Consider the following 56788-nt stretch of genomic DNA (forward strand, 5'->3'; position numbering starts at 1 on the left):
AGCCAGATCGTCTACACGGCCAAGGCACCCCTGGACCCGCATTTGCGAGACTCGCTGGTCCTGTCCGTGAAGCTGCCCGACACCGCTGGCAAGACCCTTTACTTCCCCACGCTCCAGAACTGCGAGCAAGGGCAGACAAACTGGGCTGAAATCCCGAAGGACGGCCAGGACCCGCACTCGCTGAAGGCTCCGGCTCCGTCGGTGGCCGTCACGGCTGCGGACGCCGCGGCGGGTAATGCTCACATGGCTGCTTCAATCTCCACAGAGCAAGCAGCTTCCGTGACCGACGACGGCTCGCAAGCGCGCAGTTGGGGCGGCCTGATCGCCGGGTTGGCAGGGCTGGGGCTGGGTGGCGCGGCCTTCTTCCGCCGCCGTTCCGCCACGGCTTCAGTGTCCAAGTAACGAGTCCGCTGGGACGGCGCCCGGAACATTACGATCCGGGCGCCAATCCGGCGCCGCTGCCGCGCCGTAGTTGACTCCTGCAAATGACGACGAAATGCTGTGCGCATGACGAATATGCGAGTCAAGAACGGTCTCCTGCTCACGGTGGCAGCAGCCTCGGTATTCCTGCTCTCCGGCTGTTTCCAAAGCCAAGCCCAGCCCTCGGGCTCAGCCACGCCCAGCGACACGGCTTCGGCCTCGTCGTCAACCTCGGCATCGGCCTCGGGTACTCCGACCTCAAGCGGTAGCGCCACGCCATCGAGCACCGGGACGACAGCATCCGGCGTCGCTCTCTGCAAAGCGGGCTCGCTGACGGCTTCTGTCGATTCCACGGGCGGCGGCGCGGCAGGCAGCGTCTACATGAAACTCATCCTGACCAACTCCGGCACGGAACCCTGCGTCCTCAATGGCTTCCCGGGCGTCTCACTCACGTCCTCACCTACCGGCGATCCGATCGGCGCGGCCGCCGCGCGCGACGACACCAAGCCAGTGACAGAAGTGCTCCTCGCTCCGGGGAAGGCCGGTTTCGCCCAACTCCGCTACACCCAGGCCGGCAACTACCCCGAATGCACCCAGGCTCCTGCCGCAGGCTTCCGGGTCTACCCACCCGAGGACACAGCCTCGCTGTTCATCACGCAACAACGCACGGCCTGCAGCAATACCAATATCAACCTGCTGAGCGTCCAGGCGTTCCAGGCGGGGTAGGCGGTCTAGCGCTGTTCCTTGTCTTGCCCGGCACCTTATCTTGTCGGTGCCGTGAGGCATGATGGAGGAATGCAGGAGCAGGAGCTACCGGGCGGTTCTGGCAACACAGCCATGGACCGCTTCAGCCGTGCCACGCGCGAGTGGTTCCTCGGTGCTTTCTCCGCGCCCACACCTGCCCAGGACGGTGCGTGGAAAGCCATTTCTTCCGGATCGCACGCCCTCGTGGTGGCGCCCACCGGTTCCGGCAAGACGCTCGCAGCATTCCTGTGGGCGCTGGACCGGCTCTTCTCGGTGTCCCCGGATACGTCGGCTGACGCCCTTCCGGGGCTTGAGGACACACCCACCCGTGCCCGGGCCAAAGCCCCCAAGCGCAAGACCCGCGTCCTGTACATCTCACCGCTCAAGGCTCTCGGCGTCGACGTCGAACGCAACCTCCGCTCGCCACTGATCGGCATCACGCAAACCGCAAAAAGGCTCGGGCTGCCGGCCCCGCTGGTCAGCGTCGGCGTCCGCTCCGGGGATACGACGACGGCGGACCGCCGCGCGTTGCTTAGCCATCCGCCGGACATCCTCATCACCACGCCCGAGTCGTTGTTCCTCATGCTGACATCGAAGGCCCGGGAGACGCTCAGCGAGGTGGACACCGTGATCGTCGACGAGGTCCACGCGGTTGCAGGTACCAAACGTGGCGCGCACCTCGCGGTGTCATTGGAACGGCTTGATGCGTTGCTGCCGAAACCCGCCCAACGGATCGGGCTCTCGGCCACCGTGGAGCCGCGAGAGCTCGTCGCACAGTTCCTCGCCGGTTCGGCTCCCGTGGAAATCGTCGCACCGCCGTCGCGCAAAAACTGGAACCTCAGCGTCAGCGTACCTGTGGAAGACATGTCGGACCTGGCAGGAGCCGCGGGTGCCTTCGACTCCGGGCCAGCCTCCGGACTCCAACCGCAAGCGTCCATTTGGCCGCATGTTGAGGAGAAGATCGTTGATCTTGTCCTGTCCAAGCAGTCCACCATCGTTTTTGCCAACTCCCGGCGTCTCGCGGAGCGACTCACAGCCCGGCTGAACGAGATCTACGCGGAGCGCCAACTCATGGCGGTGGATGTGTTTTCTGCCGCGGCGGATTCGGTGCTGGACTCGGGGCGGCGCTCAGGGCTGCCGTCCTCGACGGCGACACCCGCCCACATGATGGCCCAGGCCGGAAGCACGAGCGGCGCCGATCCGGTCCTGGCCCGCGCGCACCACGGTTCCGTGTCCAAGGACCAGCGCGCACTCATCGAGGACGACCTCAAATCCGGCCGGCTACGTTGTGTCGTAGCAACGTCATCCCTGGAACTCGGCATCGACATGGGTGCCGTGGACCTGGTGGTCCAGGTCGAGTCGCCGCCGTCCGTGGCCAGCGGGCTGCAACGGGTTGGCCGCGCCGGCCACCAGGTGGGTGAGATTTCCGAAGGCGTACTCTTCCCCAAACATCGGGCAGACCTCGTCCACACCGCCATCACCGTGGAGCGCATGCTGAGCGGAAAGATCGAACGCCTTCATGTTCCCGCCAACCCCTTGGACATCCTGGCCCAACAAACGGTCGCCGCCACCGCGCTGGGAAGCATCGATGTCGAGGAATGGTTCGCCACCGTACGCCGCTCCGCTCCGTTCGCCACCCTGCCCCGCTCAGCTTTCGAAGCCACCCTGGACCTCCTGGCTGGACGGTATCCCTCGGACGAATTCGCCGAACTCCGGCCGCGCATCGTGTGGGACCGGAACGCCGGCACCATCGAGGGCCGACCAGGAGCACAGCGCCTTGCCGTGACCTCGGGCGGAACCATCCCGGACCGCGGACTCTTCGGCGTGTACATCATCGGCACCGAAACCGAGGGCTCTGATTCTGGCTCCGGCCGGACCGGTGGGGCGTCCACACAGGAGCCCAGCCCGGCGTCGCGCGCTGCCAAAGGTGGCCGACGCGTCGGTGAGCTCGACGAAGAAATGGTCTACGAATCACGCGTCGGAGACGTCTTCGCCCTGGGTGCCACCAGCTGGAAAATCGAAGACATCACGCACGACCGTGTCCTCGTCTCGCCGGCCTTCGGCCAGCCCGGAAAACTTCCCTTCTGGAAGGGCGATTCCTTGGGCCGGCCAGTGGACCTCGGCCGCGCGCTCGGAGCGTTCGTGCGTGAGCTTTCCGCTTCGGACCAAGGTCCAGCGCTGGAACGCTGCAAGGCCAGCGGGCTGGACGACTACGCCGCCGGCAACCTGATCCAGTATCTGGGCGAACAGAAGCAGGCTACGGAAGTCGTCCCCAATGACCGGACGCTCGTGGTCGAACGGTTCCATGACGAACTCGGCGACTGGCGCGTGGTGCTGCACAGCCCCTTCGGCATGCCGGTCCACGCACCGTGGGCACTCGCCGTCGGGCAGCGACTCCAGCAGCGCTACGGGCTGGACGGCTCGGCGATGGCCGCCGACGACGGCATCGTGCTGCGGGTGCCGATGATGGAGGACGAACCTCCCGGGGCTGAGCTGTTCCTCTTTGACCCCGACGAGCTAGAGCAGATCGTGACGGCGGAGGTTGGCGGCAGTGCCTTGTTCGCTTCCCGCTTCCGTGAGTGCGCTGCGCGTGCGCTGTTGTTGCCGCGGCAGAATCCCGCGAAAAGGCAGCCGCTCTGGCAGCAACGGCAACGCTCAGCGCAATTGCTGGATGTCGCCAAGAAATACCCTGCCTTCCCCATCGTCCTCGAAACCGTGCGCGAATGCCTGCAGGATGTCTACGACCTCCCCGCTTTAAAAGACATTGCCGCTTCGATCGAGCGCCGGGAACTGCGCTTGGTACAGACCACCACGCAGCAGCCTTCCCCTTTCGCCAAGTCGCTGCTCTTCGGGTACGTGGCCCAGTACTTGTACGAGGGCGATTCCCCGCTGGCCGAACGCAGGGCCGCTGCTTTGGCCCTGGACTCCACGCTCCTGAACGAGCTCCTGGGCAGGGTGGAACTGCGCGAACTCCTGGACGCCAAGGTCATTGAGGCCACCGAGCTCGAGCTCCAGCGGCTGGCCCCAGACCGGCAGGTCCGTGGCATGGAAGGCGTCGCGGACCTGCTGCGCTTGCTTGGCCCCCTGAGCGTCGAAGAGGTGGCTGCCCGCTTGCAGCCCGAAGGGGTGGAAGCCTCCCCGGAAGCTTCCCCGGATCTGCCCGCGTTGCATCTGGCGGCCGGATCGCATCTGGCTGCGTTGCGTAAGGCCAATCGGGCACTTACCGTGACCCTCAGCGGCGTGGAACGATTCGCGGCCATCGAGGACGCAGCCCGGCTCCGGGACGCTATCGGCGTTCCGCTGCCTATGGGAGTCCCGCTCGCCTTCATCGAACCCGTCCACGATCCACTCGGGGATCTCGTCTCCCGTTACGCACGAACCCACGGACCGTTCACGGCCGAGGAAGCTGCTGCGAGGCTGGGACTCGGTGTCGCCGTCGTGAGCACCGCGCTGAAACGCCTGGCGGCGGACGGCCGTGTGGTGGAGGGCGAGTTCCGTCCGCACCCGAGTTTGCCGGACGCCGTTCCCGATGAGGCTACAGAGTTGTCGGAGGCGCCGGTACTCCCGGCTGTCCCGCTCCGCGGAGTCCCTTTTAGTAGCGAGTGGTGCGATTCCGAAGTGCTGCGCAAGCTCCGGCGTCGTTCGCTGGCCGCGCTGCGCGCCGAAGTGGAGCCGGTGGACGCCGCTGCTTACGGCCGGTTCCTCCCCGCTTGGCAAAACGTGGCCGTGCCCTCTGCCGGCCGCCCTGGTTCTTCTGGAGGCAGGGGCGCCCCGGCATTGCGCGGGCTCGACGGCATCATGACGGCCATCGATCAGCTCTCCGGCGTGCCTGTTCCGGCGTCGGCCTGGGAGCCTTTGGTGCTGGCCAGCCGGATCTCCGACTATCAACCGGCCATGTTGGACGAGCTCATGGCCGCAGGCGAAGTCTTGTGGTCCGGAGCCGGCTCGTTGCCCGGGAACGACGGCTGGATCAGCCTCCATGTGGCCGAAGCCGCGGAACTGACCCTCAACCCGGATCCCGATTTCGAGCCCGGCGATGCCCAACTCCGCCTCCTGGAATACCTGCAGACCGGTGGGGGCGCCTATTTCTTCCGGCAACTCACCGAGGTCGCGGGCGGCATGGACGCGGTCCTCAGCGACGACGCCGTGGTGGCCGCCTTGTGGGATCTCGTCTGGGCCGGCCGCATCACGGGCGACACCTTCGCCCCCGTCCGCGCCATGATTGCGGGTGGCCGCACGGCGCACAAACAACCCGCCCGGCCGCCGCGGGCCAGGTCCCTGCGCATGAGCAGGCTCGGCCGCTCGCACGGCACGGGCCTGATGGGGTCGCCCGGACTCACGGGCGGACGCTACGGCTCGGTCACCGGAACGGCCCCCACTCCCCCGCTCGCCGTTGGCCGCTGGTCGGCATTGCCCGATCCTGAGCTCGACCCCACGATCCACGCGCGCGGGACCGCCGAGCTCCTCCTCGATAGGTACGGCGTCGTGACCCGCGGCTCCGTCATGGTGGAGAACATCGTGGGCGGATTCGGCCTGATGTACAAGGTCCTCGCGCGCCTCGAAGAAGCAGGGCGGTGCCGCCGCGGCTACTTCATCGAACACCTCGGAGCAGCCCAGTTTGCTGTGCCGGCGACAGTGGACCGATTGCGTTCCTTCACGGAGGATGCCCAACTTGCCAAGGCCGAGCCAGTCGCCTTGGCCCTGGCCGCAACGGATCCCGCCAACCCTTACGGTGCGGCCCTCCCGTGGCCCGCGCTAGCCGTCGACGCCGGATCGGGTCACCGTCCGGGGCGGAAGGCAGGGGCCTTGGTAGTGATAGTCGACGGTGCTTTGGCCTTGTACGTCGAACGCGGAGGGAAGACCCTGCTCACTTTCAGCCATGACGACGCCGTGCTGGCGGCTGCCGCCGCCGCACTCGTAGGCGTAGTGCGGCGGGGAGCCGTGGACAAATTGATCATGGAGAAGGTCAACGGCCACGACCTCCTGGACACTCCCGTGGCTTTTGCCCTCGCGGCCGCCGGAGCGTACTCCACGCCGAAGGGTTTGAGGATCCGTGCCTGAAATGGGGATCCATGCCTGAGGGCGACTCGATCTGGCGTGCTGCCGCGGAGTTACACAAGGCCCTCGCTGGGCAGGCGCTGGTCTCCTCGGACTTCCGGGTGCCCAGGTTTGCCACGCTGAACCTTGCCGGATGGACCGTTTCCGAGGTGGTGCCACGGGGAAAGCACTTACTCATGCGCTTGCTGGAGCCGGCGGAAGCCGGGAGCGCGGAGGCTTCGCCGGACGCGCCTGGACCGGCGGAGGCCGGACCACCCCGCCGCGCCCTGACCATCCACTCGCACTTGAAAATGGAGGGAAGCTGGCAGGTCTATGCCCCCGGCGGACGCTGGAGGAAACCGGGCCACACGGCCAGGTGCATCCTCCGCACGGCGACGGCCGACGTCGTCGGCTTCTCTCTGGGAATTCTGGAAGTAATCCCGACCCCGGACGAAAACCGCGCAGTGGGGCACCTTGGCCCGGATCTGCTCGGGCCGGATTGGGACACGGAAGAGGCTGTTCGTCGCCTGCGGGCCGCACCGGACACACCGATCGGCATCGCGCTGTTGGACCAGCGGAACCTCGCCGGCATCGGCAATATCTACCGCTGCGAGGCGTGTTTCCTGACTGGGGTGCATCCGGCCGCGCCGGTGTCGGCTGTGAAGGATCCGGCGGGGATACTCGAGGAAGCCAAGGTCCTGCTCGAGGCCAATCTGGGCCCAGGGCCAAGGATCACGCGAGGGACCGCTTATCCCGGCGTCCGGGGAATGCCGCGGTCTGGATACTGGGTGTACGGCCGCGAGCACCAGCCGTGCATTCGCTGCGGTACGCCCATTCGCCGCGGGGTGCTGGGACCGGCGTCGGGGTTGGAAGACCGGACCATCTACTTCTGCCCGGAGTGCCAGCCCAGTCCTTGACGCTGCCCAAATCGCCTGGCTGACGCTGCGGAAATTCCCTGACGCCCCCGGAGTTCCGGAGGCGTCACGAAATCGGTGCGTCGCCAGGAAGAATCCGCGTCACGGCGCGGCCGGCACGGCTTCCACGGGACTCTGGGGAGCCTTCACAGGAACCATGAACAGCGGCAGCAACAACTGAACCAACGGCCCAATCGCAAGCGCATAGACAACGGTTCCGACGCCGACGGATCCACCCAATAGCCAGCCCACACCGAGAACGACAACCTCGATCAAGGTCCGGGACAAGCGCACGGACCAGCCCGTGCGCCGGGCAAGTCCCGTCATGAGTCCGTCGCGGGCACCCGGGCCAAGGCGTGCGCCGATGTAGCAAGCGGAGGCGATGCCGTTGAGGACCACGGCACCGGCGAGCATGGCGATCTGGCCACCCAAGTGCGAGAACGCGGGGATCAGGGCCAGGCCGATGTCCGCGAAAACACCCACCAGAACTGCGTTGGCGAGGGTTCCGAAGCCGGGCATCTGCCGCAGCGGTATCCAGAGGAGCAGCACGAGGAAGCTGACAACCACCACCACGGTGCCGATGCTCCATCCAATTTTCCCCGCGACGCCCTGGTGGAACACATCCCAGGGATCCAGGCCAAGGCCGGCCCGGATGAACATGGCCAGGGAGATCCCGTACATTGCGAGGCCGATCAGGAGCTGGGTGATTCTGCGGGTCATCATGAAACCATACTCCCGGAAAACTGGCATTGCTTTCCATAGCCAGTTTGCAATACTGGTCTTATGCCCGGATCCCTGAACCCCACAGCCATGGTGCGTCTCCTCGGCCCGTGGAACACCGGCGCCGCTCCCGCCTATCGCGAGCTTGCCGACGTCGTACGCCTTTTGGTGATGGACGGGCGCATCCCGCTCGATGTCGCGCTGCCCAGTGAGCGCGCGCTCGCGGTCACCCTGGGCGTCAGCCGGACCACCGTCACCGCCGCCTATGCCAGCCTGCGCGAGCAAGGGTTTCTCAGCGGCGGCCAGGGCAGCCGGGGCCGGACGGGAATTCCGCACCGGACGGTTCCCGTCAGCGGGCCGGGGCTGGCCGTTCCGGACGGGATCCTTGACCTCGCCTACGCTTCACTGCCGGCCACGGGCGAGGTGGTGCATCGGGCCTTCGCTGATGCGTTGATTGACCTCCCGGCGCTGTTGCCCGGTTTTGGCTACGACGCGGTCGGCCTCCCGCCCCTCCGGGAAGCCATCGCGGACCGCTACACGGCAGCCGGTATCCCCACCACGGCCGCACAGATACTGGTGACTTCAGGGGCCCAGCACGCGCTGAACATTATCTTGAAGACCCTCGCCGGGCGGCAGCAGAAGGTACTCGTCGAGCATCCCAGCTACCCCAACGCGCTCGACGCAATCCGCGCTTCCGGCTCTCGCACGGTACCGGTGCCGATGCCGCCTGCCGCCGAGCCGACGCCGGGCGGCTGGGATATCGACGGCATGGTGGCCGCAATGCGCCACCAACGCCCGGCCATGGCCTACCTCGTGCCGGACTTCCACAACCCCACAGGGCGGATCATGTCCAACCTCCAGCGCCGCCGCCTGGTCCGCGAGGCGGCAGGGACGGGCACTGTCCTGGTGGTTGACGAAACGCTGCGGGAGCTAAACCTCGACGCCGTCAGTACCTCGCCGCTCGCGGCATTCAGTCCGGCGGTGGTGACCATCGGTTCGCTCAGCAAATCGCATTGGGCCGGACTCCGGACCGGATGGATCCGTGCTGAAGAGGACTTGATCAGCCGCTTCGTGCAGACCCGGACAACGATGGATTTGGGAGGGCCCGTCGTCGAGCAATTGGCCGCGACTCGGCTGCTTCGAGCATTCGCAGAACCGCTGGATGCCAGGCTTGAGGAGCTGCGGCGGAACCGGGAATCGCTCCTCGGACTACTGGCAGAGCACCTGCCCGATTGGCACGTGGAACGTCCGCGCGGCGGGCTGACAGCATGGTGCAGGCTGCCCACGCCGTCGAGTACTGCGCTCACCGTCGTCGCCCCGGATTTCGGCGTGCGGCTGGCGGCCGGGCCGCGCTTCGGCGTCGGCGGGGCTTTCGAGCACTTCATGCGTGTCCCTTACACCCTCGCGCCGGCGCAGCTTGAGACGGCGGTGCTGGCACTGCGCGATGCCCAAGCCCGGATCGACGCGTCGCCGCAACTCCGGAGGACCTTGAAGGCACCCAAGGAAGCCGCCGCCGTCGCGTAGCCCGCCCAAACCCGCCCCTACTCCACCCAATTCCCCCCACCCAACTGGCTCGCAGTTGTTGTCGTTTAGAGGGCTCAGAACGACATTAACTGCGAGTCAGTTGGGTCGCTCGGAGCCCATGCGCTGCTTGGCGGTGTTGCTGCCCGGGCCGACCGGGACATGCGAGGTGGCTTTGGCAAGGCCAAACTGCGGCATGCCGTTGTACACGACCTCAATTCCCGACGCCGGCACCTGATAGGTTTCGTGCCACACGCCAATGTCACCGCTTCCCGCGACTTCCTTCATGAAACGTCGCCAGGGCCCCAAGTGCGGCGAATCCCTGTCCGCCGCGAAGCGCCTTAGATGTTCGGGGCTCTCCCAATAGCTGAGCAGCATGGTGGTGCGTCCGAACCATTGTTCACAGCCGAGCAATCCGGACTCGGGATGTGCCGCAAGATGGCGGAGCATGGTGGGCATTGCCGATGCCACGCGCACCACTTTGCCGATCTTCCACCAACGGTTGGCCCGCATTCCGATAAGGAATACGGTCACCGACTCACGCCCGGTGTCCGCCGTGAAACGTCCCGGGAAGATTTCCTGTGCCATGTGAATCCTTCGGTCTGGGAACGGTAGCTCAAGTTCCGATGGTCGAGTTTCATAACGTCGTTATGAAACAATGTTATGAAACACTTGGAGGCATGGCAAGACCCATCGTTCATGACCAGATCGTCCGGCTGCGGCTTCTTCAGATAACGGCCGAACTCGTGGACCGGGACGGCCCCGCGCGAGTCACGCTCCGGGACGTTGCCGCGGCCGCGGAGACCTCAACGACGGCGATCTACTCCCTTTTCGGCGGCAAGGCCCAGTTGCTGACGGCCGCCGTCGACGACGGTTTCCGCTCGTTCGGTGACTCGCAACGGATCGCCGAAAGCGGTGGGCTCCGAGGCCTTGGCCTCGCCTATCGCTCCTGGGCACTGGAACATCCGGCCTTGTACCGTCTCATGTTTGGCGGCGCACTTGCCACATACGTGGACTGCAGCCCGACGCCGGCAGTCGCCTCGGAAGCCATGCTTCCCCTGATGGAAGCCGTGACCGCCGCGCAGACAGCGGGGGCTGTTCGCGACGCCGAGGCCGCGACGATCGCCATGTCCATCTGGGGGCAGGTCCACGGACTGGTGAGCCTGGAGTTGGCGAACATGGAGGACTCCGGAACCGATTGGGAAGGGATCTACGCCGCGGCGTTGGATGCCGTGGCACGCGGCTGGCAATGACGCTGATGTGCCTGCGACGCGCAATTGGTCTGGCGACACCGGAATTCCGTAGTCGCCAGACCATTTGCGTGTCGGCCAGCGTCTTCCGCGTCGATGCCTTTACGCGTACACCTTCTCCAGGAACCCACCCCAGGCCTTGGCAGTCAGTTCGGAATCTCCGTTGCCGCTGAAATCGTGCACCGTCATGCCCACGGGAGCTCCGAAGGAATTGCGGCCGAAGAACCGGTAGAGCGTGTCGGCCGTCCGCAGGCCCAGGAAGTGCTGATTGGAGAAGTCAAGCTCTCCGCTCAGCCGGCCCACGCCGTCGACGTCCACCTCAACCGTTGAACCCTGCGCAACGCCGTCCACGCCGAACGCCTTCTTCAGTTGCACAAAACCGTCGGGCGTCTGCGAGGCCGCCGGGCCCTGGATGTCCGCGAAGACTACGGGTTTGCCGTCGAAGTACTGAAGGTACTGGCCCAGGGTGTGCAGGTAGAACTCGGTGTGCTTGCTGGCGCCGTCGTACTGTTCTTCCCAGTTGTCCGCGAAGATGCCGCTGTGGACATAGTGCAGCTTGGCACGGCCGCCGTCGAGCGGTTCGAGGACGTGCTCCAGCTGGTTGAACCAGCCGTCCGGTCCGTCCATCCGCGTCACAAGATGGCTGGGGTATTCGTCCACGGTTTTCACGGCCGGCCACTGATCGGTGGGAAACATCCAGGCCGAGGTGTCCTGGGTGACAGCCTGCCAGACCCGTTCAGGAGTGCCGGGCAGTTCGGTGTCGGCCACGATTTCGAATTCACGGTTGTCAGTCATTGTCCTGTTCCTTTTCTGGAGAGTGCTGCGTATTTGTCTTGAGTGCGGGATGAAGTACGACGACGAGTCGGTGCTTGCGTGCGCCGCTCGCCGCTGCGGAAGCTCCGCCGTCGTGGTACTTGTCCACGAGGCGGGTCACCGCGACGCCGAGCTCCTCGGCGAAAGCGGCGCGTTCCGACGCCGAGCGGAAGGTGATTTCGCCGTCGATCGCGAAGCTCGCAAGCTTCTTCTTGGCCGCGGCAGCGCCCGCTATCAGCTTGCCCATCTCCTGGACCGTCCGGGCCGCGAGGGCCAGGAGCCAGAAAGCGGAGAAGCGATCCGAGTAGCGTCGGGGATCCGGCGCCACGGATGCAAGTGCCACTGGCGAGATCAGGTACGACGCCGCCGTCGCGCGCAAAACGCGTTCGGTGACGTTGCCCTTCTTCCGTTCCTCCACAAGCTCGACGAGCCCATGCCGCTCAAGGGCCTTGAGATGGTAGTTGACCTTCTGCCGAGGCAGGCCCACCTTGACCGCCAGCTGCGTGGCGGAACCGGGCTCGGCCAGCTCCTGCAGAATGCGGGTGCGGATCGGGTCCAGCGACGCTTCCGCCGCGGCGGGGTCCTCGATCACTTCGATGTCCAACATGCTTCCATTGTGCCTACCGACAACTTTTTTTGTCAAGAACTTTTTTCTCGTCGGAGGGTCGCGGACACCGTCGGAGAGAGGCCTGCCGGCCTGTACCACTGCGGTCAGCGAAGGAGTACCCTGCGGGTATCACTGTCCGTGAGGTGCAAGATGAGGTTCAATAGTCCGCCCGCTGAGTCCGGAGCCGATCGGCCACTCAGGCGTCGCAGGGGGCGGATGCGGGCCTGGGCGTCACGGCGCCCGGCCCTCGCTGCCTTGTCCATCGTCGCGGTCATCGCGCTTGTTGGCGCTGCCGTATTTTTCGGCGCCTTCTGGTCCCGGTCATTGGTGGCGGCCGGCGCCTCGGCAGCCGGCGCTGCAGCCGGCGCCTCGTCAGGGGCCGGCGGCGCTGGGGCCGGCGCTGGGGCCTCCGCCCCTGCAGTGGACACGGGGATTTCGAAGATTCAACATGTCATCGTCATCATGCAGGAGAACCGCTCGTTCGACAGCTACTTCGGCACCTTCCCCGGAGCGGACGGGATACCGATGCAGAACAGTTCGCCCGCGGTCTGCGTTCCCGATCCGGCCAGCAGCTCGTGCGTGAAACCGTACTATGACCCCTCTGACCGAAACTCGGGTGGCCCGCACAGCCAGGGCAATGCCACGGCGGACATCAATGGCGGGAAAATGGACGGCTTCATTGCCCAGGCCGAGAAAGCCTCGACCAACTGCGCACCGAACGCGCCAGCCTGCGCGGGCGGTAACCAAAGCGACGTGATGGGCTACCACGACGCGCGGGACCTACCCAACTACTGGGCCTATGCCAAAGACTTCACGCTGCAGGACCACATGTTCGAACCCAACGCCTCCTGGAGTCTGCCCGAGCACCTATACATGGTCTCGGAATGGTCGGCCAAATGCAGCCGGGCGGGCGACCCGCAATCCTGCGTGAACGCCCTCCAGAATCCGGGCAGTCCGCCGGACTTTACCTCCTCGATCCAGTCCACCATCATCGGCAAATGCCGGGCCGGCCTGCAGAACAAGGCCTGCAAGGACGCGCTCGCTGCAGCCGGGATCACCCCGGACATTGCCGCGCAACTCCACACCCTCATCACGCAAAACTGCTCCGGCTCGGATTCCTATACGAGTTGCCAGGCCGCGATCGACAAAGCAGCCCTCCCGGAAGCGCTCAAGCAAAAGCTGCTGGCCGCCGCCAAACTGCTTGCTCCCCCTGACTACGCCTGGACCGATCTGACCTATCTGCTGCACAAGCAGAACGTGCCCTGGGCCTACTACGTCTTCAACGGCACAGAGCCCGACTGCCAAGACGACGCCGCCATGTCCTGCGCTCCCGTAGCCCAGAACGCGAAAACACCGGGCATCTGGAATCCGCTACCTTACTTCGACACCGTGAAGCAGGATGGCCAACTAGGCAACATCCAGTCCCTCACCAACTTCTACACCGCGGCCAAAAAAGGCACATTGCCTGCCGTGAGCTGGATCGACCCCACCGGAGCCGTCAGCGAACACCCCCCGGCGCTGATCAGCACCGGGCAGGCCTACGTCACCGGCCTGATCAATGCCGTCATGTCGGGCCCGGACTGGAACAGCACCGCCATTTTCCTCTCGTGGGATGACTGGGGCGGCTTTTACGACCACGTCACTCCGCCCACCGTCGACCAAAACGGCTACGGCCTCCGGGTCCCCGGCATCGTCATCAGCGCCTACGCCAAACAGGGCAACATCGACCACCAAACCCTCAGCCACGACGCCTACGCCAAGTTCATCGAAGACGACTTCCTCCACGGCCAACGCCTTGACCCGGCCACGGACGGACGGCCCGATCCCCGGCCCGATGTCCGTGAGAACAACCCCCAGCTCGGCAACTTGGTGAACGACTTCAACTTCAACCAGCAGCCCATCAAACCCGTCATCTTGCCGGGCGGCACAACGTACTGAGCCTGTTAGGTGCCGCGTACCGGGCTGCCATCTACAGGCGCGGCGCCGCATACCGGGCACGGAAGCGCCAGACACGCCGGGCCTTGTGGCAGCCCCGGTAGAATAGATCGGTGATGCAATCCCCCCTTCCAGTGCGCGACGGCGTCAACGCCACCCGTCTGCGCCTCCCGGACGAGGGGCCTTGGGACACCGCGATGGACTACATGATGCACCGCTGGGGCCATATCGACCCCCAGGGCATCGAGGACAGGTTCGACGCCGGCGAGATCGTCGGCGAGGGCGGCGCACCTCTTGACCGTCGCACCCCCCTCGAAGAACACACTTTCATTTGGTACTACCGCACCCTCCCGCCGGAGACTCGGATACCGGTGGAGATCAACATCCTGCACCAGGACGAGCACCTCTTGGTCGTCGACAAGCCGCACTTCCTGCCCACCACCCCGGGCGGGACCTACATTCAGGAATCCGCGCTCGTCCGGCTCCGGAACCAGCTGGACCTGCCAGACCTCATCCCGATGCACCGACTCGACCGCATGACCGCCGGGGTATTGCTGCTCTCCACCAACCCGGAGACCCGCGGCAAGTACCAGGTGCTCTTCGAAAAACGGCAGGTGCAAAAAGAGTACGAGTGCGTCTCTGCCGCGGCACCTGCCGCAGGCTTTCCCGCCGTCGGGTTCCCCGCGGTCGTGCGCAACCGCATGACCAAATCCCGCAGCTACCTTCTCGCCGAAGTGATCGACGGCGAACCCAACGCGGAAACCCGCATTGAGCTACTGAGAACGTTCGACGGCGGAACTCACGACGGCGGCGCCGCTCGCCGAGCGCTGTACCGGCTTGAGCCCCACACCGGCAAGACCCACCAGCTTCGCGTGCACATGGCTTCGCTCGGGCTGGGAATCGTGAACGACGCGTTCTACCCCGAACTCCTGGACAAGGCCCCGGACGACTACTCCAGGCCCCTGCAGCTGCTTGCCCGTGGCATCCGATTCGTTGACCCCATCAACAAGCGGGCCGTGGAATACCGCAGCCGCCTCGAGTTGAGCGAAGCCCACCCCGCCTGACGCTTTCCCCAAACGCTCGCTCACCTATGACGCCTCTTCCCCAAACGCTCGCTCACCTATGACGCCTTTTCCCGGGACCCTCGCTCACCTATGACGCCTTTTCCCCAAACGCTCGCTCACCTAAATTAAGGAACATTTCCACCTTGGAGTCACACCTGCAGGAGTGCCGGCCAAAAGCGCGGCATAAGTGAGCGAGCGTCCGGCCAAACACCCACATAAGTGAGCGAGCGTCCGGTGGGGCAGCGCCGGGGCGCTGAAACTATGGCGCGTTTCCGCGTTCCCAACCGGGCAGGGCTATATGCTCAGTTTTGCCGGCCCGACGACCGCGGGCGGTGTTCGGTCTCGCGAAAAGGAACCACATGGCCCACGCTGAAAACGAAGTCTCGATCAACCGCCCCGCAAACGACGTCTACGCCTTCTTGGCCGACGGGCTGAACAATAAGCTGTGGCGTCCGGCGGTCAAGAGCGTCGCCCTTGCAAGCGGGGAAGCAGGCAACCAGGGTGCTGTGTACTCCCAGACGATGGCGGGCCCCGGTGGCCGCACGATCGCCGGTGACTACGAGATCATCGCAGCCCAGCCGGGCAGGAGACTCGATTTCCAGGTCATTGCCGGCCCCGCCCGCCCAACAGGATCCTTCACGCTGAACGAGAACGACGGCGGCACGACCGTACGCTTTGCCTTGGATCTCCAGCCCAAGGGTTTCATGAAGCTCATGGGATCGATGATCACCAAGACAATGGAGTCGGAGGTCGGACAGCTCGGCCAGCTGAAGTCCGTGCTTGAGGCGCAGTCCGCCTGACGCCGCCCGCGAAAGCGCGCGCCACCCGCAAAGGCAACGTGAAAGCACATGCGGGCCTCCTCACCCTTCCGAAGCCCCGAACACGCTCCGGAATACGTCCGTCGTCTCCGCGCTGAAAAGTACAAATTCGACGAGTTCCAGCCCACTGGAGCTTTCGGCGTCGAACCGGCCGACGGCGTCGAGCGCTACTGTGGCGACCTCGCGCGCATCCCAGCCGTAGACCCCGGCACTGATTGCGGGGAATGCAACGGAACGCGCCCCGAGGGACGCTGCCACTTTCAGGCTTTCGCGGAAACAAGAAGCCAGCAGTTCCGGATCGTTCTGGCCCGCGTGCCTGTTTGGACCAACGGTGTGGATCACCCATCGGGCGGCCAATTTGAACCCGGGGGTAGCCACGGCCTGGCCCACTGGCAGTCCGTGCGGGTACCGCTCGCGCACCTCCATACACGCGGTCAGGAGCTCCCGGCCGGCCGCGCGGTGGATCGCGCCGTCCACTCCGCCGCCGCCCATCAAAGATGAGTTGGCAGCGTTGACGATCGCATCGACGTCGCGCGTGGTGATGTCACCTTGCAGGATTTCGAGCCGCATGGCGCCAGTCTTGCACGACACTCCGGCGGATGCACCAAAGTGGGGTAATTTGTGCCCATGGACATCACCACGGCCGACGGCTGGGGAGCCGCGATCTATGTCTGGATCATCCCCATGGTGGTGGGTGACGCGATATTCCCGCCCATCCCCTCCGAGATGCTGGTGATCACCGGGGGCGCACTGGCCGCTGAGGGCCGGGTCAACCTGTGGCTGGTGGGTCTGCTGGCCGCCGGCGCGTCCTGGTTGGGGGACGTCATCGTTTTCCAGCTCTTCAAACGCCGCTTGGGGCATATTCTGGACCGCTGGGCCTGGGGCCGCAAAGTCCATCAGGGCATCCACCGGGCCATCGCCAGGGCCGGGCGCTCCTCCACCTACGGCGCGATTATCGGCGCCCGGTTCATCCCTGGTGGGCGGCTTGCTGCGTCGGCCGCTTCCGGGATCGCCGAGGTTTCCTCCCGCGGCTTCAGTCTCTGTGCTGGCTTGGGCGGCCTGCTGTGGGCCACGTGGCAAGCCGGGCTGGGTTACTTCGCGGGCTCGACGACGAAGCTTCCGTTCTGGGCGAGCTCACTGATCGGCGTCGGCGTGGGGCTGCTAATCGGCGTCGTGGTGGGCGTGCTCGTCACGCGTCGCCGCGGCGACCGCTCGCCGGTGGACGAGCCGGGCGAGCCGCCGCACCTTTAGGCGCCTGCCCCGTGCAACCAACAGCGTCACGCTGTGCGGCGTTTCATGGTGCCGCGGTTCGTCATGTCGCGAATTTCAGGGTGTGTCCGCCGTCGATGGCGGCAAAAAGCTGCCGAGCGTGACGCGCGCCAGGCCGATTAGACCGGCGACCATTTCCCCCGCTTGCGGCGAAGCACGTAAAGGTTTCCTGTGAGCGCTACGCGTTCGACGGCGTCGCGCATCATGGCTGCCGACGCGCGGGCCTCGCTGTTCTCGCCCGGGTAGTCGCGGTCCTCCACCATGAAGCGGAGGCTGATCTGCGGAACGCCGCCGACGATGTCCAACTGGTTCGATTCGACGTGGTGCCGCGTTTCCAGGGCCTCGAGCGCAGCGGCCATCACCGACTCCGGCGGATTGCCTGGCTTGAGCCCGGTGATCTTCAACTTGGTCTGGAACGACGGCATCCCTCAACCCTAAACGCTCGCTCACATATGGCGCTCCCAGCCCGACCCTCGCTCACATGATGTGAGCGAGCGTTTCCAAAAACACCCACATAAGTGAGCGAGCGTCCCAAGGACCCGACGCTCGCTCACATATGGCGCTCCCACCGGAAACCCTCGCTCACATATGGGCCTTCCCGGACCAACGGTCTTCGATATGAGCCCGCTTCCAGATGCCCAACGCGAGAATCCACGTCACGATGAACAGCCCCACGATCAGGTATCCGACGGCGTTGAGGTCCAGTCTGCCGATCGCGGCCAGCGGGCCGGTGCTGATACCGGTTCTCTGGACGAGGATCGAAAACAGCTCGACAGAACCGATGCCCAGCGCCACTGCGACGGACAATCCCGTGATCACGATGTTGTAGTAGGCCCGACGGACAGGCCTGGACAATGCCCACCCGTAAGCGAAGTTCATGAAGACGCCATCGATCGAGTCCAGCAGGCTCATTCCAGCGGCAAACAACACGGGCAACGTCAGGATCGCATACCAGGGAAGGGTGGAAGCCGCCGCCCCACCCGCAAGAATCAGCAGGCTCACTTCCGTAAACCCGGGACTTGGGTCCTCATCCACATGGGATTCGCCTTGGAGCGCGTGGATGCCGAAGGCGCACAACGGGCCCTCAGCGGCCTGGAGCTCATGGGGCAGCCACGGGAACCGCAAGCGGGAGCCCGCCAGGCCGCCGTCGAGGGCTGAGGAAGCGAACGGTCCAAGGAACTCCGGACTATTCGCCAGGCGCTGCACAACCCGTTCGAAGTGCTGCCCTCAAGGAACTGGTTGCCGCGGCGCAATTCCGCACGCAGCAGGCGGCAAGCAACGCGATGGCCGAAATGTATTGGGCAATCGGTGCCACGATCCTGCAGCGCCAAGCGCACGAGGCATGGGGACCACTTTGCATACCAGTTTTCCGTCGGCGGGCGTCATTGACTTTGGCAAGGCTGCGGCGGCTCGACGTCATTGAGCTGAGCATCCACAAGTCCTAGGCCGTACGGTAGGTCACCACTACCGTCGCCGCCTATATAAATCGACACGTTTTTCGCCGGATCCACCAAGACAGGGCCGACATTCTGAAGTCACGGCCCCGCCTCAAAATAGTCGGCGCAGACCGCGGCAAGCGCGTTCCACACTGTGCCAGCAGGCGTCTCCACCACGCCAGCGGACGGCGTGCTACCGATGGGGGGAAGGCCGTTTGCAACTGCGACCAAGGTGACACCGGCTGACACTTCACTTGCACCCATTGCGGTGTACCCACCGTACGAACCGCTATGGCCCTGCCAGACGCTGCCGGCCACCTGTGTGCGAAACGTGCCCATCCCGTAACTGTTGATCCGGACTGGCTCCGCGGGTCCGGCCATCGCCTGCGGCGTTGGCGAAACCATCTGCTCCAGGAACGCCGAGTTGAGCAGCGTCCTGCGGACAAACAAGCCGTCGAGGAACTGTGCTGCCCCGATCGCCGTACCGGCGAACAAGCCGTCGCCGAACGGCAGACCGAACAAGTCGACCGGTATGCCGGATGGCCGCCATGCAGCATAGGTGTCGTGGAACGAACCGTCAGACAGCCGCTGGTAGCCGTGTGCCAGCAACCCAGCGATGCGCGGGGACCGTCGCAGGGTCAGCAGATCGTCGTTCATCGGATGAGAGCCACCGGCTGAGTGGATGAGGCGGGAACAGGCACGTTCCATTTGCTCGTCGCTGCCAAGCGCCTGCACCAGCACCTGAGCCAGGACGAGGTAGCCCGTGTTGGAATAGGCCCAGCGCCGACCCGGGTCGACGGGAGAGCCAAGAGCCTCGGCGAACATCGACCAGGTGAACGGTTGGTTCGGATCGTAGGCGTTGCGCACAGCCGGGTCCGACGCGGCAGCCTCATACAGGGCTTCCTCGGGCCCGGGGGGAAACAGTACGCTCATCTGCGGCGATGCATAGATGTCGGGATAGCCCGCCGTGTGCGTCAGCAACATACGGACCGTCACGGTGTCCGCGCCGGGCACATCGTCGCCGAGATACATCGCGATCGGTCGGTCGAGACAGATGACGCCGCGCTCAACCTGATATAACGTGCAGGCTGCGAGGACCAGCTTTCCGAAGCTGGCCAGGCAAAACGGCGTCCTGTCGGAGACGGGGACGGTTTGGTCGACCCTCGCCAGGCCGTGCACGCCTGTCCAGATCAGCTCACCGTTGCGCATCAATGCCGCCTGCGAGCCCGGTGCCGGCGCCAGACTTCCAACATGGGCCATCGCGGCGTCCATCTGGTCCTTGATCGGGATGAAAAGCGGTTCTCTCGGCATAGCGGTCGTCCTTCTGCTTGGGCGTGGCGGCTTAATCCATGATTGTCTCGAGCCAACGGTCGAAAATCGTGGCCGGTCGGATTCGATCTCGGTGGTCCGTTTTTCAAACCGGCGTACAAAGGTTCGATCATGCGATGAGTCTGGTTCGCGATCTCTGGTGTGTCTTTGGCCCTGAGGCCGAAGTTCAGCCGATTGGCTTTTTCCTGATCTCCCGCAGCCTTAGCGGGCCATCCCGGCACCAATAGCACGGTGTCGAACAACGTGGGTGAGCTTGTCATCGACGCACCGAGGCTGCATTCAAGGCCGTCCCGACCGCAACATCCGTCCACGCCGTGCACCCGTGAACTCGCCGTCGATTATCACCGGTTCACCATCAAGCAACACGTGCACCATTCCGGTCGGTCGCACATCGGGTCGCTCATAAGTACCAGCGTGACCTATCGTCGCTGGGTCGAACGCCACGAGGTCGGCGGCGGCCCCGCGACCTAGCCAGCCTCGATCGGTCAGCCCGAACTGGCCGGCAGTTGCGGAGCTGACCTTGCGGATCGCCTCGGGCAGGTCCACCACGCCGCGATCACGGACGTAGGTACCGAGGAAGGTCGGGAACGTCCCGAAGGCGCGCGGGTGATTCGGACCGACCGGTGATCCGCCGTCAGAGCCGATGGCGACCAACGGATCGGCCATGATCGACAGCACGTCTCCTTCGTCCATGGTGTGGCAGACGGTATTGGCGTGCGGATCGGCGATCAGCAGGTCGCACAACGCATCCCACGGTTTCCGGCCGTTCAGAACCTGGGCCAGCCGGCGACCGGTCACCGCAGGGTCCGTGTGGCGCAGGATCTGAACGTCTTCCGGATGCACCTCTCGCCATAGTCCGACGCCCATCCCGGTGTGGGGGTTCTCGGCCACGGCTTGCAGCGACGCCCGGGTGGCCGGGTCAGACAGCCTGGCCCGCATCGCCTCCACCCCGCCCTCACAAGCGGCCGGGGGCAACATCGCTAACAGGTCAGTTGCGAACGCCTGGTATGGATACTGATCACCCTTGGCATCGACACCGCTGCGACGGGCCGCTGCCAGCTTTTCCAGGATCAGTAGCGAGGAACCGTGTACGGCCCGGCCGGAGGCCTTGCAGTGCGAGTACTGCAGCCTGATCCCGGCAGATCGCGCCACGTCGACAGCCTCGTCCAGTGCATCGGCCAGACCCTCGCTCTCGCTGCGACTGTGAGTGGCGTAGGTGCCGCCGTACCGGCGGGCCACACGGGCCAGGGCGATCAGCTCCGCCCGGTCGGCATAAGCACCTGGGACGTACTCGAGGCCGCTTGAGAACCCGACCGCGCCGGCGGCGAACGCCTCTTCGATTAGATCGCACATCCGGTCCAGTCCGCCGGGTGGCAGCTCGAGCTCCATCCCGGCCACCGCCATCCGGACCGTGTTATGCCCGACCAGCGCGGCCAGGTGGTTGCTCGGTCCGGCCGCCTCCGCGGCGTCCAGATATTCGCCGAAGGTGCGGAACTCCTGCTTCCCCAACGTGACTGCACCCGATTCCGTGACTGCGGGATTGGTCGGCCCCGGCGAGAACCCACAATTGCCGATGATCTCTGTGGTGACACCCTGGAAGAGCTTGAACGGCTGTGGATCTGGAAGGAACGGTACCTTGTCGGAGTGGCTGTGGGCGTCGACGAACCCGGGTGCCACCACAAGTCCGGTGGTATCGAAAGTGCGCCTCGCCGGTCCGAGATCGGTGCCTACCGCAGTGATCCGGCCGTTAGTTACAGCAACATCGGCGGTGATCGGAGCGGAGCCGAAGCCGTCGTGAATCTCTCCGCCGGTCAGGATCAGATCATGCATAGTTCAAATGCCCTTCGTTTTGCTTCGAGATGTCATCGTCCAGCGATAGCTTGCCGTCCCGGCACAGGAGCAAGGCCGCGTGCACGAGTTCGGGCAACCTGGTTGTGATCTCCATACTGGTGAATATGCCAGAGGTCTCGGCCAGCCGATTTGTCGAAACAGACGAAGTCTGCTCGCATATAGTTGGCCAATGCGACATCCGCCGCTCAGGTGGTGCCGGATAGGCAACGGCCGGAATCCGGAGCCACTGGAGTGACAACCAGCCCCGCCAGAATCAGCCCGCTATCTGCTCGACGACTTGGAGTCACAGCTCGGCATGGCGATGATCCTGGTCTCCCACGACATCGGGGTGATCGCGGGGCACGCCGAACATTCACCTCGGACTACAGAGTCCTTGGGTTTCCATTTGTTCTGGCTCGGAAGCCTCGCCTGCAGTTCTCGGCTCGCTGTTGAGGTAGACGAGAATGTCGCGGCGGCTATGCGAATCTGGCGGTGATTTCGACTTCTACGGATGCGCCCAGGGGGAGCGCTGTGACGCCGACGGCCGAGCGGGCGTGGGTGCCGATGGAGTCCTCGAAGATTTGTGAGAGGAGTTCTGAGGCTCCGTTGATGACTGCGGGTTGTTCAGTGAAGTCTGGATCGGATGCGACATAGCCGGTTACTTTGACGATCTGCGTGATGCGGTCCAGGTCTCCGATGTGGGCTTTGATCGCTGCCAGGGCGTTGATGGCGCAGGTGGCTGCTTGCTGCCTGGCCTCGTCACGGCTGATGGCTGCCCCGACTTTGCCCGTGGCGGTCAGCGCTCCGTTGACCAGGGGCAATTGCCCGGAAGTGTAGATGTGATCTCCACTGATGATCGCGGGGACGTACGCGGCTACAGGGGCTGCCATTTCGGGGAGGCGCAGTCCGAGTTCGTGTAGGCGGATCTCGACTTTGGATGTGGTGGCAGGTGCCTTTGTCATGGGCCTTGGCCTTTCGTATTTGCTGCTTCTTGGGTGTGTTATTTGTTTCGTCCGCGTGCGGCTACCCGCCAGCGGCCCACGATTTCGCCGCCGCTGATCACGGTGACTTCGTCGACGAGGTTCATTGCCACGCAGACGTGGTTGGGGACCACACGCAGTCGGTCTCCGAGTGCCGGCAGCGTTGCCCCAGCCGGCCATACAACGGTGGCGTGGTGTTCTGATAATGCGGTGATTCGGGCTTCCGGGTGGTCCAGGAGCCGCCCGAAGCCGGTGGTCCAGCCGGGCCGGTCCCCGCCGAGGATTTTGCTGCCGGAGTCCAGGATGACCCTTCGCGGTATAGCCGCGGTGCCTTCATGGCGGCTGACGACTGTTGCCGCAATGGTCAGTGCAATGTCTTCGGCCGCGCAGCGTTCCAGTTCCAGTTGTTGGGCATCTCCGAAGACGTACACGCCGGGACGGACTTCCGTGGCTCCGGATGAGCCGGTGAGGGTGGCGGTAGGAGTGGACCCGCCGCTGCGGTGGGTGATGTGGAAAGCCGCCGCGGTGAGCCGCTCGGCGGCTTTGCCGAGGGCCAGCCGTTCCTCCTCGGCTGCCTTTAGCGGCATGCCCGGAGCATAGCTGTGTCCGGGGAATGTGAAAACTCCCGTTACGCGCAGCCCTGCCCGCGCCGCGGCTTGGGCGACTTCGACAGCGGCGTCCGGTGTTATCCCGCTGCGGTGATGGCCGCTGTCGATCTCCAGCAGGATTTCAATCTCACCGACGGCATCGCCCAGGGCCGCGGCCATGGTTTCTGCTGCTTCCCGTGAGTCGAGACCTACTGCGATCCTGGCTCTTGCTGCCAGGCGTTGCAGCCGTTCAGCCTGCCGGGGACCGACACAGAGGGGATAGGCGATGAAGATGTCTTTGGCTCCGTGCTCTGCAAAGACTTCGGCCTCTCCGAGGGTCGCCACAGTCAGTCCGGCGGCTCCGGCTGCCAGCTGCATTTCAGCGATTTCGGGAACTTTGTGCGTCTTGACATGAGGCCGAAGGTGCAGGCCCTTTGTCCGGACGGCAGTTGCCATGCGGTCGATATTTCGCTGGAGCACGTCCCGGTCGATCATTATCTCCGGTGTGTCGATTTCCTTTGGGATGGTCATCTTTGGCTTTCTTATCTCGGTCGGTGGCGTTGCACCGGAATTCGATGCAGTGCCTGAAACCGGGCCCTCGCGCATTGATGGCCCGGGGAAGGGTGCACCGGGAACCTGATCACTAAGCGCATTCGACTCGTCACGCCCTGGGACGGTGAGCCGGCCCGCAGAGCGGAGGACCCAATCCTTCACTCACCTGGGTCCGTGGCTGGCTGCGGCTAACGAGGAGCCTCACGGACTGACAGTCGTGGAAGTGGAAAAGTCTTCTCTCGTTTAGGTCGTCCCTAATCCAAATAATGAGCCCGTCGCTTGTACTTGCCTCCACTGTTCCTATTTGGTCCCGATTCCCCGCCGTTCGAAGTGACACGACGTCCCCACGCGTGAGGCTTTTCCAAATCAGCAGGGGTTGCGTCTCCGCTATTTCGTGTTCCTGTTCTTCGTTTAAGTACGGATCGCCATCTTGCGCTGGCGCGAGGGGACCATTCCGTCGATTTGAGGAAGTCAGGCGCTTCCGGGATGATTTAGGCGAATTCTTGGCAAATGCATGTTGACCCTCTTTTACAAGGTCTCTTTCCTGGGTGAGGCCGTACGGGATGTCGGGGCTAAAGGCTACCGTGAATGTTAGGTAGTCGACCCTGGTTACGAGAATGCCGCAACGGATCGCTACTCCCCGAAGTAATGAAGCGGCTTGCTCAAGTTGAAGGTCTCGTGAGGCGGGGTCATCGGCCTTGACGGTGAGGCTGGAGGCTGCTGTCAACATGGTTGTTCTCCTTTGATTGATAGGCGTTGCGCCTCTCTTAGTTGTTGGGCATTCACAAGGGCGTGGAATCTTGCCGGCCTCGGCTGACAGCCTCGGTTGTGAGGTTCTCATCAACTAGCTAGCCCGGGGGTTTCAAGGGGGATGCTCGCGGCGTGTGTTAAGCCGACAAACGGCGATTCCGAGCTGGGAAAGTAGTGTTGTCGATGCACTGTGCCACCGGCTGGAGAAAGCACGGGCAACCCGCTTGGAGTCCGAGACGTTTGCCGTCCTTATACCCGCCGTTGTCGATCTAAGGAAGGACGGCGGGGACTGGAAGCTGGCTGGCTCCCGAACGCTCCAGCAAGTCCGGGATGGTCTGGGGCAGGCGAAGTGTGCTGAAGCGGACCGTTCCGTCTACTTCCACCGTTGCTCCATAGACGCCTGGCTCAGGCAGGGAGTTGTAGCTCAACGGTGTGGAGAAGTAGTAGGAACCGGTATCCAACAACGCCACGATGTCTCCTTGCTCAAGAACAGGCAGGAGCCGGTTCTTCGCAACGAGATCACCCGCGAAACAGCAAGGTCCGGCAACATCCTGCGGGACCAGGTCACCGCCCTTGATCCTTCCGGAACCGTCATGTGCAACAACGCGGACCGGCCAGACCTCGGGCAGGAAGACGGTGCGCATCGCCACCTGCGCCCCCGCGTGAGTGATGGCGATCCGTTGGCCGCCGGCTTCCTTGGTGTATTCCACGTGCGCGGCGATGAACCCGAACTTGGCCATAATGGTGCGGCCAAACTCTGTGATGACGGAGTATCGACCGTTGAACAGTGCTGGCACCTCGTGCCTCAACGCTTGGACGTACGAACCGAACGGGGAGATCAAATCATCTGTTTCGAAGTCGACCGGCAGTCCGCCGCCAATGTCGATGGTCGAGATCCGGTCCCGCCCCACAACGGCGTTGACCTCATCGGCGAACTCAACCGCACGTGAAATGCCCTCTGTAATCAAGGACAGCGGGCAACCCTGTGAACCGACATGGGCATGGACACTGGTAAGCCACGGGTACTGCCGGTAGGCGTTGAGCAGGCGGGAGCGGCTACCCTCATCATTCAAGGCAACTCCGAATTTGGACGTTGCACCCGCCGTACTCATGGCTTCGATGCCACCGACTCCGACCTGCGGATTGATGCGCACGCCAATTGTCGACGTCGAGGGAGAGCGCTCCAGAAGTTCGGCTATCCGATCCAATTCCTGGAAGTTGTCGGCGTTGATTGCCACGCCGAGGGACAAGGCCTGACGAAGTTCCCTTACCGTTTTGGCGGGCGAATCGAAAACGATCCGCGCAGGTGGAAAACCGGCGGCGATGGCTTGGGCAAGTTCGCCTTCGCTGGCCACCTCGCAGCCCATGTCCAGGTCCTTCAGCGCTGCTAGCGCTGGGACCAGGCAGTTGGCTTTCGCTGCAAAGGCGTGCAGAACTTGTGGGATGGCGGAGAATTCACGGTGGAGTGCGGCCACGTTCTCCGCAACGCCATCCATATCAATGAAGGCGGCAGCGAGTGCCTCTTCCGGATGCAGCAGCCCTTGCGAGATTGCAGCCTTCAGAATTGCTTCGCGCCGATCGGCTGTAGCACTGGCTGGAAGATTCCCCTTTTCCCTGTTCACGCTGAAACCTCGCATTCGCTGATGGTGAGTTCTGCCAGCACCTCCAGGTCTACGTCCACGCCCAGACCCGGTTTTTCCGTGATGTGGACGTCCGGAATCACGTACTTCAAATTGCCCGGCTCTTTGGCGAACCTCAGGGGCCCCGAGAGCTCGGTGGAAACGATATTCGGATGGCTCAGCGCCAGATGGAAGCCCGCGGAGGAGGCAATGCTTGTCTCCAGCATTGAACCGATCTGAACCTTGAGTCCCCCGAGTTCCGCTTGCGTTGCCAGGCGATGGCACGGGGTGATGCCGCCGCTCTTCATAAGCTTGAGGTTGACCATGTCCACGGAACGGTCCCGGACGAAGTGGGCAAGATCCTGGGCGTCCACCACGGCTTCGTCGGCCATCAGCCTCATCCCGGTGTCTTGCCGCACCAAACGGAAGCCGTCGACGTCATCGGCGAGGATCGGCTGTTCCACCCAGTCGACGTCAAACGGTTCCAAGGCCCGGATCATGGTGCGTGCCATGGCTGGGTCCGCCCAGCCTTGGTTGGCATCAACACGGATTCCCAGGTCGTTCCCGATGGCAGCACGCACGGCCCGCACCCGCTCGATGTCCTGCCCATCACCGCCACCGAGCTTCATCTTGAGGTGGCGGTATCCCTCGTGCTTGGCGTGGATTGCCTGCTCCGCGAGAACTTCCGGGGCCAGAATGCTCATGACGCGAGCGATGGTTGGCTGTTCGGGCCGGCGCCCACCCAGCAATGAGTAAATGGGACGCCCCGCGGCTTTGCCGGCAAGATCCCAACAGGCGATGTCGATTGCTGCTTTGGCGGCGCCACAGCCCTTGAGGGCCGCATTGAGGCGCTGGTGAATGGCGGTGATGTCCTGCGGATCCATGCCCAGAACAGCGGGCAGCAGTTCCGTTTTGAGGGCTTCCACCACGCCTGTCGGCGTCTCGCCGGTGATGTGCCCGTCAGGCACGCTTTCGCCATACCCAACCAGTCCGTCGTCGGTCTCCAAGGTAAGGATGACGCTGGGCATCGACGCGTAAGACGCGTAGGAGACCACGAAGGGTTCCAACAGCGGAAGGTCGATCAGGGTAATGGTGGCGCGAGCGATTTTCATGTGTGGCTTCCTATCCACTAGTGAGGGGCGGTGGGTTGAGTGACGGCCAAATGCTTCCGTTTGACGAGATCACGCGGAGCGGGAGGCGAGGATGCAGAGCTGGAGCATGGCGGCAAAACGTGTCTTCGGATCGTCGAGGTCAAGTCCGCCCACGTGGGCAAGGCGACGAAGCCGGTACCGGAAGGTATGTGGGTGGATATAGTTCCTCAACACTTCCAAGGTCACCCTCCACCAGCTCAAGGAGCGTGGCGCCCAAGTCGTCCGGAACGCAGCCAAGGCTGGCGCGGGGACGGTTGTCATCCATTCAAACCCACTCCAACGGCTGGGCGGGAGGGCAACCGCACCGGTACGGAATCCACACCGTTGGCGTGTTCCTCCACCCACTCCACAATGCGGCGATTGAAGTCGATCCGGTGTGATGGCTGCCCTACATCCGTGAAGAGGTGGGAGCCTCCGGGATAAAGAACCAGACGGCTCACCACACCCAGTTCGCACAGGGCCGCATGCCACTGCGTTGCCTGGCCAACCGGACACCGCACATCGTCCGCCCCGTGGAGAATGAGCGTCGGCGTTGTCACGTGTTCAACCATGGAAAGCGGAGACATGGCCTCGTACCCCAAGGGATCCGCCCACGCCGGACCGCCAAGCTCACGGTCGCTGAGGAACTGTCCACTGTCCGAGGTTCCGGCAAAGCTCCGGAGATCACTGACAACCCCGCCGGCCACATCAGCTGCGAATCTTTGGTCGCGGCTGGTCAGATAGCAGGTCATGTATCCGCCGTAGCTGTATCCAGTCACCGCGAGCCGGTCCGGGTCTGCCACTCCCTCGGCCACCAGCTGGTCCAGTGGCTCAAGGAAGTCCGGGGCGTCCGCGATGCCCCAACGGCCTAAGGCCGCCTTATAGAACTGCTCGCCATAACCATCGCTGCCCCGGACATTCAGCAACAGCACGGACCACCCGCGCGCGGCCAGCTCCTGGTGATAGAGGTTCACTTCGTCAGCTGCACTGTTCCACGCGTTGTGTGGGCCGCCGTGAATGTCCAGCAAGAGGGGCTGGGGTCCTGCACTGTCCGGGTCGCGGATCAGCCACCCCGGCACAACTGTGCCATCCGAGATCGTGAACCCGCGTTCCAGTCGCGGGAAGAAGTCCGTATCCGCGAAATTGGATCCATGGTGTGTCCAAACCCGCGTAGTGCCGTCGGTAAGATCCACGCTCACGATCTCGCCAAAGGAAGTAGGTGTCTTCAGGACGGTGACTGCCGTGTTGCCTGCAACGCACAACTCCGAGACAACCAGGCCGTCACCCTGCAGGACCGGGCGGGGCTCGCCGCCGTCGATGTCCACCTCATAAAGGTGCGTGCAGCCGCGGTCCCGAACGCAGAACAGCAGCCCTTTGCCGCTATCGCTCAGCTGCGGCGGGGCCCCCGGATAGGCCGGAGCCCCAGCCATGACGTTGCGGTCCAGCGAACCAGCGAGATTTGTGGCGGGACTGCCATCCAACGGAAGCCGCACCAGGGCGGCGTGACCAACCGGGCGGCTGGACACCACGAATAGGGCGCCCCCATCCGCGCTCCACTCAACAGCGCTTACCACCTGGTCAGCGGGACCCACCAGAGTCGGCATTGCGTCTGGAACGTCGACAGCAATGATGTGTGCGGGGGCGGTCAAGCTGGCATCGTTGTCGGCTGCAGGGCCGGCAGCAAACGCCAGATGCCTCCCGTCGGGCGACCACTCCGGGTCACGGGCGTGCCAGTCGCCGTGAGTGAGCTGGATGCATTTCCCGGTCGCCAGTTCAAAGACGTGCAGTTGCCGCTTCATGGTTCCCAGCAGGCCAAGGCCGTCAGATTGGTAGTCCCTGCCGTCTGTCACCACCGGCACATCGGCGCGGTGCGCACCGGCCGGTGCGGCCTCGTCTCCCGTGGCAAGGCCAGGGACGAACGCAGCGAATGCGAGCTTGCTTCCGTCAGGGCTCCACGTCGGTTTGCCGACCCCCATCGGCAGGGTGCCGAGGCTTTCCACCTGTTCATCCTCAGAGGTCATGATGAAGAGATGGACGTGTCCCTCTGACTCATGCAGAAACGAAAGCTGGGCTCCATCGGGCGACCATGCTGGTGACGAATCGGCGTTGCCGAACGTGAGCTGCCGGGCGGAACTGCCCGCATTTTCCACCAACCAGATGTTGCGTTCGGTGCTGTCAGTGACGGCGTCGAGAGTCCGCAGCACGTAGGCGACGCGCTGACCGTCGGGAGAGAGCGCGGGCTGTTCAGGGACCGCAAGGTCCAGCAAATCGTCGATGCGGAGCCTGCGGGTCACAGGATTCCCGCCTTACCGGAAATCAGCAAGTCATCGGCGAAGTGACATGCTGCGGCTTGTCGGTGCCCTTCGGGCTCAGGGTCGACTTCCCGGCAAACGTCGCGGCCTGGAAGCACGAGTGGCCCTATCGGGCAGCGCAGGTGGTATCGGCATCCGCTGGGAGGGTGATGCGGGTCCGCTGGCTCAGCATCGTTGACAGCCTGCACAGCCGGCCCGGTGTCGGCCGGAGTGAGGCTGGGACTGCTCTGGCTGGGCACAGCCGCCAGCAGATCCTTGGTGTACGGATGCTGTGGGTCAGAAAGGATCTGTTCTGCGGGGCCTTGTTCGACGATCCTGCCCAGATACATCACGGCGATGGCATCAGCGACGTACCGGACCACCGCCAGGTTGTGCGAAATGAACAACATGGACAGGTTGAGGTCCCGTTGCAGGTCCCTCACCAGGTTCAGAACCGTCCCTTGGACAGACACATCCAGGGCAGAAGTAATCTCATCGGCGATGATGACCTTGGGCTGTCCGGCCAAAGCCCGGGCCAAGGCGACACGTTGAAGCTGGCCCCCTGACATCTGTCCGGGGTAGCTGAAGGCGCGCTCAGGATCCAGGCCCACCAGGCCCAGCAACCGTTGCACCTCGGCGCGGCGGCCTGCGGCTTCTCCCCTGCCGGCACGCGGGATGCCTTCCGCTATCGACTCACCAATGCTCATGCGCGGGTTCAGTGAAGAGTGCGGTCCTGGAATACCATCTGCAGGGGCCGGCGCTCGCCCCGTTTGGGCCGCAGGGGCTGGCCGTTGAACAGGATTTGCCCGCCGGACAACGGCGTAAGGCCTGCCGCGGCCCGTGCCAACGTGGATTTGCCGGAGCCGGATTCACCCACCAGGCCAACCACTTGTCCCTTTGGTACTGTGAGGTCAACGCCGTCCACAGCCGTCATCCCGCGGCGACCGCCGAATCGTACCGATACCTGCTCGAAGCGAAGTTCGCTCATGATGCCTCTCCTTGCAGTGCAGCAGCATGTAGTTTGAGTTCGACCGAAACCCGTTCAGAGCCCGTTCCACGGGAAGGGTGCCAACAGGCCACCCGGTGCCCGTCCTCGCGCTGGACGAGTTGCGGATCCTCGCGGGTGCAGTGGTCATCCGCCTTCGGGCAGCGGGAGGCGAAGGCGCAGCCTGCGGGAACTTGGGACGGGTCGGCAGGGCGTCCGGGGACCACGGCCAGAGGACGGTCCCGATCCGTTTCCATGTCCGGGACTGCTGCCAGCAGGGCCCGCGTATAGGGGTGCATTGCCCTTTCGGCCAGATCTGACGCCGGAAGATCTTCCACGATGCGTCCGGCGTACATGACCAGGACACGTTCGCACACCTGGCCCACCAGGGTGAGGTCATGGCTGATCAGGAGGATCGCGACGTGGTTCTCCTCCTTGATGGCCGAGAGCAGCCGCAGCACTTGTTGCTGGACTGTCACGTCCAATGCGGTGGTGGGTTCGTCGGCCACAATCAGGGCCGGGTTTCCCATGATCCCCATCCCGATCATGGCCCGTTGCCGCATGCCACCGGAAAATTCATGGGGGTATTGCCTCAGGCGTCGTTCCGGGGCCGGCACTCTGACTGCCCGCAGGCGGTCCGCCGCGCGCGCCAGCGCTTGCCGGCGATTCATACCTTGGTGCCGCTGTGCCACCTCAGCGAGCTGCGCGCCAATCCGCATGGCGGGGTTGAGCGATTTCATGGGGTCCTGGAACACCATCGCGAAGGAAGTACCGAGCAGCTGACGTCGGGCCCGGGAGGGGCTGGACAGTTGGTCCTGGCCGAGGAACTCAAGGCGTGATGCACTGACGTTTCCTGGGTACTCCACCAGTTGCGCCAGTGCCAAGGCGGTCTGCGTCTTGCCGGAGCCTGACTCGCCCACCACGCCTACTGCTTCGCCCCGTGCCAGACTGAAGCTGACGCCGCGGACGGGAGTGATGGGTCCGGCGGGTCCCGGGAAGCTGACGAAAAGATCCCGGACGGTCAGCACGGCGTTGCTGTCCGCGCCGGCCTTGGAAGGTTCGACGGCGGTGGAAGGCTCGACGGCGTTCGGCTGCGGCACGCGCTGGGGCGCTGCGCCTTTGCCGGAAATCGGCATTGGTGTGCCGAGCGTCTTGGCAACGGCTTCACCGAAGAGGTTGAATGCCAGCCCTGCAATGACCACTGCCAGCCCAGGGGCCAGCGCCGCCATGGGGTGCAGGTAAATGTCATTCAGACCCTCGTTAAGGAGCCGTCCCCAGTCGTAGGCCGGAGGTTGGACGCCCAGCCCCAGGAAGGACAACCCGGCGAAAGCCAACAGCGATCCGCCTGCCCCGATCGTGGCTGTGACCACCAGTGGTTCGGCGATGTTGGGGAGGATGTGGCGAAGCAGCCGCCGTACCCTGCCCACCCCAGCCAGCTTCGCCGCCGCGATGTAGTCCCGCTCTGACTGTGTAGCCACCAGGGTCTGGGTCAACCGGGCAAAGGAAGGAGCTGTGGCCAGGCCAATGGCCAGCACGGCGCCAGTCTGGCCGACTCCGAAGATCACTGCGAAGAACATGGCCAGGAGGAGCCCCGGGAAGGCGACAGCGATGTTGACGAAGGCCGTGACCAGCCTGCCGACGCGCCGGCCCAGCAGCGAGGGGACCGTACCGAGCACCAGGCCGGCCATAACGCCGATTCCCGTTGCCGCCAGGGCGAGCTTGACTGAAAGCCCGGTGGCCACGAGCAGCCGGTAGAACAAGTCGCGGCCCAGGCTGTCAGTACCTATGAGGTGTTCCGGCGATGGTCCTTGGAGGATGGTCTTGGTGTTGATTGCCTCTGCCTGGCCGGACCACAGGATTGGTGCGATCACGGCCATGGTGAGGACCATGAAGAGCATGCCAGCGGACACAGCACCAACGGGCGTCTTCAGAGCCGCCAACCATCGGACCGCCATTCCTGATGCGGCTACCGTCTTTGGAGTACGCATAATTCAGCTTTCTTTGATTGTTGAACGCGGGTCGAGCATTCCCAGTGCTACGTCCACCAAAAGGTTCACCAGCAGCACGCCAACCCCGTATACCAGCACCACGCCCTGAACCACCGGGTAGTCCTTGGCGAGAATGGAGGCGACGATGGTGCTGCCCAGGCCAGGCCAGGCGAAGACGTTTTCCACGAGGACCGTGCCCGCGACCATGGCGCTCAGCATCAGGCCACCGATTGTCAGGGTGGCAGTCAGGGCGTTCGGCAACGCGTGGCGGAAATAGATCATCCAGTCCGGCAGCCGCTTGGCGCGCGCGGTCCGTACGTAGTCAGTGCCGAGCACCGAGAGCATTTCCACCCTCACGATCCGGGACAGCATGGCGGCTGAGCCAAGGGCCATGGACACCACGGGAAGGACGTATGAGCTCGCATCGGAGCGACCGGCCACGGGGAACCAGCCCAGTTGGACGGCGAAGAAGAACACCAGGCCGACGGCGAGCAGGAACTCCGGTATGGCGGCCACAACAATGGAGGTGGAAGTGAAGGCCAGCTCGGTTCGCCGACGACGGCCGCCCCGGGTCAGTACGCCCATCAATGCGCCTACCGGCACTGAGATCAGGACAGCGAGCAGGAACGCGAGGCCGGCAATTTCAAAGGTTGCAGGAAAGCGGTCGCCGATCACTTGCGCTACCGGCAGGTCCGATGTCATGGAAGTTCCGAGATTCCCGCCCAACAAGCCTTGAAGGTAGTGGATGTATTGCAGCCACAGGGGGTCGTTGAGGCCCAGGGCCTGGCGGCGTGCCTCAACGAGGGCACTTGGAGCTGAACTGCCCAGCGCCGCCCTGACCGGATCGCCGGGAATCAGGTGGATCATGAGGAATGACGCCGTGACCAGCACCCAGAGGGAAACAATCAGGCGCCCAATCCTTCGCGCCACAAAGCCGGTCCACGGGCTGTCTGTTGCATCCGCGACGAAACGTGTTGCAATGCTCAAATTTTTTACTCCTGCTTCTTGAGAGATCTCACTGGACCTCCACGAGACCGGCGTCATCTATTATCTGACTCACCCATGTGCTGACGCTTTGTTCTTTGCGATCACCTATTGAGACGAGGATGGTCGAATCGGACAATGGCCATCCCGTCGACGAGTGACGGGAACAGCATTTGTCGTATCGGACCACGCTTGCTTGGCCAATGTCATCCTGAACGACAAAATCACCGTCTTGCGGGGGCCGTACCATTGCCGCATGACGAACTTAAACGAACTCCGCACGTGGCTGGAAGGCCGTCTCCCTTCACTGTTGGCCGAGCACCAGGTTCCCGGCGCCGCGGTGGCGGTTTCCGTCAGGGGCGACGTGATCGACGCCGCGGCCGGTGTACTCAGCAAGAACACCGGCGTTGAGGTGACCGTCGACTCGCTGTTCCAGGTGGGGTCAATCACCAAGCTGTGGACTGCCACTTTGATCATGCAGCTGGTGGATGAAGGCACGTTGGACCTGGACGTGCCGGTGCGGCTATATCTGCCGGAATTCCGTCTCGAGGACGAGTCGGCTGCGGCCGTTATCACCACCCGTCAGTTGTTGAGCCACACCGGTGGCTTCGAGGGCGACATCTTCACTGACACCGGCAAGGGCGACGATGCCGTCGCCAAGCTGGTGGATCTCCTAGGGGACGTTCCCCAACTGTTCGCACCCGGCGAGATGTTTTCCTACAACAACGCCGGATACGTCGTGCTGGGCAGATTGGTGGAGGTGCTGCGCGGCAAGTCCTATGACGAATGCATCCGCGAGTATTTGTTCACGCCGCTTCAACTGACCCATGCGGCCAATGGGCCCTACGAGGCGATTCTCTTCCGGACAGCTGTGGGACACATTGTGAACGAAGACGGTGGCGAACCGGAGCCCAGCCCCATCTGGGCTCTGAGCCGAGCGACGGCCCCCGTAGGCTCGATGCTCAATATGCGGCCCCGCGACCTCCTCAAGTTCGCGCAGATGCACATCGATTCGGGACGTGGACCCGCCGGTCAACAGATTCTTAGCGCCGGTTCGGCGGCGGCCATGCTGGAACCGCAGGTGATGCTCCCGGGGTTGGGTTGGATGGGCGAGGCCTGGGGACTCGGCTTCGCGCTCTTCGATTACGACGGCGGCCCGGTCGTCGGTCACGACGGCGGCACTATCGGTCAGACAGCTTTCCTGCGGATTTGTCCAGAGCAGGACGTTTCGATTGCGCTCTTCTGTAATGGAGGAGATCCCCTTCCGGTCTTTATCGAAATCGCTGCCCGTGCGCTCGGTGAGTTTGCCGGCATCAAGTTGCCGGAACTTCCCACCCCGGCCGACTCCTCAGCACACGTTGATGCGTCGCGGTTCGTGGGCGAGTACTCCTCCCGCGTTGGCAGCGTAATGGTGAGCCAGGACGCAGAGGGGCGGATTTGGTTGGAGAAGACACCCAAGGGGGTCTACGCGGAGGTCGGTGACAGGCCCGAGAAGATTGAATTGGTGGCCACGGAAGGAGACACACTGTTGCCGGCACAAAAGCAATTCGGCTTGCATATGCCGCATGTCTTCGTCGGTGACGACGGCCAGGGCCGCGCACTGTTCGTCCACACCGGCCGGGCCGATCGCCGCGTCAACGCATGAGCCTGGGATCTGGGCAGCTTGCCGAAATCTTCGCCGCGGCGGGGGCCACGGGCTCCGTGCATGCACGGGAGATCGGAGTCGTTGATGGTCCCGAGGTTTCGTTGAACCCGGACGAGCCTGTAGTGCTGGCCTCCGTCTTCAAGGTCCCGTTCGCCGTTGCCTATTCACGCGAGGTTTCGGCAGGCCGTTTGGAGGAAACAGGGCGTACTACCGTGACGTCCCGGTACAGGGTGGGAGGTTTGGGAACTGCGGGTTGCGCCGACGACGTCGAAATGAGCTGGCGGGACCTTGCAAAGTTCATGATGACCATGAGCGACAATGCTGCGACCGACGTCGTCTTCCACCGGATAGGGCAGGCCGCCGTCGACGCCGTATTGGATGACCTGAACCTCAAGCACACCCGGATCGTCGGCTGCGGTGAGGACATGGATGTTCAGATGGCGGCCGATCTCGGCGTTGACCTTGGCACCTCGGCGGCCGACATCGACGCCATGCTGGGAGCGGCAACGCCCGAGCAGATTTGGTCGATGGGGATCCTGGATCCCGCAAGGACGCCTTCTTCCACACCGCGGGACATCGTCACCCTGCTAGACGCCATCTGGACCGACACTGCCGGAACTCCTGAGGCGTGTGAGCGTGTGCGCTCCATGATGGCCCAGCAAATCTGGCAGCATCGGATGGCGACCGGTTTCGATGGGGATGTTCTGGTGGCAGGCAAGACCGGCACTCTTCCCGCTATCCGTAACGAGGTCGGCGTGGTGACGTGCCCCGACGGCCGCCAATACGCCGTCGCGGTCTTTACCAAGGCGGCCACGCTCGCCAATCAGCAGCCGGCAATCGATGCCTCGATCGGCAAGGCGGCCCGCTTGGCCGTTGATCTGATTCGCGGCGAATAACTGGGGCAGGGAAAGCCTGGGATCCGATCCCGTCGAAGCTCATACTCGTACCCGCCAAACATTAATTCCCGCACTTGTCGGTTTAGCCAATGGCGCGGGTCACATACGCCGAAAGAATGACACCATGAAGACACAAGGCACGATCAAGGCGGCTCTAAGCGCCGTCACTGTCGGCGTGCTATCACTGACGATGGCCGCCTGCTCCTCCGGTTCTGCACCCAAGACAGCTAGCAACGAGCTGGCGAACGGCAAAACGTTCACATTGCGGCTGAGCGTGGACCCCGGATCCCTGGACCCCCTCTTCGCCTCGAATTCCGTAACTCAGCAGACCGCCAGATTCCTTTACGACACGCTCGTGAACTTTGATCCCGACGGCAATGTGGTGGCCGGCCTGGCGCAGAGCTGGCAGGGCACAACCACCGAGGCCACCTTCACGCTACGCAAGAACATCACGTGTTCGGACGGCAGTGCGCTGACACCCGAAATTGTGGCAGCGAACATCAACTTCGTCGGTGACCCCAGCAACAACTCCACCCAGACGGGCATTTCCGTTGCTCCCGGAGCGAAGGCCACGTCGGACAGTGAAAAAGGAACAGTCACGGTGACCACACCGTCGCCGGAACCTTTCCTGATCCGGAACGTGGGCAGCCTGCCGATCGTTTGCGCGGCAGGCACCAAGGATCGCGGCCTGCTTGCGAAGGGTGCCGACGGCACCGGCATGTACACGGTCACAGAGGTGGCTGCAGGTGACCATTACACCCTGACCCGGCGCAAGGACTATGCGTGGGGTCCTGGCGATTGGAAGACCGATCAGGCGGGCCTGCCGGACAAAGTTGTCCTCAAGGTCATCTCCAACGAGACCACCGCAGCGAACCTGCTCTTGTCCGGAGAAGTGAATGCGGCCACCATTATCGGGCCCGACAAACAGAGGCTCCAGGCCAAGAAGGCATTCCAACGTGACTTGGTAACGGCGCTGGGTCAAATCTGGTTCAACCAGAAGCCGGGATTGCCCGGCTCGGATGAAAAGGTGCGGCGCGCCTTGACGCAGGCGCTGAAACTCGACGAACTCGGGCAGGTGGTAACCAGCGGAGACGGCAAGCCCGCTACGGGTCTCATTGCTCCTGTACTTAGCCCCTGCAAGCAGGACACACTCAGTGGCAACCTCCCCGGGCACGACCTCGACGCTGCGAAATCCGCGCTGGATGCTGCCGGCTGGAAGGTCGGCGCGAACGGTGTCCGCAGCAAGGATGGGACGCCGCTGAAGATGGAGTTCTTCTACCCCAGCACCATGGGACCGACCTTTGCTGCTGGCGCCGAGTTGATTAAGGAAGTTTGGTCCGGTATCGGTGTTGACGTTCTCCTCAGGCCAGTCACGGATGCGGAGGGCAGTTCACTCATCCTCGGTGGAGAAGGCGGTTGGAACGCCGCTTTCGTTCCCATCGGCGTGGGCCTGCCCAATGAACTTGTGCCGCTCGTTTCCGGGCCCACACCGCCCAACGGCAGTAATTTTGCCTTCCTTAACAACGCCGGCTATCTGGAGAACGTCCAAAAGGCCGTTAGCGCCACTGGAGAAGCCGGCTGTGAGTATTGGGCAGCAGCCGAACGGAAGCTCTTTGAGCACGTTGACGTGGTGCCCTTCGTCAACTCGGCGACTCCGACCTTCGCTGTAGGGGCAACCTTTGAACTGGCAGACGGACAATTGGCCCCCTCCTCGGTCCGCATGCTGCGCTAACAGTTTCGCTCATTGAATGCTCCGTCCTGCCGATGGCAGGGCGGAGCATTCTCATTTTGACGGTGGTTCTCCAGGACAATCCCCACGGGCAACTGTTGGTCCTCACGGACAAAGCCAGAAGCCCCCAACCGAACCAAGATTGAATCATGTCACTCAATCTTGACGCCCACTCTTCTGCTGAGCGCGCCCAGTTCAATGCCGCCTCTGCAGCGGCCAAGGCCAACGTCCGAATCGTCGACGAGCACCACCGTGAGAGGCTTCAGGACATCGAAGGGCTGTTGGTGGCCATCTGGGGGATGTCTCCCCACGGAGCCCCGATCCCATTTGACCTGCTCCGAAGCATTTCCCACGCCGGCTGCAATGTTTCTGCGGCGTACACCCCGGAAGGAGTGCTCTGTGGGGCCGCGGTGGCCATTGTCTCTCCCGAGGGGTCCACGTATTCGCTGATAGCCGGGGTGCTTCCCGGCATTGCGGACAAGGGAGTGGGTTTCGCCCTCAAGCAACATCAACGGGCTTGGTCGCTGGCACGCGGAATCGAAACCATGACATGGACTTTCGATCCCCTGGTCAGCCGGAACGCCCGCTTCAATCTGTCCAAACTTGGTGGCGTTACTTCCGAGTACGAGAGAAACTTCTACGGCGCAATGCAGGACGACATCAACGCCGACGACGAATCGGACAGGCTCGTGGTGATCTGGCCGCTGTCCTCGGAGCGGAGCGTCAGATGCAGCGAAGGCCTGGTGGACGACGTGAACCTGCCCCAAGGCGCGCTGAACAATGCACTGGAATATGGGCCCGACTCCCAGCCTGCGCTCGTGCAATCGGAAGGTAACCTCTGGTGCCGGGCGCCGCAGGACATCGTCGCGCTGAGGGGATCCGACGCCCAGGAAGCAGCGATGTGGCGGTTGCAGCTCCGCGAAGTCCTGGAGACTGCTTTCGCATCCGGCTACATCGCTTCGGGAGTCACCCGGACTGGCTGGTACAAGCTCACGCCTGCTGCAACCACCACCCAGTAGCCGAATTAAGTATCCGTTGCGCTACATGACGCGCACCGGCCGACCTCCGCTGCACACTGCGCAGCGCCCACGAAGGAGACCGCATGAAGGTATACATTTCTGTTGACATGGAGGGCATCTCGGGGGTGGCCACCTACGACCAAATTATTCGTGGTGGTACCGGCTACCCCCGGGCGCAGGCCCTGATGACGGCCGAGACCAACGCGGCCGTGGAAGGAGCCTTCGAGGGCGGCGCAACCGAGGTCCTGGTCAATGACAGCCACGGGACAATGAACAACCTCCTGCACGAGGACCTCGATCCCCGCGCCCGCGTAATTTTCGGAAATCCCACAGCCTTCTGCATGGCTGAAGGGCTGACGCCAGACTTCGATGTCGCCTTCTACATCGGGTATCACGCCCCCGCGGGCGTGGAAGGGCTGCTGGCCCATAGCTTTTCCGGCCTGTTTACCAGTTTCAAGCTCAATGGTGAGATCGCCTCAGAGGCATCCATCAATGCCCTCTTCGCAGCTACCCGCGGCGTCCCCGTCGGTTTGGTAACGGGCGACAACGTCATCTGCGATATCGCTGAACGCGAGTTCCCGGGTGTGCTGACCGTTCCCGTCAAGGTTGCCCACGGGTTCCAGGCCGCCAACAGCCTCTCCCCCACCTACGCCCGCGCGGCCATCCGCAAGAGTGCGCGTGCTGCAGTCCAAGGCGTCGAGAAGACCCGGCTACTGCCTGTACCGGACCAGCTCCGGCTTGAGATCGGTTTCCAGAACCCCTTGGCCGCCGAGTTGTTGGAAGCCGTTCCCGGCGTGTCGCGGGTCAGCAACCTGGTGATCGCCAGGGAGGTCGAATCCGCCGAGGAGCTTTTGGGGATGATTGGGACCACGTACGAGTTGGCAGCAGTTGCCGCGAAAACAATGTTCCTCCGCGAATCCCTGAGATAGCGTCCGCCTCTTCGTTAAAGACCTCTGCAGGAGCCGGATCCGGCTCCTGCAGAGGTCTTTAATATCCCGGTCGAAACCGCTCAGGATTTAGTATCGGATCCGCGGAATCGAGTTAAGAAGTGTCCGGGTGTACTGATCCCGGGGTTCGGCAAAGAGACTTTCAGTGTCCCCGTCTTCCACGATATTGCCGCGGTACATCACGGCGACGTTCTCACAAAGATTCCGGACCACTGCCAAATCATGTGCGATGAACAAAACAGACAACCCCAGTTCGTCCCTCAGGTCCGCCAAGAGGTTGACGATGCCGGCCTGCACGGACACGTCCAAGGCAGATACGGCCTCGTCAGCAACCAACAATGACGGCTCCAGCGCGAGGGCTTTCGCGATGGCCACCCTTTGGCGCTGCCCTCCGGACATGGAAATCGGGTAGCTGTCCAGTGCCCTGGCCGGCAGTTGTACTTGGCTCATCAGCTCAAGGCACCTCTTACCGATATCCCGTGATTCCGCGATCCGGTGAACCCGCAGCAGCTCGGCCAGTGATTGACGAATAGTCATCCTTGGATCCAACGACGAGTACGGATCCTGAAACACCATCTGGATGTGGCGTCTCTGCTCTTTGGTACGTCGGACAGGCAACTCGTCGCCGTTGAAAACCACGGTTCCTGTGAAAGAACGCTCCAAAGCTGTCAGAACGCGGGCCAGAGTGGATTTGCCGGAGCCTGATTCACCTACCAGCCCATGGATTGTGCCCCTGGGGACGCTGAGGTTGACGTCGTTCAGGGCAACGATTTTGCGTCGGCCGTGACCCCGGCCTGTGGAGAATTCGACGCGTATGTCCCGCATCTCGAGGATGTTTTCGGAAGCCTGCTGAGTCAGCTGGGTTTTGGACATGTGCTAGTGCTCCTCAAGGATCGAATGGGAGTCCGGCGCATGGTCCGCTATCCGCATCGCGAATGAATAGTCGGCCGGCCTGTCTCGAAGCGCCGGTGTGGTCCCGGGTATCGATCGAAGCCGTTGACCGGGTTCGTCAATACGCGGCGTCGCGGTGAGGAGGGCGCGCGTGTAGTCTTCGCGCGGATTTCCCAATACCTCTGCCGCGCTGCCGGATTCCACCAGGCGACCCGCGTACAGGACGCTGATTGTGCTGCAGAGTTCGGAGACAACAGCCAAGTCATGCGTGACGTACAGAATGCCGGCGTTGAGCTCAGCCCGCAGTCCGTCAAACAGGGCCAGGACCTGCGCCTGGACGGTCACGTCGAGTGCGGTTGTTGGTTCGTCACAGAGAATCAGCTCGGGTTCGCATGCCACACTGGCGGCGATCATCACACGCTGCCTCATCCCTCCGGATAATTGGAAGGGATAGGCGTCCACCCGCAACTCCGGGCTGGGTATCCCCACCAACCCCATCATGTGGATGGCGTACTCCCGGGCCTGCTTTCGGCTCAAGCCCTTCCGTTGGGCGATGCCGTCCGTTATCTGGGTGCCAACGCGGGCAATTGGATTCAGTGCCACAGCGGGTTCCTGGAACACCATTGATATACCCGTGCCACGGATCTTCCGGAAGTTCCGGCCGTTGTTCGCAAACAAGTCCGTGCCATTAAAGTACGCGCTGCCTCCGCTGACTCGGGCGTTGGTGGGCAGCAAACCCATGAGCGAACGAAGGGCCAGGCTCTTTCCGGAACCCGATTCCCCTACAAGTCCATGGGCTTCCGCCCGCTGGACCGTAAAGGAAACGTCCTTCAGTGCAGCGTACTCACGGCCTTGGATGGACACATCAACGCACAACCCCTCCACCTTCAGGAGAGGCTGGCCCTCTGATGCCCCGCTCATCGCTTTGCTCGCAGCGCGTTGGCGATTCCGTCGCCCAGGAATGTGAGCGAGAGGCTGGCGAGAATAACAGCTGCACCCGGAATCAACACAAGCGCGTAGATTCCGGAAGCCAGGAACTGTTGGCCGTCGCTGATCATTTGTCCCCAATCAGGAGTTGGTGGGACGATGCCCAATCCGAAGTAGCTCAGCGTTACGATCACGCCGATGTTGGCGACGACGTCACTCATGGCGAAAACGATTGCTTGCGTCATCGTGTTGGGCAAGACGTGCCGGACCACGATGCGGGCGTTGCCAAGTCCGCCGGTCTCGCAGGATTGGATGAAGTCCCTGCCCCGGACCACGAGCGTTTCGGCACGCACGATCCTCGCGTAGGAAACCCAGCTCACAATGCTGATGGCCAGGAATATACTCATGGGCCCGTTGCCGAAGACGAAGACCAGGGTAATGACGAGAACGAAGAACGGGAAAGCAGAAACGACGTCGGCAATGCGCATTGTCAGCGTGTCGAACCAGCCACCGAAGTACCCGCACAGCGCGCCCACAACCGTCCCCAGAACAAAGGGAAAGAGGACGGCCAGGACGGCAATGCCCAAGTCGCTGCGGGCGCCAAAAAGGAGACGGCTCCAGGTGTCCCGGCCCAGATTGTCTGTCCCGAGCGGGTGCGCTGCAGTTGGCCCTGACAAGGCATTTGCCAAGTCCTGGGCCGTCGGGTCGTGGGGAGTCAGGAGCGGGGCAAACACTGCCGCCAGGACCATTGCACCGAAGATGACGCCTCCGATGAGGAGTTCAATGTTGGATCCACGATGTAATGGGCGCATCCGGAAGCGCCACGGAGGTTTGCTCCCGTCGAGTCCGGTTTTGGTTGCAGTTTGGGGAAGAAGCGTCTGTGTCATGCCAGTCTCGCTCTCGGGTCAAGTAGGGCATAGGACAGGTCCGTGACGAGGTAGACCACAACAACGATTCCCGCAAAGACAAGGGTGGTGGCCTGGACCACGGGAAAGTCCCTCCCGAGGATGCCGGCCAACATGAGGCTTCCCATTCCCGGAATGGCAAAGACCTTTTCCACCACCAGGGCCCCACCGGCCAGGACGCCGGCTTGGATTCCCAGGATGGTGACCCCGGAAATGCTGCCGTTGCGGATGGCGTAAGCAGCCAGCACGGTGGCTGGCTTCAACCCCTTGGAGTGGCCAAAAGCGACGAAGTCGCTTTGCAGTGCGTCCGTCAAGGACGCTCTCAGGCTGTTGACCAGCATGGGCACGATTCCCAAGGCGATTGTGATGGCCGGCAAGACGAGAGAATGCAGGTGTTCCGCCGACGTCCTGCCGTAGCCCCCCACGGGAAACCAGTGCAGATTGAGGCCAAAGACGATCACCAGCAGGGTTCCGATCAGGAACGTAGGAGTTCCTTGTGCCACGGCACCAAAAATGCGAACCCCGATGTCGGCGCCTCCCCGGCCCCGGACAGCAACCCAGGTTGCGAGTGGAAGGGAGATCACGACCGCAAACGTCACCGCCATGAGCATGAGCAGGAGCGTGGTGGGCAGCCGTTCCGCGAGCAGCGAGGCGATGGGCGACCGGTATTGGAACGATGTTCCCAAGTTGCCGCTGACAAGATCAGTCAGGAAATGCCAGTACTGTGCGCCCAGGGGCTGATCCAACCCCCACTCGGCTCGTAGGGCTTGAACTGCCGACTCGGAGGCCTTATCCCCCAGGGTTGCCCGGGCGGGATCGCCGGGAGTGGCATGAACAAGGACAAAGGTCGCCGTGACAACGCCCCAGACCACGAGGGCAAGAAGGCTAAGCCTGCGGACCAGGAACCGAGTCATTTGCCCTCACCTGATCCGGCGCAGCTCCCTGATGCTGTCAGTTTGCCCATGGCTATTTCGACAACCACGTGTTGACCAGGTTGTAGTTGCCGGTGATGGACGGCTGGAAGTCGTGGACCTTGTCGCTGTAGCTATAGAGCGTGGGCTGGTAAAGCAGCGGCACCATGGGCTGGTCGTCGTTGACCTTTTGCTGGATGGTGGAGTAGATCTTTAACCTCTTAGCCTGGTCACTGAGGCTCGCCGCTTGTGTTGCCAGGTCGGCAACCTGCTGATTGTCATATCCTGTGTACATGGCGTTGGAGCCACCGGATTTCGCTGCGATGAACCGCACCAACTCGTCGGGGTCCGTGATGTCGGTGGTGGCGTTGCTGATCGCCATGTCATAGTCCATCGACTTCCTCGTGGCCCGCAGCGCCCCTGGTTCCATCTGGTTGATGGTCAGGGTGATGCCTATTTCGGAAAGCTCGCTCTGCAGGATTTGAGCAGTGGTCAACTGGGTTGCGTTGCCGCTGGCCACCAGGATGTCCGCGCTGAATCCCGCTGGCTTAGAGGACAGCCCCATCTCTTTCTTTGCTTCTTCGAGGTTGAACTGCCTGCCCTTGACGTTTGCGTCATAGGCCCAGTAGGCGGGGCTGAGGAACGAACCAGCGGCAGTCCCCTGGCCGAAGTTGGCGGCCTTCAGTATCGCTTCGCGGTCAATGGCATAAGCGATGGCCCGGCGCACGTGTACATCCGTGAACGGGGCCCTGGTGTTGTTGAGCGAGAGGAAGCTGGTGTAGCTGCTGTCGAATGCTGAAGCCTTCAGTCCCGGCGTTGAGGAGAGTGCCGCGAAGCTGCTGGCCGCAGGCATCTCATTGACGGTGATCTGGCCACCCTGTAGCTGCGTCGCGCGAGTATTGGCATCTGCCACCGCAACAAAGGTTACGGCATCAAGATACGGCCGGTCAGTACCCCAGTAAGCCGTATTTTTGACGAGATCCAGCTGTTGCCCTTGGGTCCAATTCTTCACCTTAAACGGCCCTGATCCCACGGGGGCCTTGGCGAACTCTTCCCTGGACTTGCCGCCGTAATTTGCCGGGACTATGGAATTTGCATAAAGAGCCAACACCGATGGCAGGGGCGACCATGCGGTCTTTGTCCTGACCACGACGGTCTCCGGCGAGGGAGTGTCGATCCCGGCGATTTGCTCATTCAGGAACCCTGAGGGCAGATTCGGATCCGAGGCGGCGTCCAGGGAGAACTTCACATCCGCCGAGGTGAGAGGGGTGCCGTCGGAAAAGGTGGCACCGTGCCTCAGCGTGAACGTCCACGCAAGCTTGTCCTCGGACTGGACCCAATCCGTGGCGAGGGACGGCTTGAGGCTCTGACCGTCCGCCGAAGGGACAATGAGAGTGTCGTAGATATCTTCTATTGTCCAAATGGATTCGTTGTCGGAAGCATCGGCCGGCATCAAAGTCATCACGTCCAGTTCCCGGGCCATGACAAGGTGCCCACCCGCTTGGGGCGTCCCCGTCCCATCCGAGGATGGGGACAGATCCGGGGAGCACCCGACCAGGAGTAGGGATGCGATGACAGTCGAGGCGGCCAACGCTGGCAGCCACTTGTTTGGAATCATTGTTTGTCCTCAATAACGGGCTTTGGGCCCAGTGGTGTAGTACTTCATTAGGTCTGCGGGAGGTCAGGTCCTGTTGACGAGCGAGTAGACCGTTCTGGCCGCGACGCCCGCGAGCTGGTAACTGGTTGCGATCATCCCGAGGAGGTCCTCTGCCGAATCCAGCACCCGCGAAATTGACAGGTTGCTGGTGCGGATCACCCCGGGCACCGCTTCGACGAGTTCAGCCGCCAAAGCTGTCTGGAAACCAATTTCGAGATGAATACGATCCGGGACTGGCAGAAGACGCGTTCCTCCGACCCCACGTACAGCAGCAGCGGAACTTTCACGGATCCGCTTTCGAGCCTCTTGTGGGGAAAGACTGTTGGCAGCCATTACTCCCCGGGATTCCTTCACCTGTACCGTCCGGACGCCGGGGAACGTGCTTTGAGCAATGCCGCAGATCACGTCGTCACCTGTAACAAGGCCAACAGGCACACCCCTCGTGGCAGCAAACATCGCATTTACCGATGCCTCGGATGCGACGTCACCGTTGACGTGGAAGCTGGCAAAATAGCCGGAAAAGGAATGCGCCAACACACCCTCGGAACCGGCCGGTGCGTGATAGCCGACGTACAGTGCGACGTCAAAATCCGGGGTAAGTCCTTCAGCCATGCAAAACGCCTTGGGGGAACCGAAGATCACGCGCGCCCGTGGATCCAGTTGCTCATGGAGGAGGTTGTCCATGGTCCCGTGGCTGTCGTTGACCAGGACCTCTGTGGCACCCCCGTCGAAGGCACCCTCAATGGCAGCGTTGGTTTCTGCTGTCATGAGTAGCTGAGCGCGGGGATAGCCACTTCCTCCACGAATGACCTGATCATAGGTCGCGATTCCGGAGATTCCCTCCATGTCGACCGAAATATAAACCCTCATAGTGAGTCTCCTTTTGATTGGCCGCAGCCGCGTTTCTGGTGGTTCCAGTCGATCCTTCGACTGGTGCCGCCCCTTGATGGGATGGCGTTAGAAATAGGTCCTGACAGCGTCCACCACCGCATAAGAGTCATTGACGAGCGGAATACGCGGCCACCTGTCGAAGGCGGAACAGGGATGGGAGACCGGGAAGCAGACGAGGTCGCCGACAGCTATTTGGTCCTCGTCGGAAAACGTGAGGAAGAGGTGTTGGTCATTGAGCGCGGTGACCTCCAGCGCGCGAAGGAAAGGAACTGCCTTGAATCCTCAACGCCCACCAGATCCAGGTGGGAAGAAGCATCAATGGCGTATGCGACGTCCAGCGCTTCCGGCCTGATCCTGCATCCGGCTCGCCCGCCGTCGTTGTGGATCTTCCGCTCTGCCGATGCGCGCAGGGTATCTATTGCCATAAAGCAGCTCTCCTCGATGTCTCTATCGAAGATTACGCCGCACAGAACGCGCGCCCATGGTGCAAGAAGAAGACGTATGAGCCGTTCCTTCGGCCTTTTGGACAAAGAGCCTCCGGCTCGCCCACAGTAGAGCGCTACACTGTGGGCTCGAAGACTTGACGATCGTCATAGGAGCATCCCTTCCAAAGATGAACCTTGAGCTGCAGCACCAAGAGCGGGGCAAGTTCGTCAAGAAGCTGGTGGCGGAGGACCCGCCGCCTGGCGTCTTGGCTTACGACGGCGGCGAGGTAGTCGGGTGGGCGGCCGTCCACCCGCGAGCCGACACTAGTTTCGCAACGAACCGCAAGATTCCGAACGTGGACGAGGCCGAGGTGAGGTCAGTGTGGTGCGTCCGGGTCCGGCCCGGGCACCGCGGAAAGGGCATCACGCATCACCTGCTTGAGGGCGCCGGTGCCGCATCGGCCCGTAGCAGGCCCCGGCCTCATACCTTCTGTCGGCCGTAGCCGACAAAAGGTGGAGAGTCCAGCAACCACCAATGCTTTCAGTCAATCAACTCTGTGTTGATCTCCTGCAGCCGCAACTGCAAAGCCAGGGCCAGCCGCACGTCGGGGTCTTCGATGTCAACCACCTTGGCCATTCGGCGTAGTCGGTGCCGCAAGGTGTTGGGGTGCAGCACCAGCGCCTCTGCCGCGCGGGCGACGTCGTAGTGCGCCGCGATCCAGCTGCGTAGCGTCCGGACGTAGTCGGTGCCCTGCCGGCTATCGTGATCCGCGACCAGGGACAGCGGTTCGGCATCCAGGGCGGACCGGGACTGTAGTGCGTCAAACACCTCAAGCAGGAACAAGGACGCCCCTAACTCCTGATGCTGGCCGATCTCGCCATGGCCGAACGGCCCGCTCACCACACCGAGGGCCTGTTTCGCTTGGGCGAATCCGGCGGGCACGTCCGCCACGCTGCCCAGGGTGCGGCTGATACCTGCCCGCCAACCAACTCCAACGCTCTCCGCAGAACGGGCCAACACCGTGGCAATAATCGATTGCAACACAGGAGAGTCAGCTGTCGTTCCGATGACAGCAACCATCTGACCGTCAAGGGACCCGACGGCGGCCGGAAGCCGGTAGGAGGACAGCGCCATCCGCAGCAGAACGCTGACATGTACAGCGGCCGATGCCGCGGACATCCCCCGCGAATGGGTCGGCGGGTTCTCATCCCGGCCGATCACCACCACTGTCGCAGCGGCGTCAAAGTGCAGCCCGAACGACTCCGCAAACCGCCGTCTCGGTCCGGTTCCGCGAAGCAGCTGTCCCAACCGCTCGGCCCGCTGCCTGCGGTCTGCGTCTGCCGCGACGTTTAGTCTGGCCAAGTGCGGAGCAGCCAGACGAGCGCCTTCGGCCAGCACCTCTGAGGCTTTGGCGGCCACAGGCTTCACACCCTCTATTACCCAGATGCTGCCCAGTGGTTCGCCGCCGTCGCGGACCGCGATGGCCAGGCGGGGCCGGAAATCGGGCTGGTCACGAATCCAGATCGCAGTTTCAGTGCGCAGTACAGCGGAATAGTCCTCGGCATTGGTCGGGTGATCCGGCACCCGCCGCCCAAGGATCCCGTCCCGCCGCAGATCGTCCACCTCTTGGCCCGGAATCGTCGAGTACGCCAGAACCCGCATGGACAGGTCCTCGATAGCCACTGCACCGCCTGCCCGTAAAGCTATGTCATTGGCCAGCGAGAACAGGTCGGCCGCCCGATCATCCTGTTCGAGCACCGGACCGGTGACCGCCCTCAGCGCGTCGATCAGCATATACAGCTGACCCCAGGAGAGTTCTGCACTGCACTCCAACAGCGTCACCCCGGCGCGATTGGCCGCCGCGGTCAGCGGTTCAGGGTCCACCGCACCGGCACGCACCACTACTGCAGCGACGTGCGCGTCCGCAGCCAAACCCAGCAGATCAGCGCTCGGGCGGCCCGGAACCAGCAACACAGCATCGGTCAGCTCGGCGTGAGTCTGGTCTGTGTCATGGATCGACGGCGAACCGATCGCTACCGAGGGGCCGTGTGGCAACGCCAAGGGGCGCACAACGTCGGGGCCAAGGCTATCGAGCAATACTCCGACGGTGATGCCATCCCATGGCATCGACGCATCGTTGACTGGGTCAACTGAGTTCATCGACGGCCGTGTCCTCTCCTTGATGGATAGCATGTTGTGCCGCGGGGGCGGGTGTACTGAGGCTACCAAAGGGCGGGTGCAGCCGTGCCGGGATCGTCGGGAACTGATGCCGTGTCGGTGGGTCTCAACAGTTACGCCAGCGGGCTGAACCTTCTCACCGCAGCCATCGTTCTCTGGAACACCGTCTACCTCGACCGCACCATCACCACCCTCAACACCACGGACCCGGACCTGCTGCAGTTCCTCTCGGCGCTGAGCCGGTTCAGACCGCGGCTGTTTCGAAGTACGTGGTCCGCGTCAGGATCAGGCCGCGCTGGAAGCAAAAGAAGTCGGCGAACCCGAGGTCCACGGTTCGCCCGTCGCGAAGCTGTCCCGAAAAGCGTCCTTCAACCGCGACTCGGTCGGGATAGTCAGTAATCAGGCTGGTGATGCGGTGGCTTCCGGCGACGATGCCTCGGTCCGTGCCATAGAACTCCAGCAGAGCGTCACGGCCGATCATCGGCGCGTAGCCGGGGCGCCGATACTCGGCTGCTGGATCGAACAACGCCACGATATCCTCGGGACCGGCATTGTCAACGGTGTCGTAGTAGCGGCGCGCAGCCGCGACTGTCTGACGCGACATGGCTACACCGCCACCGAAGGCCGCAGTTGACGACCTCCTGCGGCGATCTCGGAACGTTTCGCGTCGATCAGCTGCCGGGCCATGAGCCCCGCAGTCTCCAGCGGGGTACGTTCCGAGCTCGCTGCATCATCGAGGATCTCAGTCACCCGCACACCGATCTGCTCGATGAAGTCGGTGGTTGCTTCCCTGTCCCAGGCCGAGCGCTGAGCGTGAACGAATCTCACCCCACCAGAGTTGACCACGAAATCGGGGACGTAGAGGATCCCGGCTGCGGCCAGCCCATCTGCACAGGACGCATCTTCAAGCGTGTCATTCGCGCCCCCGGCGATGATCGAGCAGGCAAGTTGAGGGAGAGTCTGCTGAGGAACGACCCGGGCGACCGCGCACGGAGCGAAGACATCACACTCGTAGCCCACGACGTCGGACGGCTGCACGACATGGCCACCGATCGCGTCGGCGACGGCGTTCGCTCGATCAAGGTCGATATCGGACACGTCGACGTGGGAGTCGGCAGCTGCGAGCTGATGTGCCAGTGAGGCCCCGACATTGCCGGTTCCTTGCACCAGGACACGGACCCCGCTTAGCGAGCCGGTGCCGAACCTGGCCCGGACTGCGCTCCGGATGGCTTGGAATACGCCCAATGCCGTCCAGGGCCAAGGGTCCTCATCGGCACAGGCAGCATCCTGCACCATGCCAGTCAGGTAGTCCTCTTGAGCCGAACCGGTGCGCGCGCCGGCCGCGCTGCCGAGCTGCTGACCGACGTCGAGCTCTCGCGACTCTATGGCGTCCCCGTCAGCACCCTGTCGTATTCCGACGACGGCGTGCCCCGCATGACGATCGTGGTGGATTACGGGCCAGATGTGAGCGAGCGTTTCCAAAAACACCCACATAAGTGAGCGAGCGTCTGGCCCGGGAAACCCTCGCTCACAAACAAGCCCTCCCAGCCCGACCCTCGCTCACATGATGTGAGCGAGCGTTTCCAAAAACACCCACATAAGTGAGCGAGCGTCGGGGGGAAGTGAGGGCTAGCCCGTGTTGCGGAGGCCGGCGGCCACGCCGTTGACAGTGATGAGCATGGCCCGCTGGAGTCGTTCGTCGATCTCGGCGCCGGAAATGGAAGCTTCGCGGACGCGGCGCAACAACTCCACCTGCAGGTAGCTGATGGGGTCGAGGTATTGGTCGCGGATTTCGAGGGAACGCTTGAGCGTCGGCTGGGCTTCCAGGAGCTCGGTTTCCCCGCTCAGGAGTTCCACTTCGGCAACCGTGAGATCGTATTCAATGCGGATCGCCTTGAACAAGTGATGCAGCTCTTCCGGAACCAGCGAAGACACGTAGTGCCCGGCGATGTCCATGTCGGTCTTGGCCAGCGTCATCTCCACGTTGGAAATCACGGACTGGAAGAAGTGCCAGCGCTTCATCATCTCTGCAAGCTCGGCGGTGTTGCCTGCCTCGCGGGCAGCCCGCAAGCCTGAGCCCACGCCGAACCAACCTGGAACGATCTGCCGAGACTGCGTCCAACCGAAGACCCACGGAATGGCCCGCAACCCGCCCAGCCCGGCACCGGAATCCGGGCGCTTGGAGGGACGCGAGCCGATGTTCAGGGACCCTAGCTGCTCCACCGGCGTCGAGGCCAGGAAGTACGCGGGCAAGTCCGGATCGTCGATCAGCGAACGGTACTGGGCAAACGCGGCGTCGGAAATGATCTCCATGACCTGGCCGTAGCGTTCGCGCTCGTCATCGGAAGTGCGCGGGGCTCGGTGCAGCGCGGAACCCTGCATCACGGCCGCCAGGGAGAGCTCCAGGTTTTCGCGGGCGAGCTCCGGCAGGGAGTACTTGTCCGAGATGACTTCGCCTTGCTCGGTGAACTTGATGGCGCCTTCGAGCACTCCATTCGGCTGGGCCATGATGGCGTCATAGGTTGGCCCGCCGCCACGGCCCACCGAACCGCCGCGGCCGTGGAACAACCGGACGTTCACGCCGTGCTTGGCGGCGACGTCGCGCAGCTTGCGCTGGGTCTTGTGGATCTCCCACTGGCTGGTCATGACGCCGGATTCCTTGTTGGAGTCCGAGTATCCCAGCATGATCTCCTGGACGTCCCCACGCAGCCGTACCAGGGAACGGTAGGAGGGATCGGAGAGCAGCAGGTCCACGATTTCGGCCGAGGCGCGCAGCTCTTCCACGGTCTCCAGGAGCGGGGCGAAGCCGATCTTGGCATACGGAGCCGCACCGAACAGATCGATCAGTCCGGCCTCTCGGGCCAGCACCGCGGCTGCCAGGACATCGTCTGCGCCGCGCGTCATAGAGATGATGTAGGTTTCGACGACGTCGGGCCCGTAGGTCTGGAGGGCGTGGCGGATGCTGCGGAAGACGTCGTAGGTGCGGTCGCCGTCGCCGTCGAGCTTGATGGGGTGGCCGGACAGCGGACGGCGCGAAGCGAGCTCCGCGCTCAGCCGCTCGAAGCGTTCGGCGCGGCTCAACTCGCCGTAGGGAGTTCCGACGCCGATCCGGTCCACTAGCTGCCCGACGGCGTCGTGGTGGTAGTCGGCATGCTCACGGATGTCGAGGGTCGCCAGGTGCAGCCCGAAGGAAGCGATCGCGCGGCGGACGCGGGCCAGGGCACCGTCGGCCACGAGCACGGCTGAGTGCTTGCGCAGCGACGCTTCCAACAGTTCGAGCTCCGCGAGGAGTTCCGAGGTGGAGGCGTAGTCGCGGCCGGGTTCGTGGTGGCTGGATGCAGACACGCGGCGGCCCGTGTTGATGAGCTTGGCTTTGATGCAGGTCAGTTTGAGGCGGTAGGGCTCTTGCGCGTTCAACTCGAGAATGCGCTTGTCCAAGCCGGGCAGGTTCTTGAGGTCGACGGCGATCGAGTCCAGGAGGTCCTCTTCCGCGTCTACCAGGGCGGTGGAGTTGGAGAGGATGGAGATCAGTTCGTCGATCATCGAGATGCTTATCCGCACGGCGTGCTGGTTCTGCAACTGCAGGATCTCGCGTGTGACGGAAGCGGTGACGTTCGGATTGCCGTCGCGGTCTCCGCCGATCCAGGAACCGAAGCGGATGGGGGCGTTGTCCGCGGGCAGCACCACGCCGTGCTCGCCCAGCAGCTCGGAAAGGTCCGCGAGCATTTCCGGCATGGCGTCAGTCAGGATGCTGCTCAGGTAGTAGATGGCGTTGCGGGCCTCGTCCACGGGAGTGGGCCGGACTTGGCGCAGTTCGTCCGTTTGCCACATCTGGTCGATGATCTCGGCCAGTTGGCGGTCTTGGCGTCGGCGGGCGGCCGTGCCCTCAAGGGTGGATTCGGCCAGGACGTCCGAGAGCTTGCGGATCTTGTCCAGCACCGAACGGCGAGAGGCTTCGGTGGGGTGCGCGGTGAAAATAGGACGAACGTCCAGCTCATTGACGACGTCCTGCAGGGCCTGGGTTCCGGCCTCGTCGGCGATCTCGGCCACGGCTTTGGCCAACCAGCCGTCCTTTTCCTGGCGGGTGCGCAGTCCGCGGACGCGGTGCACTTGCTCGGCGGCGTTGGCGAGGTGGAAATAGAAGGCGAAGGCACGGACCAGCTCGGTGGCTTCCTCAAGGGGCAATGAGGCGAGCAACTCCCGGACCTGGGCGACGACGTCGTGCGCGCTCCACGGGCCGGTGGCGTCAGCGCCGCCGCGGGCGGCTTCCTTGGATTCCTTGGTGAGCAGGCGCACCTGCTCGACCAGTTGAAGCAGCGCCGGGCCATGCTGGCGGACCAACGACTCTCCGAGAAGCGTGGAGACGCGGCGGACATCGGCCCGCAGTTCCGCGGCGAGGTCGGTGCTGAGATGTGCAGTGTCAACCATGAAAAATACCTTCTGGCGTTGGGTGTGGCCCGTACACTGCGCTGGATACTGTGAGCCGGATTACTAATATTTCCAAGGGAATCCTACCCGCAGCTCTTCCGCCGGTGGCAATCCGTCTCAAATGTTGTCGCTGCCGCCACCCCCGGCGCGCCGTGCGCCCAACTGACTCGCATTAGTTGTCGTTTTCAGCCCTCAAAACGACAACTAATGCTAGCCAGTTGGGTTCCGGGAATGGTGGTGACGGGTGCATGGTTAAGCCAACGACACCCAAGCCGCTGGAGGAACCATGAGCGCAACAGCCCCCGCTAACAACGCCCAGCTGGAACGCTGGCAGCGTTTCCGCAACGGCCGCAACGCCGCCCTCGCAGCGGACCACGGCTGGCTGACCCTCACCTCCTTCCAGTGGCTCGAATCCGCACCCGCCGCCGTCGAACTCGTCCCTGGGCTCTGGTCAACGGACGGCACGACGGCGACACTCACCGCGAGCGCGGCGGACGGACTGACGCTCGTGGAAACGGGAGCTCCCGTGGACGGCACGATTTCGGCCACCCTCCAGGATGAGGAATCGCTCATGTGGGTGCAGTTCGGTGGCTCGGACGGCACGGAGGTGGTGGTGGAACTGGCCATGCGCGCGGACAAATACGCCGTCCGCACCAGGGACAACTCCTCGCCGGTACTGACGGAGTTCGACGCCGTTCCCACCTACGAATACAACCCGGACTGGTTGCTCGACGGGCGCTTCGAGGCCTACCCCGAACCGGTGGATGTACCCATCGGGACGGCCAACCCCTTGGTGGATGGGGTGCATCGATCCATAGGAGAGGTCGTTTTCCGGGCGCCTGGCCTTCCCCACGAGATCCGCCTGCACGCCGAGGCCGAGAAGCTCGGAGCCCTGACCGTCACCTTCCACGACGAAACGAACGGCAACACCACCGACGAATGGCGCAAACTGGCCGTTTCGCGGCCCCGGCACGATGGTTCCGTGGTGCTCGACTTCAACCGCGCCATCAACTACCCCAGCGCCTTCACCCCGTATGGCACGTGCCCCATGCCCGTGGCAGGAAATTCGATCGATGTGGCGGTCGAGGCCGGGGAGAAACTGCCGGCCGGCCGCATCGTCTAACTTAAGGGCGTTACATCTCCCATGATGCAAGGTACACTCTTCTTGGAAAGCGCTTACCAAGCGCCTCTGGAACGACACCGACGTCAGCAGCCCCGCCTCCCGGGGACAGATGAGGAGAGCCATGGGCACCCTGTCCACACCCGTCCCGGCAGAACGCAAACAGCCCGGCCATGAGCCCAGCAGAGTCGCCCTCGTGGGGGTCCACGGCTTCGGCGCGCACCACTTGCAGAACCTCGAAAGGCTCCAGGCCAACGGCGTCGTGCGCCTTGTTGCCGTAGCGGATCCGAACCCGCCTACCCCCGGCGCCCTCCCGCCCGGAACCGCCGTATTCAGCAACCTGGACGACCTCCTGGCGGGAACCCCCGCGCTGGACCTGGTCATTGTGGCCACACCCATCCAGACACACGCACAGCTCGCCCTCACGACGCTCCCCCACGCCGACCTGTACCTCGAGAAGCCTCCAGTCGCTTCCCTCGCCGACTTCAATCGCCTGCAGGAGGCCGCCGCTGCGGCCGGCAGAAGCGTCCAGGTCGGCTTCCAGAGCCTCGGATCCCGGGCCCTCCAGGCCATTGAGGAACTGCTTGCGGAGGGAGAGATCGGCACGCTCCTGGGCATCTCGGCCACGGGACGCTGGGTCCGCGACCGCGCCTATTACAAACGTTCGCGCTGGGCGGGCAAACGCAGCCTGGACGGCGTCGATGTCGTGGACGGGGTGGCAACCAACCCGCTGGCGCACGCCATCGCTACCGCGCTGAGGATCGCCGGGGCACGGACGGTGGACGATCTTGCCTCCGTGGAGACGGACCTGTACCGCGCCAATGACATCGAATCCGACGACACCTCCGTCATCCGGATCCGCACTGCCGCGGGCCTGCCCATCACGTGCGCGCTCACGCTCTGCGCCGCCGAATCCGTGGAACCGTACATCACCCTGCAGGGCAGCGAGGGTACGGCGGTGTTCCACTACACCGAAGACCGCCTCAGGGTCAGCTCTGCCGCCGGGAACCGCGAAACGGTTTACAACCGGGTGGACCTCACCGAGGATCTGCTGGAGCATCGTCGCGAGCAGCGCGCGCCGGTTACGGGACTGATCAGCCCCGCAACCGCCGCGCCGCTGATCAGCCCGCTCGCGTACAGCGGCGCCTTCATGCAGGTCCTGGAAGCCATCCGCACCGCAGAATCTCCGGAGCTGATCCCGGAGCAGTACGTCACCTGGGAGGGCGAGGGTGACGCCGCCCGTCCCGTGATCGACGGAATCGAAGCCGCCCTGGAACGCGCGACGGCGGCGCATGTCACGTTCAGCGAACTCGGCTTGCCTTGGGCGCGCCCAACCGTCGACGCCGAAAGGCCGGTTTTGAGCCTGCCCGACGGCGATGAGCCGGGCGCCTCTGGGATTGAGACTGGCAAGGCCGCCGTTGTCTTGGCAACCCTGCAGAGCGGTGCCGGCCTGGCCGCGCGGCTCTCCCCGCGGCCCTATCTGCACCCGGTCCGAACACTGGCCGGAGTCAAGGTCACCGACCATCTGCCCGCGGACCACCCCTGGCACCTCGGCGCGGGATTCGCCTTCCAGGATGTCAACGGCACCAATTTCTGGGGCGGCAAGACGTACACCCGCGCCGCCGGCCGTTATGAAGAACGGCAAGACCACGGGCACATCATCGAACGGTCCACAACGTCCGGGCCGGGCCTGCTGGAGCAGGAATTGAGCTGGCAGGCACCGGACGGCGCCGAACTTCTCCGCGAACGCCGCACCACCCGTTCCCGGGCGATCGACCTTCGTACGTGGCAACTGGAGTTAAGAACAGAACTGACCGCCGTCGTCGACTCCTCTCTGGGCGGCCCCGGCTCAAACGGCGCCCTCGGAAGCGGCTACGGCGGGTTCTTCTGGCGCTTGCCTGCGTGCGCCGGGGCAGAAGTCTTCACGGCGGAAGGTCGCGGGGAACCTGAAGTGCACGGCTCGACGTCGCCCTGGCTGGCCTGGACGGCGGACTTTCCTGAAGGCCCCGCCACTCTGGTTTTCGCAGCTCCGGCCGAGGCGCAGGATCCCTGGTTCGTCCGGATGGCGGATTACCCTGCCGTAGCTTCGGCCCTGGCTTGGGACCGGCCAGTGGACCTTGCCGCAGGCGACCCCCTGGTCCGATCCTTCACCGTGTGGATCGTGGACGGCACGTTGTCTCCGGCCGAGGTTGCCGAGCTGACGGCCGGCCGGGTGTCCGCCGCAGGATAGGCGCACAAATCGCAAACAGACCGGTGCACACCACTGAACTCCCGTCAGGATGAGGGGGTCTGTTCTTTAGCCCACTCGGCGACCCGGCGAGCACTTTCCTCATCGGAGAGGTCCTCGACTCGGGTCATGATCGTCCAGCGGATGCCGAACGGATCACGAATGCTGCAGAACCGATCTCCGGACACGAAAGTCATCAACGGCTCGCGGATAGTTGCTCCAGCCGCCTCGGCCCGCTCGGCGACGCCGTCGACGTCATTGCAATAGAAACCCATGGAGCAGCAGTCATCGTCGCCAGCAGGAGGAGGCACGAGATGGTAGTCGGCGGCCGGCTCACCAATCTGGAGCCGGCCGTCGCCGAAATCGAGGACGGCGTGAACAACGACGGCGTTGATTTCCGTCACGTCGACGATGCGTG

Annotated in this window: 50 protein-coding genes and 2 pseudogenes (2 of these 52 only partly in view); 19 read left to right on the forward strand and 33 right to left on the reverse strand. The window is 63.6% G+C overall.

The window, feature by feature from the left end; all coding sequences use genetic code 11:
* The 4 genes from NFJ07_RS15420 to NFJ07_RS15435 form a co-directional block, all read left to right on the forward strand.
* On the forward strand, positions 1-402 hold the 3' portion of the coding sequence (locus tag NFJ07_RS15420; protein WP_269995622.1) for a YcnI family copper-binding membrane protein. 327 nt of this gene lie to the left of the window's left edge; only the last 402 of its 729 coding nucleotides appear in the window; its start codon lies off the left edge, out of view; the stop codon is at positions 400-402.
* A 105-nt stretch (positions 403-507) separates the two neighbouring features.
* Positions 508-1146 (forward strand): DUF4232 domain-containing protein, encoded by a 639-nt coding sequence (locus tag NFJ07_RS15425; protein WP_269995624.1) that lies wholly within the window; start codon positions 508-510, stop codon positions 1144-1146.
* 69 nt (positions 1147-1215) lie between these two features.
* Entirely contained in the window at positions 1216-6225 is a 5010-nt protein-coding gene (locus NFJ07_RS15430) for an ATP-dependent helicase (protein WP_269995625.1), read from the forward strand.
* 11 nt (positions 6226-6236) lie between these two features.
* Entirely contained in the window at positions 6237-7118 is an 882-nt protein-coding gene (locus NFJ07_RS15435) for an Fpg/Nei family DNA glycosylase (RefSeq protein ID WP_269995627.1), read from the forward strand.
* 99 nt (positions 7119-7217) lie between these two features.
* On the opposite strand, the gene yczE is transcribed toward NFJ07_RS15435, so the two are convergent.
* Complete coding sequence (gene yczE, locus NFJ07_RS15440; protein ID WP_269995629.1) at positions 7218-7838, reverse strand: membrane protein YczE; 621 nt, start codon at positions 7836-7838, stop codon at positions 7218-7220.
* 60 nt (positions 7839-7898) lie between these two features.
* Here yczE and yczR point away from each other — a divergent pair, with 60 nt between their 5' ends.
* Positions 7899-9359, forward strand: a complete 1461-nt coding sequence (gene yczR, locus NFJ07_RS15445; RefSeq protein ID WP_269995631.1) for a MocR-like transcription factor YczR — start codon at positions 7899-7901, stop codon at positions 9357-9359.
* Positions 9360-9455: 96 nt separating this feature from the next.
* Here the strand turns inward: yczR and NFJ07_RS15450 are convergent, their stop codons facing one another.
* Entirely contained in the window at positions 9456-9944 is a 489-nt protein-coding gene (locus NFJ07_RS15450) for a DUF4188 domain-containing protein (protein WP_269995633.1), read from the reverse strand.
* A 92-nt stretch (positions 9945-10036) separates the two neighbouring features.
* Here NFJ07_RS15450 and NFJ07_RS15455 point away from each other — a divergent pair, with 92 nt between their 5' ends.
* On the forward strand, positions 10037-10609 hold the full coding sequence (locus NFJ07_RS15455) for a TetR-like C-terminal domain-containing protein (RefSeq protein ID WP_269995635.1): 573 nt from the start codon (positions 10037-10039) through the stop codon (positions 10607-10609).
* Between the two features lie 99 nt (positions 10610-10708).
* Here the strand turns inward: NFJ07_RS15455 and NFJ07_RS15460 are convergent, their stop codons facing one another.
* Together NFJ07_RS15460 and NFJ07_RS15465 are read right to left on the reverse strand one after the other, a co-directional pair.
* The gene (locus NFJ07_RS15460) at positions 10709-11401 is read right to left on the reverse strand and encodes an SRPBCC family protein (protein ID WP_269995637.1); all 693 of its coding nucleotides are present in this window, start codon (positions 11399-11401) and stop codon (positions 10709-10711) included.
* The gene (locus NFJ07_RS15465) at positions 11394-12026 is read right to left on the reverse strand and encodes an ArsR/SmtB family transcription factor (protein WP_269995639.1); all 633 of its coding nucleotides are present in this window, start codon (positions 12024-12026) and stop codon (positions 11394-11396) included. The genes NFJ07_RS15460 and NFJ07_RS15465 overlap by 8 nt, the downstream gene beginning before the upstream one ends.
* A 216-nt stretch (positions 12027-12242) precedes the next feature.
* On the opposite strand from NFJ07_RS15465, the gene NFJ07_RS15470 reads away from it, so the two are divergent.
* From NFJ07_RS15470 to NFJ07_RS15480, 3 genes are all read left to right on the forward strand, one after another.
* Positions 12243-13964, forward strand: a complete 1722-nt coding sequence (locus tag NFJ07_RS15470; protein WP_269995641.1) for an alkaline phosphatase family protein — start codon at positions 12243-12245, stop codon at positions 13962-13964.
* Between the two features lie 113 nt (positions 13965-14077).
* Positions 14078-15025 (forward strand): RluA family pseudouridine synthase, encoded by a 948-nt coding sequence (locus tag NFJ07_RS15475; protein ID WP_269995717.1) that lies wholly within the window; start codon positions 14078-14080, stop codon positions 15023-15025.
* Positions 15026-15384: 359 nt separating this feature from the next.
* The gene (locus tag NFJ07_RS15480) at positions 15385-15825 is read left to right on the forward strand and encodes an SRPBCC family protein (RefSeq protein WP_269995643.1); all 441 of its coding nucleotides are present in this window, start codon (positions 15385-15387) and stop codon (positions 15823-15825) included.
* 60 nt (positions 15826-15885) lie between these two features.
* On the opposite strand, the gene NFJ07_RS15485 is transcribed toward NFJ07_RS15480, so the two are convergent.
* Positions 15886-16413 carry an O-acetyl-ADP-ribose deacetylase gene (locus tag NFJ07_RS15485; protein WP_269995645.1) on the reverse strand — a complete coding sequence of 176 codons (528 nt, stop codon included), beginning with the start codon at positions 16411-16413 and terminating at the stop codon, positions 15886-15888.
* Positions 16414-16470: 57 nt separating this feature from the next.
* On the opposite strand from NFJ07_RS15485, the gene NFJ07_RS15490 reads away from it, so the two are divergent.
* Positions 16471-17094 (forward strand): DedA family protein, encoded by a 624-nt coding sequence (locus NFJ07_RS15490; protein WP_269995646.1) that lies wholly within the window; start codon positions 16471-16473, stop codon positions 17092-17094.
* Positions 17095-17231: 137 nt separating this feature from the next.
* On the opposite strand, the gene NFJ07_RS15495 is transcribed toward NFJ07_RS15490, so the two are convergent.
* The 15 genes from NFJ07_RS15495 to NFJ07_RS15570 form a co-directional block, all read right to left on the reverse strand.
* Positions 17232-17537 carry a hypothetical protein gene (locus NFJ07_RS15495; RefSeq protein ID WP_269995648.1) on the reverse strand — a complete coding sequence of 102 codons (306 nt, stop codon included), beginning with the start codon at positions 17535-17537 and terminating at the stop codon, positions 17232-17234.
* Between the two features lie 157 nt (positions 17538-17694).
* Entirely contained in the window at positions 17695-18318 is a 624-nt protein-coding gene (locus NFJ07_RS15500; protein ID WP_333482063.1) for a HoxN/HupN/NixA family nickel/cobalt transporter, read from the reverse strand.
* A 329-nt stretch (positions 18319-18647) separates the two neighbouring features.
* The gene (locus NFJ07_RS15510; protein WP_269995650.1) at positions 18648-19859 is read right to left on the reverse strand and encodes a serine hydrolase domain-containing protein; all 1212 of its coding nucleotides are present in this window, start codon (positions 19857-19859) and stop codon (positions 18648-18650) included.
* Positions 19860-20156: 297 nt separating this feature from the next.
* Entirely contained in the window at positions 20157-21707 is a 1551-nt protein-coding gene (locus NFJ07_RS15515) for an N-acyl-D-amino-acid deacylase family protein (protein WP_269995651.1), read from the reverse strand.
* Entirely contained in the window at positions 21700-21822 is a 123-nt protein-coding gene (locus NFJ07_RS15520; protein WP_269995652.1) for a hypothetical protein, read from the reverse strand. Before NFJ07_RS15520 ends, NFJ07_RS15515 begins: the two co-directional genes overlap by 8 nt.
* A gap of 361 nt (positions 21823-22183) precedes the next feature.
* Positions 22184-22669 carry a RidA family protein gene (locus NFJ07_RS15525; protein ID WP_269995654.1) on the reverse strand — a complete coding sequence of 162 codons (486 nt, stop codon included), beginning with the start codon at positions 22667-22669 and terminating at the stop codon, positions 22184-22186.
* Between the two features lie 38 nt (positions 22670-22707).
* A complete protein-coding gene (locus NFJ07_RS15530) occupies positions 22708-23805 on the reverse strand; it encodes a D-TA family PLP-dependent enzyme (protein ID WP_269995655.1) in 1098 nt (365 codons plus the stop codon).
* Positions 23806-24845: 1040 nt separating this feature from the next.
* Positions 24846-26198, reverse strand: coding sequence for a diaminopimelate decarboxylase (locus tag NFJ07_RS15535; RefSeq protein ID WP_269995656.1), 1353 nt, complete (start codon positions 26196-26198; stop codon positions 24846-24848).
* Complete coding sequence (locus NFJ07_RS15540; protein ID WP_269995658.1) at positions 26195-27307, reverse strand: mandelate racemase/muconate lactonizing enzyme family protein; 1113 nt, start codon at positions 27305-27307, stop codon at positions 26195-26197. The genes NFJ07_RS15535 and NFJ07_RS15540 overlap by 4 nt, the downstream gene beginning before the upstream one ends.
* A gap of 69 nt (positions 27308-27376) precedes the next feature.
* The gene (locus NFJ07_RS15545; RefSeq protein WP_269995660.1) at positions 27377-27607 is read right to left on the reverse strand and encodes a helix-turn-helix domain-containing protein; all 231 of its coding nucleotides are present in this window, start codon (positions 27605-27607) and stop codon (positions 27377-27379) included.
* Positions 27604-29619 carry a S9 family peptidase gene (locus NFJ07_RS15550; protein ID WP_269995662.1) on the reverse strand — a complete coding sequence of 672 codons (2016 nt, stop codon included), beginning with the start codon at positions 29617-29619 and terminating at the stop codon, positions 27604-27606. The genes NFJ07_RS15545 and NFJ07_RS15550 overlap by 4 nt, the downstream gene beginning before the upstream one ends.
* Complete coding sequence (locus tag NFJ07_RS15555; protein ID WP_269995664.1) at positions 29616-30323, reverse strand: oligopeptide/dipeptide ABC transporter ATP-binding protein; 708 nt, start codon at positions 30321-30323, stop codon at positions 29616-29618. The genes NFJ07_RS15550 and NFJ07_RS15555 overlap by 4 nt, the downstream gene beginning before the upstream one ends.
* Before the next feature lie 8 nt (positions 30324-30331).
* Positions 30332-30604 carry an ATP-binding cassette domain-containing protein gene (locus NFJ07_RS15560; protein ID WP_269995666.1) on the reverse strand — a complete coding sequence of 91 codons (273 nt, stop codon included), beginning with the start codon at positions 30602-30604 and terminating at the stop codon, positions 30332-30334.
* Positions 30601-32589, reverse strand: coding sequence for a dipeptide/oligopeptide/nickel ABC transporter permease/ATP-binding protein (locus tag NFJ07_RS15565; RefSeq protein WP_269995667.1), 1989 nt, complete (start codon positions 32587-32589; stop codon positions 30601-30603). The genes NFJ07_RS15560 and NFJ07_RS15565 overlap by 4 nt, the downstream gene beginning before the upstream one ends.
* A gap of 3 nt (positions 32590-32592) precedes the next feature.
* Positions 32593-33576: an ABC transporter permease gene (locus NFJ07_RS15570; RefSeq protein WP_269995668.1), complete on the reverse strand. Its 984-nt coding sequence runs from the start codon at positions 33574-33576 to the stop codon at positions 32593-32595.
* Between the two features lie 253 nt (positions 33577-33829).
* Here NFJ07_RS15570 and NFJ07_RS15575 point away from each other — a divergent pair, with 253 nt between their 5' ends.
* From NFJ07_RS15575 to NFJ07_RS15595, 5 genes are all read left to right on the forward strand, one after another.
* Positions 33830-35218: a serine hydrolase domain-containing protein gene (locus NFJ07_RS15575; RefSeq protein ID WP_269995669.1), complete on the forward strand. Its 1389-nt coding sequence runs from the start codon at positions 33830-33832 to the stop codon at positions 35216-35218.
* Complete coding sequence (locus NFJ07_RS15580; protein WP_269995671.1) at positions 35215-36114, forward strand: serine hydrolase; 900 nt, start codon at positions 35215-35217, stop codon at positions 36112-36114. Before NFJ07_RS15575 ends, NFJ07_RS15580 begins: the two co-directional genes overlap by 4 nt.
* A 124-nt stretch (positions 36115-36238) precedes the next feature.
* The gene (locus NFJ07_RS15585; RefSeq protein ID WP_269995673.1) at positions 36239-37846 is read left to right on the forward strand and encodes an ABC transporter substrate-binding protein; all 1608 of its coding nucleotides are present in this window, start codon (positions 36239-36241) and stop codon (positions 37844-37846) included.
* A 146-nt stretch (positions 37847-37992) separates the two neighbouring features.
* Complete coding sequence (locus tag NFJ07_RS15590; RefSeq protein WP_269995675.1) at positions 37993-38862, forward strand: hypothetical protein; 870 nt, start codon at positions 37993-37995, stop codon at positions 38860-38862.
* 83 nt (positions 38863-38945) lie between these two features.
* A complete protein-coding gene (locus NFJ07_RS15595; protein WP_269995677.1) occupies positions 38946-39791 on the forward strand; it encodes a M55 family metallopeptidase in 846 nt (281 codons plus the stop codon).
* 87 nt (positions 39792-39878) lie between these two features.
* Here the strand turns inward: NFJ07_RS15595 and NFJ07_RS15600 are convergent, their stop codons facing one another.
* The 8 genes from NFJ07_RS15600 to NFJ07_RS15630 form a co-directional block, all read right to left on the reverse strand.
* Entirely contained in the window at positions 39879-40682 is an 804-nt protein-coding gene (locus NFJ07_RS15600) for an ABC transporter ATP-binding protein (protein WP_269995679.1), read from the reverse strand.
* Positions 40683-40685: 3 nt separating this feature from the next.
* Entirely contained in the window at positions 40686-41621 is a 936-nt protein-coding gene (locus NFJ07_RS15605) for an ABC transporter ATP-binding protein (RefSeq protein ID WP_269995681.1), read from the reverse strand.
* On the reverse strand, positions 41618-42514 hold the full coding sequence (locus NFJ07_RS15610) for an ABC transporter permease (protein ID WP_269995683.1): 897 nt from the start codon (positions 42512-42514) through the stop codon (positions 41618-41620). Before NFJ07_RS15610 ends, NFJ07_RS15605 begins: the two co-directional genes overlap by 4 nt.
* Positions 42511-43446, reverse strand: coding sequence for an ABC transporter permease (locus tag NFJ07_RS15615; protein WP_269995685.1), 936 nt, complete (start codon positions 43444-43446; stop codon positions 42511-42513). Before NFJ07_RS15615 ends, NFJ07_RS15610 begins: the two co-directional genes overlap by 4 nt.
* Positions 43447-43498: 52 nt before the next feature.
* Entirely contained in the window at positions 43499-45061 is a 1563-nt protein-coding gene (locus NFJ07_RS15620; protein ID WP_269995687.1) for an ABC transporter substrate-binding protein, read from the reverse strand.
* 63 nt (positions 45062-45124) lie between these two features.
* A complete protein-coding gene (locus NFJ07_RS15625) occupies positions 45125-45970 on the reverse strand; it encodes a M55 family metallopeptidase (RefSeq protein WP_269995688.1) in 846 nt (281 codons plus the stop codon).
* Positions 45971-46057: 87 nt separating this feature from the next.
* Positions 46058-46243: a hypothetical protein gene (locus NFJ07_RS26050; protein WP_442865356.1), complete on the reverse strand. Its 186-nt coding sequence runs from the start codon at positions 46241-46243 to the stop codon at positions 46058-46060.
* Positions 46180-46416 carry a hypothetical protein gene (locus NFJ07_RS15630; RefSeq protein ID WP_269995690.1) on the reverse strand — a complete coding sequence of 79 codons (237 nt, stop codon included), beginning with the start codon at positions 46414-46416 and terminating at the stop codon, positions 46180-46182. The genes NFJ07_RS26050 and NFJ07_RS15630 overlap by 64 nt, the downstream gene beginning before the upstream one ends.
* A 155-nt stretch (positions 46417-46571) precedes the next feature.
* Between NFJ07_RS15630 and NFJ07_RS15635 the strand changes: the two are divergent.
* Positions 46572-46865, forward strand: a pseudogene (locus NFJ07_RS15635) (GNAT family N-acetyltransferase); the annotation flags it as partial.
* Between the two features lie 92 nt (positions 46866-46957).
* Here the strand turns inward: NFJ07_RS15635 and NFJ07_RS15640 are convergent.
* Entirely contained in the window at positions 46958-48577 is a 1620-nt protein-coding gene (locus NFJ07_RS15640; RefSeq protein ID WP_269995692.1) for a PucR family transcriptional regulator, read from the reverse strand.
* A gap of 135 nt (positions 48578-48712) precedes the next feature.
* On the opposite strand from NFJ07_RS15640, the pseudogene NFJ07_RS15645 reads away from it, so the two are divergent.
* Positions 48713-48832 (forward strand): annotated as a pseudogene (locus NFJ07_RS15645) (Tn3 family transposase); the annotation flags it as partial.
* 7 nt (positions 48833-48839) lie between these two features.
* On the opposite strand, the gene NFJ07_RS15650 reads toward NFJ07_RS15645, so the two are convergent.
* The 3 genes from NFJ07_RS15650 to ppc all read right to left on the reverse strand — a co-directional run bounded on the left by NFJ07_RS15650 (position 48840) and on the right by ppc (position 53023).
* The gene (locus NFJ07_RS15650) at positions 48840-49199 is read right to left on the reverse strand and encodes a nuclear transport factor 2 family protein (RefSeq protein WP_269995693.1); all 360 of its coding nucleotides are present in this window, start codon (positions 49197-49199) and stop codon (positions 48840-48842) included.
* 2 nt (positions 49200-49201) lie between these two features.
* Positions 49202-50077, reverse strand: a complete 876-nt coding sequence (locus tag NFJ07_RS15655) for a hypothetical protein (RefSeq protein ID WP_269995694.1) — start codon at positions 50075-50077, stop codon at positions 49202-49204.
* A 147-nt stretch (positions 50078-50224) separates the two neighbouring features.
* A complete protein-coding gene (ppc, locus tag NFJ07_RS15660; RefSeq protein WP_269995695.1) occupies positions 50225-53023 on the reverse strand; it encodes a phosphoenolpyruvate carboxylase in 2799 nt (932 codons plus the stop codon).
* A 286-nt stretch (positions 53024-53309) separates the two neighbouring features.
* Between ppc and NFJ07_RS15665 the strand changes: the two genes are divergently transcribed.
* Positions 53310-54146: a DUF1684 domain-containing protein gene (locus tag NFJ07_RS15665; RefSeq protein ID WP_269995696.1), complete on the forward strand. Its 837-nt coding sequence runs from the start codon at positions 53310-53312 to the stop codon at positions 54144-54146.
* Between the two features lie 121 nt (positions 54147-54267).
* On the forward strand, positions 54268-56373 hold the full coding sequence (locus tag NFJ07_RS15670; RefSeq protein WP_269995698.1) for a DUF6807 family protein: 2106 nt from the start codon (positions 54268-54270) through the stop codon (positions 56371-56373).
* A gap of 44 nt (positions 56374-56417) precedes the next feature.
* Here the strand turns inward: NFJ07_RS15670 and NFJ07_RS15675 are convergent, their stop codons facing one another.
* On the reverse strand, positions 56418-56788 hold the 3' portion of the coding sequence (locus tag NFJ07_RS15675) for a VOC family protein (RefSeq protein WP_269995721.1). The gene runs 145 nt beyond the window's last position; only the last 371 of its 516 coding nucleotides appear in the window; its start codon lies beyond the right edge, outside the window; the stop codon is at positions 56418-56420.

Source organism: Arthrobacter sp. B2a2-09 (assembly GCF_027587375.1).
GTDB lineage: Bacteria > Actinomycetota > Actinomycetes > Actinomycetales > Micrococcaceae > Arthrobacter.

What these genes read in the sequence shown, in the direction of transcription:
- NFJ07_RS15425 (WP_269995624.1), top strand. Translation starts at nt 508, where the DNA reads ATGACGAATATGCGAGTCAAGAACGGTCTCCTGCTCACGGTGGCAGCA.
- NFJ07_RS15430 (WP_269995625.1), top strand. Translation starts at nt 1,216, where the DNA reads ATGCAGGAGCAGGAGCTACCGGGCGGTTCTGGCAACACAGCCATGGAC.
- NFJ07_RS15435 (WP_269995627.1), top strand. Translation starts at nt 6,237, where the DNA reads ATGCCTGAGGGCGACTCGATCTGGCGTGCTGCCGCGGAGTTACACAAG.
- yczE (WP_269995629.1), bottom strand. Translation starts at nt 7,838, where the DNA reads ATGATGACCCGCAGAATCACCCAGCTCCTGATCGGCCTCGCAATGTAC.
- yczR (WP_269995631.1), top strand. Translation starts at nt 7,899, where the DNA reads ATGCCCGGATCCCTGAACCCCACAGCCATGGTGCGTCTCCTCGGCCCG.
- NFJ07_RS15450 (WP_269995633.1), bottom strand. Translation starts at nt 9,944, where the DNA reads ATGGCACAGGAAATCTTCCCGGGACGTTTCACGGCGGACACCGGGCGT.
- NFJ07_RS15455 (WP_269995635.1), top strand. Translation starts at nt 10,037, where the DNA reads ATGGCAAGACCCATCGTTCATGACCAGATCGTCCGGCTGCGGCTTCTT.
- NFJ07_RS15460 (WP_269995637.1), bottom strand. Translation starts at nt 11,401, where the DNA reads ATGACTGACAACCGTGAATTCGAAATCGTGGCCGACACCGAACTGCCC.
- NFJ07_RS15465 (WP_269995639.1), bottom strand. Translation starts at nt 12,026, where the DNA reads ATGTTGGACATCGAAGTGATCGAGGACCCCGCCGCGGCGGAAGCGTCG.
- NFJ07_RS15470 (WP_269995641.1), top strand. Translation starts at nt 12,243, where the DNA reads ATGCGGGCCTGGGCGTCACGGCGCCCGGCCCTCGCTGCCTTGTCCATC.
- NFJ07_RS15475 (WP_269995717.1), top strand. Translation starts at nt 14,078, where the DNA reads ATGCAATCCCCCCTTCCAGTGCGCGACGGCGTCAACGCCACCCGTCTG.
- NFJ07_RS15480 (WP_269995643.1), top strand. Translation starts at nt 15,385, where the DNA reads ATGGCCCACGCTGAAAACGAAGTCTCGATCAACCGCCCCGCAAACGAC.
- NFJ07_RS15485 (WP_269995645.1), bottom strand. Translation starts at nt 16,413, where the DNA reads ATGCGGCTCGAAATCCTGCAAGGTGACATCACCACGCGCGACGTCGAT.
- NFJ07_RS15490 (WP_269995646.1), top strand. Translation starts at nt 16,471, where the DNA reads ATGGACATCACCACGGCCGACGGCTGGGGAGCCGCGATCTATGTCTGG.
- NFJ07_RS15495 (WP_269995648.1), bottom strand. Translation starts at nt 17,537, where the DNA reads ATGCCGTCGTTCCAGACCAAGTTGAAGATCACCGGGCTCAAGCCAGGC.
- NFJ07_RS15510 (WP_269995650.1), bottom strand. Translation starts at nt 19,859, where the DNA reads ATGCCGAGAGAACCGCTTTTCATCCCGATCAAGGACCAGATGGACGCC.
- NFJ07_RS15515 (WP_269995651.1), bottom strand. Translation starts at nt 21,707, where the DNA reads ATGCATGATCTGATCCTGACCGGCGGAGAGATTCACGACGGCTTCGGC.
- NFJ07_RS15520 (WP_269995652.1), bottom strand. Translation starts at nt 21,822, where the DNA reads ATGGAGATCACAACCAGGTTGCCCGAACTCGTGCACGCGGCCTTGCTC.
- NFJ07_RS15525 (WP_269995654.1), bottom strand. Translation starts at nt 22,669, where the DNA reads ATGACAAAGGCACCTGCCACCACATCCAAAGTCGAGATCCGCCTACAC.
- NFJ07_RS15530 (WP_269995655.1), bottom strand. Translation starts at nt 23,805, where the DNA reads ATGACCATCCCAAAGGAAATCGACACACCGGAGATAATGATCGACCGG.
- NFJ07_RS15540 (WP_269995658.1), bottom strand. Translation starts at nt 27,307, where the DNA reads ATGAAAATCGCTCGCGCCACCATTACCCTGATCGACCTTCCGCTGTTG.
- NFJ07_RS15545 (WP_269995660.1), bottom strand. Translation starts at nt 27,607, where the DNA reads ATGACAACCGTCCCCGCGCCAGCCTTGGCTGCGTTCCGGACGACTTGG.
- NFJ07_RS15555 (WP_269995664.1), bottom strand. Translation starts at nt 30,323, where the DNA reads ATGAGCATTGGTGAGTCGATAGCGGAAGGCATCCCGCGTGCCGGCAGG.
- NFJ07_RS15560 (WP_269995666.1), bottom strand. Translation starts at nt 30,604, where the DNA reads ATGAGCGAACTTCGCTTCGAGCAGGTATCGGTACGATTCGGCGGTCGC.
- NFJ07_RS15565 (WP_269995667.1), bottom strand. Translation starts at nt 32,589, where the DNA reads ATGCGTACTCCAAAGACGGTAGCCGCATCAGGAATGGCGGTCCGATGG.
- NFJ07_RS15575 (WP_269995669.1), top strand. Translation starts at nt 33,830, where the DNA reads ATGACGAACTTAAACGAACTCCGCACGTGGCTGGAAGGCCGTCTCCCT.
- NFJ07_RS15580 (WP_269995671.1), top strand. Translation starts at nt 35,215, where the DNA reads ATGAGCCTGGGATCTGGGCAGCTTGCCGAAATCTTCGCCGCGGCGGGG.
- NFJ07_RS15585 (WP_269995673.1), top strand. Translation starts at nt 36,239, where the DNA reads ATGAAGACACAAGGCACGATCAAGGCGGCTCTAAGCGCCGTCACTGTC.
- NFJ07_RS15590 (WP_269995675.1), top strand. Translation starts at nt 37,993, where the DNA reads ATGTCACTCAATCTTGACGCCCACTCTTCTGCTGAGCGCGCCCAGTTC.
- NFJ07_RS15595 (WP_269995677.1), top strand. Translation starts at nt 38,946, where the DNA reads ATGAAGGTATACATTTCTGTTGACATGGAGGGCATCTCGGGGGTGGCC.
- NFJ07_RS15600 (WP_269995679.1), bottom strand. Translation starts at nt 40,682, where the DNA reads ATGTCCAAAACCCAGCTGACTCAGCAGGCTTCCGAAAACATCCTCGAG.
- NFJ07_RS15605 (WP_269995681.1), bottom strand. Translation starts at nt 41,621, where the DNA reads ATGAGCGGGGCATCAGAGGGCCAGCCTCTCCTGAAGGTGGAGGGGTTG.
- NFJ07_RS15610 (WP_269995683.1), bottom strand. Translation starts at nt 42,514, where the DNA reads ATGACACAGACGCTTCTTCCCCAAACTGCAACCAAAACCGGACTCGAC.
- NFJ07_RS15615 (WP_269995685.1), bottom strand. Translation starts at nt 43,446, where the DNA reads ATGACTCGGTTCCTGGTCCGCAGGCTTAGCCTTCTTGCCCTCGTGGTC.
- NFJ07_RS15620 (WP_269995687.1), bottom strand. Translation starts at nt 45,061, where the DNA reads ATGATTCCAAACAAGTGGCTGCCAGCGTTGGCCGCCTCGACTGTCATC.
- NFJ07_RS15625 (WP_269995688.1), bottom strand. Translation starts at nt 45,970, where the DNA reads ATGAGGGTTTATATTTCGGTCGACATGGAGGGAATCTCCGGAATCGCG.
- NFJ07_RS15630 (WP_269995690.1), bottom strand. Translation starts at nt 46,416, where the DNA reads ATGGCAATAGATACCCTGCGCGCATCGGCAGAGCGGAAGATCCACAAC.
- NFJ07_RS15640 (WP_269995692.1), bottom strand. Translation starts at nt 48,577, where the DNA reads ATGAACTCAGTTGACCCAGTCAACGATGCGTCGATGCCATGGGATGGC.
- NFJ07_RS15650 (WP_269995693.1), bottom strand. Translation starts at nt 49,199, where the DNA reads ATGTCGCGTCAGACAGTCGCGGCTGCGCGCCGCTACTACGACACCGTT.
- ppc (WP_269995695.1), bottom strand. Translation starts at nt 53,023, where the DNA reads ATGGTTGACACTGCACATCTCAGCACCGACCTCGCCGCGGAACTGCGG.
- NFJ07_RS15665 (WP_269995696.1), top strand. Translation starts at nt 53,310, where the DNA reads ATGAGCGCAACAGCCCCCGCTAACAACGCCCAGCTGGAACGCTGGCAG.
- NFJ07_RS15670 (WP_269995698.1), top strand. Translation starts at nt 54,268, where the DNA reads ATGGGCACCCTGTCCACACCCGTCCCGGCAGAACGCAAACAGCCCGGC.